50 protein-coding genes (2 of these 50 cut by a window edge) are annotated in these 57671 nt (G+C 39.3%); 21 read left to right on the top strand and 29 right to left on the bottom strand.

The window, feature by feature from the left end:
* The 18 genes from ACE1ET_RS06850 to ACE1ET_RS06765 all read left to right on the top strand — a co-directional run.
* A protein-coding gene (locus tag ACE1ET_RS06850; RefSeq protein WP_375727633.1) for a family 43 glycosylhydrolase crosses the window boundary here: on the top strand, nucleotides 1-970 show its end. Its footprint begins 1163 nt before the window's first position; the window shows 970 of its 2133 coding nt (coding positions 1164-2133); its start codon lies off the left edge, out of view; the stop codon is at nucleotides 968-970.
* Nucleotides 971-981: 11 nt separating this feature from the next.
* Entirely contained in the window at nucleotides 982-3414 is a 2433-nt protein-coding gene (locus ACE1ET_RS06845; RefSeq protein WP_375727632.1) for a glycoside hydrolase family 127 protein, read from the top strand.
* A 34-nt stretch (nucleotides 3415-3448) separates the two neighbouring features.
* On the top strand, nucleotides 3449-6145 hold the full coding sequence (locus ACE1ET_RS06840; protein WP_375727631.1) for a DUF5695 domain-containing protein: 2697 nt from the start codon (nucleotides 3449-3451) through the stop codon (nucleotides 6143-6145).
* Nucleotides 6146-6154: 9 nt separating this feature from the next.
* Nucleotides 6155-7363 carry a glycoside hydrolase family 27 protein gene (locus ACE1ET_RS06835; RefSeq protein WP_375727630.1) on the top strand — a complete coding sequence of 403 codons (1209 nt, stop codon included), beginning with the start codon at nucleotides 6155-6157 and terminating at the stop codon, nucleotides 7361-7363.
* 46 nt (nucleotides 7364-7409) lie between these two features.
* Entirely contained in the window at nucleotides 7410-9641 is a 2232-nt protein-coding gene (locus ACE1ET_RS06830; RefSeq protein WP_375727629.1) for a S9 family peptidase, read from the top strand.
* Between the two features lie 21 nt (nucleotides 9642-9662).
* Nucleotides 9663-10493 carry a hypothetical protein gene (locus ACE1ET_RS06825; protein ID WP_375727628.1) on the top strand — a complete coding sequence of 277 codons (831 nt, stop codon included), beginning with the start codon at nucleotides 9663-9665 and terminating at the stop codon, nucleotides 10491-10493.
* A gap of 171 nt (nucleotides 10494-10664) precedes the next feature.
* Nucleotides 10665-14699 (top strand): hybrid sensor histidine kinase/response regulator transcription factor, encoded by a 4035-nt coding sequence (locus tag ACE1ET_RS06820; protein WP_375727627.1) that lies wholly within the window; start codon nucleotides 10665-10667, stop codon nucleotides 14697-14699.
* A 197-nt stretch (nucleotides 14700-14896) separates the two neighbouring features.
* Complete coding sequence (locus tag ACE1ET_RS06815; RefSeq protein WP_375727626.1) at nucleotides 14897-16948, top strand: hypothetical protein; 2052 nt, start codon at nucleotides 14897-14899, stop codon at nucleotides 16946-16948.
* A 197-nt stretch (nucleotides 16949-17145) separates the two neighbouring features.
* Nucleotides 17146-17478, top strand: coding sequence for a NifB/NifX family molybdenum-iron cluster-binding protein (locus ACE1ET_RS06810; protein WP_375727625.1), 333 nt, complete (start codon nucleotides 17146-17148; stop codon nucleotides 17476-17478).
* A gap of 2 nt (nucleotides 17479-17480) precedes the next feature.
* On the top strand, nucleotides 17481-17702 hold the full coding sequence (locus ACE1ET_RS06805) for a DUF5320 family protein (RefSeq protein ID WP_375727624.1): 222 nt from the start codon (nucleotides 17481-17483) through the stop codon (nucleotides 17700-17702).
* Between the two features lie 85 nt (nucleotides 17703-17787).
* Complete coding sequence (locus ACE1ET_RS06800) at nucleotides 17788-18123, top strand: NifB/NifX family molybdenum-iron cluster-binding protein (protein WP_375727623.1); 336 nt, start codon at nucleotides 17788-17790, stop codon at nucleotides 18121-18123.
* A gap of 12 nt (nucleotides 18124-18135) precedes the next feature.
* Nucleotides 18136-18990 (top strand): damage-control phosphatase ARMT1 family protein, encoded by an 855-nt coding sequence (locus ACE1ET_RS06795; RefSeq protein WP_375727622.1) that lies wholly within the window; start codon nucleotides 18136-18138, stop codon nucleotides 18988-18990.
* The gene (locus ACE1ET_RS06790) at nucleotides 18987-19880 is read left to right on the top strand and encodes a nucleotide-binding protein (protein WP_375727621.1); all 894 of its coding nucleotides are present in this window, start codon (nucleotides 18987-18989) and stop codon (nucleotides 19878-19880) included. The genes ACE1ET_RS06795 and ACE1ET_RS06790 overlap by 4 nt, the downstream gene beginning before the upstream one ends.
* A complete protein-coding gene (locus ACE1ET_RS06785) occupies nucleotides 19852-20733 on the top strand; it encodes an ATP-binding protein (RefSeq protein ID WP_375727620.1) in 882 nt (293 codons plus the stop codon). The genes ACE1ET_RS06790 and ACE1ET_RS06785 overlap by 29 nt, the downstream gene beginning before the upstream one ends.
* A 6-nt stretch (nucleotides 20734-20739) precedes the next feature.
* Entirely contained in the window at nucleotides 20740-21126 is a 387-nt protein-coding gene (locus ACE1ET_RS06780) for a VOC family protein (RefSeq protein ID WP_375727619.1), read from the top strand.
* Nucleotides 21119-21907 carry an Mrp/NBP35 family ATP-binding protein gene (locus tag ACE1ET_RS06775; protein ID WP_375727618.1) on the top strand — a complete coding sequence of 263 codons (789 nt, stop codon included), beginning with the start codon at nucleotides 21119-21121 and terminating at the stop codon, nucleotides 21905-21907. The genes ACE1ET_RS06780 and ACE1ET_RS06775 overlap by 8 nt, the downstream gene beginning before the upstream one ends.
* A complete protein-coding gene (locus ACE1ET_RS06770) occupies nucleotides 21904-22314 on the top strand; it encodes an acyl-CoA thioesterase (protein ID WP_375727617.1) in 411 nt (136 codons plus the stop codon). The genes ACE1ET_RS06775 and ACE1ET_RS06770 overlap by 4 nt, the downstream gene beginning before the upstream one ends.
* A gap of 29 nt (nucleotides 22315-22343) precedes the next feature.
* Nucleotides 22344-24047 carry an FAD-dependent oxidoreductase gene (locus tag ACE1ET_RS06765; RefSeq protein ID WP_375727616.1) on the top strand — a complete coding sequence of 568 codons (1704 nt, stop codon included), beginning with the start codon at nucleotides 22344-22346 and terminating at the stop codon, nucleotides 24045-24047.
* Between the two features lie 75 nt (nucleotides 24048-24122).
* On the opposite strand, the gene ACE1ET_RS06760 is transcribed toward ACE1ET_RS06765, so the two are convergent.
* The 16 genes from ACE1ET_RS06760 to ACE1ET_RS06685 all read right to left on the bottom strand — a co-directional run bounded on the left by ACE1ET_RS06760 (nucleotide 24123) and on the right by ACE1ET_RS06685 (nucleotide 43450).
* A complete protein-coding gene (locus ACE1ET_RS06760; protein ID WP_375727615.1) occupies nucleotides 24123-25373 on the bottom strand; it encodes a M23 family metallopeptidase in 1251 nt (416 codons plus the stop codon).
* An 8-nt stretch (nucleotides 25374-25381) separates the two neighbouring features.
* Nucleotides 25382-25792, bottom strand: coding sequence for a tRNA (adenosine(37)-N6)-threonylcarbamoyltransferase complex ATPase subunit type 1 TsaE (tsaE, locus tag ACE1ET_RS06755; RefSeq protein ID WP_375727614.1), 411 nt, complete (start codon nucleotides 25790-25792; stop codon nucleotides 25382-25384).
* 3 nt (nucleotides 25793-25795) lie between these two features.
* Complete coding sequence (porX, locus tag ACE1ET_RS06750) at nucleotides 25796-27349, bottom strand: T9SS response regulator signal transducer PorX (protein WP_375727613.1); 1554 nt, start codon at nucleotides 27347-27349, stop codon at nucleotides 25796-25798.
* A 24-nt stretch (nucleotides 27350-27373) separates the two neighbouring features.
* Nucleotides 27374-30088, bottom strand: a complete 2715-nt coding sequence (porW, locus tag ACE1ET_RS06745; protein ID WP_473774473.1) for a type IX secretion system periplasmic lipoprotein PorW/SprE — start codon at nucleotides 30086-30088, stop codon at nucleotides 27374-27376.
* Between the two features lie 353 nt (nucleotides 30089-30441).
* Nucleotides 30442-31212 (bottom strand): putative signal transducing protein, encoded by a 771-nt coding sequence (locus ACE1ET_RS06740; RefSeq protein ID WP_375727611.1) that lies wholly within the window; start codon nucleotides 31210-31212, stop codon nucleotides 30442-30444.
* Nucleotides 31213-31273: 61 nt separating this feature from the next.
* The gene (locus ACE1ET_RS06735) at nucleotides 31274-31753 is read right to left on the bottom strand and encodes a hypothetical protein (protein WP_375727610.1); all 480 of its coding nucleotides are present in this window, start codon (nucleotides 31751-31753) and stop codon (nucleotides 31274-31276) included.
* Nucleotides 31754-31939: 186 nt separating this feature from the next.
* Nucleotides 31940-32407, bottom strand: a complete 468-nt coding sequence (locus ACE1ET_RS06730) for a lipocalin/fatty acid-binding family protein (protein WP_375727609.1) — start codon at nucleotides 32405-32407, stop codon at nucleotides 31940-31942.
* A gap of 121 nt (nucleotides 32408-32528) precedes the next feature.
* Nucleotides 32529-33599, bottom strand: coding sequence for a fibrobacter succinogenes major paralogous domain-containing protein (locus ACE1ET_RS06725; RefSeq protein ID WP_375727608.1), 1071 nt, complete (start codon nucleotides 33597-33599; stop codon nucleotides 32529-32531).
* A 12-nt stretch (nucleotides 33600-33611) separates the two neighbouring features.
* Nucleotides 33612-34100 carry a T9SS type A sorting domain-containing protein gene (locus ACE1ET_RS06720; RefSeq protein ID WP_375727607.1) on the bottom strand — a complete coding sequence of 163 codons (489 nt, stop codon included), beginning with the start codon at nucleotides 34098-34100 and terminating at the stop codon, nucleotides 33612-33614.
* Between the two features lie 233 nt (nucleotides 34101-34333).
* The gene (locus ACE1ET_RS06715) at nucleotides 34334-35953 is read right to left on the bottom strand and encodes a TIM-barrel domain-containing protein (protein WP_375727606.1); all 1620 of its coding nucleotides are present in this window, start codon (nucleotides 35951-35953) and stop codon (nucleotides 34334-34336) included.
* Between the two features lie 64 nt (nucleotides 35954-36017).
* On the bottom strand, nucleotides 36018-36800 hold the full coding sequence (locus tag ACE1ET_RS06710; RefSeq protein WP_375727605.1) for a 2-oxo acid dehydrogenase subunit E2: 783 nt from the start codon (nucleotides 36798-36800) through the stop codon (nucleotides 36018-36020).
* A 143-nt stretch (nucleotides 36801-36943) separates the two neighbouring features.
* Nucleotides 36944-39643: a glycoside hydrolase family 127 protein gene (locus ACE1ET_RS06705; RefSeq protein ID WP_375727604.1), complete on the bottom strand. Its 2700-nt coding sequence runs from the start codon at nucleotides 39641-39643 to the stop codon at nucleotides 36944-36946.
* A gap of 443 nt (nucleotides 39644-40086) precedes the next feature.
* Nucleotides 40087-41058: a phosphatidylserine decarboxylase gene (locus tag ACE1ET_RS06700; RefSeq protein ID WP_375727603.1), complete on the bottom strand. Its 972-nt coding sequence runs from the start codon at nucleotides 41056-41058 to the stop codon at nucleotides 40087-40089.
* Nucleotides 41059-41305: 247 nt separating this feature from the next.
* Complete coding sequence (locus ACE1ET_RS06695; protein WP_375727602.1) at nucleotides 41306-41803, bottom strand: cysteine hydrolase family protein; 498 nt, start codon at nucleotides 41801-41803, stop codon at nucleotides 41306-41308.
* A gap of 205 nt (nucleotides 41804-42008) precedes the next feature.
* A complete protein-coding gene (locus ACE1ET_RS06690) occupies nucleotides 42009-42845 on the bottom strand; it encodes an SDR family oxidoreductase (protein ID WP_375727601.1) in 837 nt (278 codons plus the stop codon).
* Between the two features lie 2 nt (nucleotides 42846-42847).
* Nucleotides 42848-43450 carry a MarR family winged helix-turn-helix transcriptional regulator gene (locus ACE1ET_RS06685; RefSeq protein ID WP_375727600.1) on the bottom strand — a complete coding sequence of 201 codons (603 nt, stop codon included), beginning with the start codon at nucleotides 43448-43450 and terminating at the stop codon, nucleotides 42848-42850.
* A gap of 130 nt (nucleotides 43451-43580) precedes the next feature.
* Between ACE1ET_RS06685 and ACE1ET_RS06680 the strand changes: the two genes are divergently transcribed.
* Nucleotides 43581-43916, top strand: a complete 336-nt coding sequence (locus ACE1ET_RS06680; RefSeq protein WP_375727599.1) for an antibiotic biosynthesis monooxygenase — start codon at nucleotides 43581-43583, stop codon at nucleotides 43914-43916.
* A 156-nt stretch (nucleotides 43917-44072) separates the two neighbouring features.
* Here ACE1ET_RS06680 and ACE1ET_RS06675 read toward each other — a convergent pair whose 3' ends face one another.
* The 8 genes from ACE1ET_RS06675 to ACE1ET_RS06640 form a co-directional block, all read right to left on the bottom strand.
* Complete coding sequence (locus ACE1ET_RS06675; protein WP_375727598.1) at nucleotides 44073-45032, bottom strand: HipA domain-containing protein; 960 nt, start codon at nucleotides 45030-45032, stop codon at nucleotides 44073-44075.
* 4 nt (nucleotides 45033-45036) lie between these two features.
* Nucleotides 45037-45351 (bottom strand): HipA N-terminal domain-containing protein, encoded by a 315-nt coding sequence (locus ACE1ET_RS06670; RefSeq protein WP_375727597.1) that lies wholly within the window; start codon nucleotides 45349-45351, stop codon nucleotides 45037-45039.
* Entirely contained in the window at nucleotides 45338-45550 is a 213-nt protein-coding gene (locus ACE1ET_RS06665; protein ID WP_375727596.1) for a helix-turn-helix transcriptional regulator, read from the bottom strand. Before ACE1ET_RS06665 ends, ACE1ET_RS06670 begins: the two co-directional genes overlap by 14 nt.
* Nucleotides 45551-45813: 263 nt before the next feature.
* The gene (locus ACE1ET_RS06660) at nucleotides 45814-46488 is read right to left on the bottom strand and encodes a helix-turn-helix domain-containing protein (protein ID WP_375727595.1); all 675 of its coding nucleotides are present in this window, start codon (nucleotides 46486-46488) and stop codon (nucleotides 45814-45816) included.
* Nucleotides 46489-46971: 483 nt separating this feature from the next.
* Entirely contained in the window at nucleotides 46972-47808 is an 837-nt protein-coding gene (locus ACE1ET_RS06655; RefSeq protein WP_375727594.1) for a hypothetical protein, read from the bottom strand.
* Between the two features lie 29 nt (nucleotides 47809-47837).
* Nucleotides 47838-48482: a DUF6629 family protein gene (locus tag ACE1ET_RS06650; RefSeq protein ID WP_375727593.1), complete on the bottom strand. Its 645-nt coding sequence runs from the start codon at nucleotides 48480-48482 to the stop codon at nucleotides 47838-47840.
* A 164-nt stretch (nucleotides 48483-48646) separates the two neighbouring features.
* The gene (locus ACE1ET_RS06645; RefSeq protein ID WP_375727592.1) at nucleotides 48647-48997 is read right to left on the bottom strand and encodes a DUF2752 domain-containing protein; all 351 of its coding nucleotides are present in this window, start codon (nucleotides 48995-48997) and stop codon (nucleotides 48647-48649) included.
* A 34-nt stretch (nucleotides 48998-49031) separates the two neighbouring features.
* On the bottom strand, nucleotides 49032-49508 hold the full coding sequence (locus ACE1ET_RS06640) for a CD225/dispanin family protein (RefSeq protein ID WP_375727591.1): 477 nt from the start codon (nucleotides 49506-49508) through the stop codon (nucleotides 49032-49034).
* A 239-nt stretch (nucleotides 49509-49747) separates the two neighbouring features.
* On the opposite strand from ACE1ET_RS06640, the gene ACE1ET_RS06630 reads away from it, so the two are divergent.
* Together ACE1ET_RS06630 and ACE1ET_RS06625 are read left to right on the top strand one after the other, a co-directional pair.
* Nucleotides 49748-51049 carry an aminotransferase class I/II-fold pyridoxal phosphate-dependent enzyme gene (locus ACE1ET_RS06630; protein ID WP_473774471.1) on the top strand — a complete coding sequence of 434 codons (1302 nt, stop codon included), beginning with the start codon at nucleotides 49748-49750 and terminating at the stop codon, nucleotides 51047-51049.
* A 10-nt stretch (nucleotides 51050-51059) separates the two neighbouring features.
* A complete protein-coding gene (locus ACE1ET_RS06625) occupies nucleotides 51060-51542 on the top strand; it encodes a PaaI family thioesterase (protein ID WP_375727590.1) in 483 nt (160 codons plus the stop codon).
* Between the two features lie 67 nt (nucleotides 51543-51609).
* On the opposite strand, the gene ACE1ET_RS06620 is transcribed toward ACE1ET_RS06625, so the two are convergent.
* The 5 genes from ACE1ET_RS06620 to ACE1ET_RS06600 all read right to left on the bottom strand — a co-directional run.
* Nucleotides 51610-52038: a hypothetical protein gene (locus tag ACE1ET_RS06620; protein ID WP_375727589.1), complete on the bottom strand. Its 429-nt coding sequence runs from the start codon at nucleotides 52036-52038 to the stop codon at nucleotides 51610-51612.
* Between the two features lie 188 nt (nucleotides 52039-52226).
* Nucleotides 52227-54629 carry a hypothetical protein gene (locus tag ACE1ET_RS06615; protein WP_375727588.1) on the bottom strand — a complete coding sequence of 801 codons (2403 nt, stop codon included), beginning with the start codon at nucleotides 54627-54629 and terminating at the stop codon, nucleotides 52227-52229.
* 107 nt (nucleotides 54630-54736) lie between these two features.
* Nucleotides 54737-55531 carry a DUF3108 domain-containing protein gene (locus ACE1ET_RS06610; RefSeq protein ID WP_375727587.1) on the bottom strand — a complete coding sequence of 265 codons (795 nt, stop codon included), beginning with the start codon at nucleotides 55529-55531 and terminating at the stop codon, nucleotides 54737-54739.
* Between the two features lie 49 nt (nucleotides 55532-55580).
* Nucleotides 55581-57401 (bottom strand): Ig-like domain-containing domain, encoded by a 1821-nt coding sequence (locus ACE1ET_RS06605; protein ID WP_375727586.1) that lies wholly within the window; start codon nucleotides 57399-57401, stop codon nucleotides 55581-55583.
* A 134-nt stretch (nucleotides 57402-57535) separates the two neighbouring features.
* A protein-coding gene (locus tag ACE1ET_RS06600) for a deoxyguanosinetriphosphate triphosphohydrolase (RefSeq protein WP_375727585.1) crosses the window boundary here: on the bottom strand, nucleotides 57536-57671 show its 3' portion. 1208 nt of this gene lie beyond the right edge of the window; 136 of the gene's 1344 nt are visible here — the last part of the coding sequence; its start codon lies beyond the right edge, outside the window; the stop codon is at nucleotides 57536-57538.

Genomic DNA, 57671 nt, shown 5'->3' with positions numbered 1-57671 from the left:
AACAAAATCCTTCGATCGTATATTGACAGATTTTGAATACCCTTCTCATTTTTATCAATACAAAACAGAGATATCCAAGGACGGCAAAAGCTGGTCGGTTTATGCTGATAAAACAAATAATAAAGTTTCAGGATCACCGGTTATTGACGAAAAGAAGGCTAAAGCCCGTTATATAAGAATTACTGTTACGGGAGTAGAAAAGCCGGGCTTGTATGCCGGGATATGGAATGTAGCTGTTACGAAAGGAAAGATCAACTTACCGGAATATCAGCAAATGGTTTCAAATGCGGATAAAGCGTCTCAGCCAACAGGGGAATGTCTGGTAGATATCAGTTTTAAGGATCAGAAATCAGGTCAGTTAACCGATGAAGCTGTGCCTAATACAGGGACACTTGGTGGAAAAATTACCGGAAGAGGGAATGTTACTATACAAAATATTGATGGAGTGATGGCTGCTGTTTTTGATGGGAAATCGTCACTCAGACTGGCATCAGTTCCACCTGAAAGTATGGCCTGGAATGCGCCTTTTACTGCGGCAATCTGGGTGAAGAATTCTGAAATAGGACATGGAGAATGCCTTTTAAGCTGGACATCACGGCGTGATATGTTGCAGGCATCTTATGCTGCCATGTATTACGGAACCGGAAATTACGGTGCAGTGGCTCATGGTGACGGTGCGGTCGATATGTCTTATTCCAAAGTACCAGAAGCTGATAAATGGCATCACATCGCCGTAACTTTTGATGGTATGACAGAAAGTATATATGTGGATGGAAAACTGAACAACAAGGCTCAACTGATGTTGTTTGTTACCCCAGCTGAAATTCGTATCGGTTCTTCCGGTAATCCTGATGAGAATTTTTCGGGCAGTATTTCCAGGATCAGATTGTATAATAAAAGCATGACAGAGGCTGAAATTAAAGGATTATTATCAGAAACAAATCCGTTTACAAATGCACAACCGAACTAAATAATATGGATATGAAAAAACTGAATTCAAAACATTTTATGGCTTTTGCAGGTGTGGTAATTTTACTGGTGTTTTTTTCATCCTGTAAAACAGAGGTTAAAACTGAAAAGGAAGGTCAATATCCCATTGAACCGGTACCTTTTACTTCCGTTCATGTTACTGATCAGTTCTGGGCTCCAAAAATCAAAATCAATCATAACGTGACCATTCCGATTGCCATAGAACAATCGGAGATTTCAGGCCGTGTAAAAAACTTTGAGATTGCTGCTGGTGATGCAAAAGGTGAATTCTGTTCAGAGTATCCGTTTGACGACAGTGACATTTATAAAATTATTGAAGCTGCCAGCTATTCTTTACAAACCATGCCGGATTCTGCACTGCAGAAAAAGCTTGATGAGCTCATAGAAAAGATAAGGAAGGCTCAGGAAGAGGACGGATATATTTATACCAACCTTACCATTGCTGAAAAGAACGGTACAAATCCGCATCCGTGGGTTGGTGATGGCCGGTGGAATAAAGTGCATGAACTGAGTCATGAGCTGTATAACCTGGGACATATGTTTGAGGCTGCTGTCGCACATTACCAGGCAACAGGACAACGAAATTTTCTCGACATAGCCATTAAAGCTGCAGATATGCTGGACCGTACCTTTGGATGGGGAAAGCTTGAAGATTATCCCGGTCACCAGGTAGTGGAAATGGGTTTAGTGAAACTTTACCGGGCTACAAATGAAAAGCGGTATCTCGATCTGGCTAAATTTTTCCTTGATGTCAGGGGACCTGGTGGATCAGAATATAATCAGGCACATGAAAAAGTAGTGGATCAGACCCGGGCTGTGGGACATGCCGTACGGGCCACCTATATGTATTCCGGAATGGCAGATATTGCTGCCTTGTATAACGATGAATCATACCTTCATGCCAGCAGGGCCATATGGCAGGATATGGTATACGGTAAAACCTATGTCACAGGAGGAATTGGTGCCTCAGGTGGGAATGAAGGTTTTGATGAACCGTATAATTTACCCAATATGGCTGCATATTGTGAAACCTGTGCTTCAATTGGAGACGTATTCTGGAATTACCGCTTATTCCTGTCAGATGGAGAAGCAAAGTACATGGATGTTCTGGAAAGAACCTTATATAATGCGCTGATATCAGGTGTTTCATTAACAGGGGACCGTTTTTTCTATCCTAATGTACTGGAATCTATAGGACAACACAGCCGTAGTAAATGGTTTGGTTGTGCGTGCTGCCCTCCGAACATTGCCAGACTTTTACCTTCGTTACCCGGCTATGTATATGCAAAAACAAACGATGCCATTTATATTAACCTGTATATGTCCAACACGGCACAGATCAAACTCGGAGATGAGGATGTTACTATCAGCCAGGAGACACAATACCCATGGAACGGTTTGGTTAAGATGACTATTAACCCAGAAAACAAAGCCAGGTTCGCTTTAAAATTAAGGATTCCTGGCTGGGCAAGAAATGAAGCCATTCCGGGAGATTTATATACCTTTATGGATGGTGTTAATCCTGAGGTAACGCTTAATGTGAATGGTAAGGATATGAAGGTTAAACCGGAACACGGATATGTAACCATCGATCGGAAATGGACGAAGGGCGATGTTGTTTCTTTAAATATGCCAATGGAACCGCGTGAAGTTAAGGCGGATGAAAATATAAAAGCAGATGCCGATAAAATGGCCATTCAACGGGGACCATTGATGTATGCTGCGGAATGGCCTGATGTGGAGGACGGAAAAGTATTAAATCTGATTTTTGACAAGGATAAAGAACTTACTGTTGAGCACAACGATCATCTTTTAAATGGTGTTTACACCATTAATATTCCTGCAAGAATTGCCCGCGCAACCAAAGATGGAGGTTTGGAATACAGTGAAGAAAAAATTGTTAAGTTGATTCCGTATTATGCATGGAATAATCGTGGACCCGGAGAAATGGCAGTATGGTTGCCGTATAACGAAAAAAGTGTACGACCTTTGCCTGCGCCTTCAATTGCCAGCAAAAGTAAACTTTCAGCATCGCGTCCCACTAAAAGTCTTATTGCCATTAACGACCAGTTAATGCCTAAGGATGCCAACGACCACACATGGCCCTATTATCACTGGTGGCCTGAAAACAATGCATGGGAATGGGTTCAGTACGATTTTGATAGTGAGGAAACCGTAAATAAGGTAAAAGTTTACTGGTTTGACGATGGCCCGTTCGGAGGTTGCCGTATTCCGGCTGAATGGAAAGTAATGTATAAATCAGGTAAGAACTGGGTTCCGGTTAAAACTTTGGGACAATATACTATTACAAAAGACAGCTGGGATTCTGTAAATATTGAACCGGTAAAAACCACTGCGTTACGAATGATGGTTAAATTACCGGAGAGGTTTTCTACAGGTATTCATGAATGGGTGATTGAATAAATGAGCAAATAGTAGTATCGAAAAACAACATCAAATGAAAATAAAATATCAGTACATACTGGCTTTAATGATTCTTGCAGGGACTGTCGTTCATGCACAAAATCGCCGGAGAGAGAAACCTGTCCCAACACTTGGACTTGACAGTGGGTATACTGATTATTCCACTCAGCAAATTAAACTGCAACTCGTTAATGAATCACAAACTGTTTCCGAATTGAAAACGGATGAGGGGTTCGACTTCACACCCCATGACAGGTTGGAAGCTCGTTCAGGGAACAGGTTTTATCATTTGGGCGACATTAATCTGAGAGTCAGGAGTTGCGGTTGCGAGGATTGGTCCAGCTTTTCCACGGCAGAAAACCGCAAACCGGTTATGTCGTTAAATGTGAATGATCCGGAGGTGCTGGCTGCCTCAAATCTGAGCGGTACAATGCCTGAAACATTTCCCTTGGAGCTTACAAGGTACTGGCAGAAGAAAGGGGATCACCTTGTGTTGCGTTTTAAATTAGTAAATAACACAGACAAAGATGTAGAAATAGGCGCTTTAGGTATTCCAATGATATTTAATAATGATCTGACAGGTAAATCACTGGATGAAGCCCATGAGCAGAATGTATTTTATGACCCGTATATTGGTATGGATGCAGGTTATCTGCAGGTGGTTTCGCTGAAAGGAGAAGGGAAGGTTCTGCTTGTATTGCCCTGGGAAAATTCGCCCTTCGAAGCGTACAGGCCATTGCTTGATGATCCGACACCAAGAGGAATAACCTTTGAGGGGTTTCATGAGTGGATGATCCATTCCAAGGCCTGGGCTGATGAAGAATGGGAAGGTGTGGAGCAATGGAATGCTCCAACCGAGAAAGTATTGAAACCCGGCGAAGAATACAATGTAGGTGTGGAGTTTGTACTGGCTGATTCCGTTAAGAACATTGAAAAAACTCTGGCCGATCACAACAGGCCTGTGGCCGTTGGTATCCCTGGATATGTGTTGCCTGAAGATGTTGTAGGAACACTTTTTCTGAAAGCTGAAAAAGGCGTGAAGTCAATCACTTCAGAACCGGAAGGCGCTCTGTCCGTAACGTTTGATAAGGTAACAGATGGTAAATGGAAAAAATATACTGTAAAGGGAAATCAGTGGGGCAGGGCAAGGCTGTCTGTTACGTATGATGATGGAACGCTTCAGACCATCAACTATAAAGTAATAAAACCTGAAGCAGAAGTTGTGGCAGATAACGGTCATTTCTTAACAACCAAACAATGGTACGAAAATTCGGGCGATCTGTTTGACAGAAGCCCGTCTGTGATAACCTACGATTATGAAACAGGAGAGAAAGTTCTGCAGGATTCGCGTTCGTGGATTTGTGGCTTAAGTGATGAAGGTGGTGCAGGTGCGTGGTTAAATGCCATAATGAAGCAACTGGTTGAACCGGATCCTGAAGAGATCGCAAAGCTGGATTCGTTTGTAAGTCAGACATTGTGGGGTGGCATTCAGTACAATAGCGGCGATCATAAATATGGCGTTCGTAAAAGTATGTTCTATTATGAACCGGACAGCATGCCGGCAGGAACATATAGAGATGATATAAATTATAAAACCTGGGCCGCCTGGTCGAAGAAAGCAGCAATGTCAGTTGGCCGGTCCTATAATTATCCGCACGTAGCTGCAGCACACTGGGTGATGTACCGGTTGGCCAGAAACTATAAAGGCCTTGTGGATGATAGTCAGTGGAGGTTTTACCTGGAGAATGCCTTTTATACCTCTATGGCCATGGTAGAACAGGCGCCGTATTATGCACAGTTCGGGCAAATGGAAGGGACTGTATTTCTATTGATCCTGAATGACCTGAGAAATGAAGGTTTTGCGGATATGGCTGATAAACTTGAAGCAGCCATGAAGAAAAGAGCTGATCACTGGGCCACACTGAATTATCCGTTTGGAAGTGAGATGCCCTGGGATTCAACCGGACAGGAAGAAGTATATATGTGGTCGCGCTATTTTGGATTCTCTGATAAAGCCATGGTAACACTGAAGGCAATTATGGCATATATGCCAACAATTCCGCACTGGGCCTATAACGGAAACGCGCGCAGATACTGGGACTTTCTGTTTGGAGGAAAACTTTCACGTATTGAACGGCAGATTCATCATTACGGTTCAGCATTGAATGCCATACCGGTATTGCATGAATACAGGCTTGAACCGGATAACCTCTATCTGCTTCGTGTGGGTTACGGCGGAGTAATGGGGGCAATTTCAAATATTAATGAAGAAGGATTTGCACCCTGTGCATTCCATTCCTTCCCTTCCACACTGGCCAACGATGGTATCTCCGGCGATTATGGAACAGGATTCTTTGGATATGCGGTCAACAGCGCCACATTTATTACCAGAGACGATGACTTTGGCTGGCTTGCATTTGGAGGTAACATCAGCGAGGATGGCGACTGGGTTATAACCGATATCACAACGGCATCAAAATCAAGACTTTTTATTGCACCGGAAAACCTGTGGATCACACTGGATGCAGGAAATGTAGATGCGGTAAGATACAATTCAAAAACACATGAAGTAATCCTGGTTATGGCCCCGGAAAACGATTTTACACCAAAAGCTTATCTGCGACTGGAAAAGGATGGTAAACCCGTTGATTCCCTTAAGAAATATAAGAAGGATAGCAGGGGAGCATGGGTTGTGCCCCTGAAGAAAAAATCAGTGGAGGTGAAACTTTAGAAAACAGATATGAAGAACAAATTGCATTACATCACAGCAGGAATCGTTTTCTTGTTGATGACACAGGTTCTAACTTTAAAGGCCCAGGATAACGCTGTAATCTCAGCTACTCCGCCAATGGGATGGAACAGCTGGAATAAGTTTGGATGTAATGTAAGTGAGAAACTGATTATGGAGATGGCCGATGCCATGGTTATCAGTGGCATGCGTGATGCCGGATATGAATATATTGTGATTGATGATTGCTGGCAGACGGGCCGTGACAGTTCTGGCAATATCATTTCGGATCCGGAACGTTTTCCATCGGGAATGAAAGCACTGGCTGATTATATACACGATCAGGGACTTAAATTTGGTATTTATTCCTGCGCAGGTTCTAAAACATGCCAGGGAAGACCCGGAAGCAGAGGGTATCAGTTTCAGGATGCCAGGACCTACGCATCCTGGGGTGTGGATTATTTGAAGTACGACTGGTGCTATAATGAAGGTCAGGATGCCAAAGCAGCGTACAAAACGATGAGCGATGCGTTGAAGGAAGCTGGCAGACCAATTGTGTTCTCTATTTGCGAATGGGGTGAGAGTAAACCATGGGAATGGGGAGAAGGCATTGGAAATTTATGGCGGACAACAGCAGACATCAGAGATTGTTATGAATGTACCTTTGACTGGGGTGGTCTCGGTGTTTTGGATATCATTGATAAACAAGCCGAATTATGGCCTTATGCAGGTCCGGGGCACTGGAATGATCCCGATATGCTTGAAGTAGGAAACGGAGGTATGACGGAGGATGAGTATATCACACACTTTTCCATGTGGGCTATGCTGGCGGCACCTCTCATGGCTGGCAACGATCTCAGAACGATGGATCAAAGCACAAAAAAAATACTAACGAATAAAGATGTAATTGCCGTTAATCAGGATTCGAAAGGTGATCAGGCACGTAAGTTCATGGATATGGGGGAGCACGAAATATGGGCAAAACCTCTTAGCAATGGTGAGGTAGCGGTTTGCTTTCTGAACCGGACCGATAAACCATGGAAACTGGATTACGACTGGAAGAAACATACGATGTATTTTGTACGCGACGTGAGCATCCACCGGAATGTATATCAGGTATATGATGTTTGGGATCATAAAACAGTTGGTGATACAGAGGAACAATTGAAAATGGAAATTCCTGCACATGGCGTATTGATGGTCAGATTAACAAAAAAATAGGTTGTAATATTCAAGGACATAACGAATAACATATAATTTTTACAGGATGAAAAGGTTAGTAGTACTATTGTTTTTGGGAAGTTTTGTTGCACATTATGCAAGCTTTGCACAGGTGACTGCTGAAGATTATGCCAGGGCAGATTCTACAGCTAAATTCGGAAGTCTGGTTTATAATGCCTATGCTGATGTAAACTGGATAAAGGATAAACCTGTTTTCTGGTACAGTATAAAGACCAGTAAAGGAACGGAGTATAAACTGGTGGATGCAGAGAATTTGAAAATTACACCGGCCTTTGATCAGGAAAAATTGTGTAAAGCATTGAATGAATCCCTGAAGAAAGACTATAAACCATTTGAACTTAATCTCAGACGCCTGCGGTTTATTAAAGATGGTAAGGCTATTGCCTTTGAAGCAGGTAATAAAAGATTGGAATGTGATCTGAAAAAATATAAGGTTGACATAAAAGGCGATGTTCAAGGTTGGGGCAACCGTCACTGGGGAGAAACTGAAGGGGAGTATAAAAGCGATCCCGTTAAATCGCCTGATGAAAAGTGGGAAGCATATGTCAGGGAATATAATGTTTGGCTGAAGGATTTGAAATCCGGAACCGAAACACAGTTGAGTTTCGATGGTTCTGCCGGAGAGTTTTATTCCGGACATATGGACTGGTCCCCGGATTCCAAAAAAATTGCAGTCAACAAAGTACGTCCAAACGAAAAACACTACATCTATTTCGTGGAGTCTTCACCAAAGGATCAGTTACAGCCGAAACTGGAAAAGAGAGAATATCTGAAACCGGGCGACGCACTTCCGATACTTAAACCTTGTCTTTTTAATGTGGAGGACTTAAAGCAAATACCGGTCAATAGTCAGCCTTTTGAGAACCAGTTTTCGTTGTTTGGAATTAAATGGTGGCCCGGAAGTGAAGGCTTTACATTTGAATTTAACCAGCGCGGACATCAGGTATACCAGGTTGCCGAAGTTGATGCAGAAACAGGAGACGTTCGGGTAATTATTAATGAAACCAGTAAAACTTTTATAGATTACAGCGGGAAACACTTTCGCCATGATTTGGATAAATCAAAGGAAATCATCTGGGCATCGGAAAGAGATGGCTGGAACCATCTGTATCTGATTGATGCTGCAACAGGTAAGGTAAAAAATCAGATTACCAAAGGCAATTGGCTGGTAAGAGGTGTAGAGCATGTGGATGATGATAACCGGAACATCATTTTTTCTGCGGCAGGAATGAATAAGGGAGAAGATCCGTATTTTATACATTATTATAGCATCAATTTCGATGGCACAGGATTAAAGGACCTGACACCTGATAAGATGAACCACGATGCCACCTTTTCGTCCGATTACAAATACTTCACTGATGCCTATTCTACTGTTGATACACCGCCGGTTACCGTACTAAGGAAAACAGCTGACGGAACAATACTGAAAATACTTGAAGAAGCTGATATCTCAGATTTACTGGCTGCAAACTGGCGTAAACCGGAGGTTTTTGTTGCAAAAGCACGGGATGGCAAAACAGACATCTGGGGTAATATTTATTATCCTACTAATTTTGATCCGGAGAAAACATATCCGATTATAGAATACATCTATGCAGGTCCACAGGGATCATTTGCACAGAAAAGTTTCCGTCCTTACAATTACCCGTTTTCGGGACTAGCAGAACTGGGCTTCATCATAGTTCAGATGGATGGTATGGGAACGTCGAACCGCTCGAAAGCCTTTCATGATGTGTGTTATAAAAACCTGAAGGATGCAGGTTTTCCTGACAGAATACTATGGATCAAAGCTGCAGCAGAAACACATCCGTTTATGGATACCACACGTGTTGGTATCTTCGGAGGTTCTGCAGGAGGACAGAGTTCTACCGGTGCTGTATTGTTTCATCCTGAATTCTACGATGTGGCCGTTTCATCCTGTGGCTGTCATGACAACCGCATGGACAAAATGTGGTGGAATGAGCAATGGATGGGCTATCCGATAGGGAAGGAATATGCAGAATGTTCCAATGTGGATAATGCATACCGGCTTCAGGGTGACCTAATGCTGATTGTGGGTGAGGTGGATGATAATGTGGATCCGGCATCAACCATGCAGGTGGCAGATGCTCTGATAAAGGCGAAGAAAGATTTTGAACTGGTGGTTCTTCCAGGATCAAACCATACACTAGGAGGGGATTATGGCGAACACAAACGCAGGGACTTTTTTGTGAAAACCTTGTATAACCAACTGCCGCCGAAATGGGGGAAATAATATTAACCATAAAAAGATGAAATGATGAAACGCTCAATATATTTAGTCGCATTGTTGTGTATCGTACTGTTACCTTTAGGTTCTTATGGCCAGTGTATTGTCGGGGATAAAAATATTCCGCCGGAAATAACAAAACCACCACTGGTTTTAAAGCTGGATCCGTTTTATAAAAAATACATGGGCGCCAATGGTATTCCTGTCATTTCATCGTGGAGGGTACCCGATTCGGCCCTGGTACAGGCGTGGAAGATTGTAATGTTCATGACCAATGATCTGCCTGAAGAAGTGTTGACCCAAATGCAGCATGCAGGGGCAAGAGTTGGTGTAATGGCTCGTTATGAAGGAACAACAGATATTCCTGAACATGCTGATCTGGCCAATGATACTACCTTAAACTGGGATCTCCGGGCCAGAGGTCTCGGCGGCGATATGAATTTGCCCCTAACAACATGTGCAGAGGAAAACCTGTTGTGTTATCAGATCGATAAGTATCATGCAGAAGATATCCTGATCCATGAGTTTGCGCATGCTATTCATCTGATAGGTATCGCACCAATAGATTCCACCTTCAACAATACCTTGCAGCAATATCTTGATGAAGCTGTTGCAAATGGATTGTATGCCAATACATACGCCAAAACCAATATCTATGAATACTGGGCTGAAGGAATTCAGGATTGGTTTAACGTGAATGCTGAAGTACCAAAAACTGACGGAAAGCATAACCAGGTGAATACACGGGAAGAATTAAAGCGGTACGATCCGAAATTATATAATCTCATACACAAGTATTTCTCGGAATTTGAAGGTTCTCCATCGTGCCACGGAGGACAAAATCTGTATACATTTTAATCTGGTTAAATGGATTGAGAGCCGGATAAAATTCTTCAGATAGTTATTGAAAATTGACAGAAACATTTAAATTTACAGCTTTACTGCACAGATAATTTTGTATTTTGCTGTTGTGGTATCGCTAAGGTATTATGTGACCAGAGTTAAGATGTTTAAATATGCCAGTCCAAAATGAAAATATTCAGTTGGGTCATAGCTTTTATATTCCTTTTAAATCTGAACCATCAGATATATGGTAAAGATCAATCGGTTCAATTTTATCATTTTACGAATGAGATGGGACTGCCATCGTCTTATGTAAAAAGCATTACTCAGGACAAATATGGCTTTATCTGGTTGGCAACACGTATTTCAGTCTCCCGTTTTGACGGTAAACAGTTTCAGGATTTTCCAGCTTATGGTGAAGATGGCAGAGAAGTTAAAATCTTTTGCAATAAGCTTTTTTATTATAAGGATTCCTTACTCATAGCCAGGACAAATCAGGGTAACTTTTTTGTTTTCGATAATAATCTGGAAGTATTTAAAGCATATGCTTTGCTCAATAATATTCCGGACATACAGTCGTTTAATGTTACCCGGGAAGGATTTTGGATCAGCACAACAAAAGAAATATTTCACCTGAATCCTGTCACTGGAGAAAAAAGGAATATAAATGAAATAATCCCCCAGTTTAAAACAGTCGGTGGTTACACATATTTATCATCCCTTGCTGACGAGGATCATTTGGTCGTACTGACCAATTCAAATGAATTGATTTGGTTTAGTTTTAGTTCTTCGGTATTCAAAATATGTCCGCTTCCACAGTTAAATACTTCATCTCCATTACAATTGTATTATCTTGATAAAGCTCACCGGATATGGTTTGGAGAGGAAACAAATGGTGTTTTCAGGTATGATCCTGAAAAGAACAGCTATCAGCGGTTTTCAAAGGATCAACCGGAACCTTATACAATTCCACATAATCTGGTACATTGTCTGGAAGAGGATCATCAGAATAGAATTTGGATAGGTACAGAGGCCGGGATAAGCATTTATGATGATTTACATGAAAAGAACATCATATGCAGTTATGATCCTGCAAATCCCCAGGGCCTGAATACAAATCCTATTTATGATGCATTCTGTGATAAGGATGGAAATTTGTGGTTGGGAACATATTTTGGAGGCGTTAATTTTTGGAGTGCTAAAGATAAATTTTTCAGGACATGGAATTCCGGTCTGGGTGACTGGCACCTAGGAGGAAATGTGGTAAGTTGCCTCACAGAGGATGATAAAGGCAACCTTTGGGTTGGACTGGAAGATATGGGACTTAACCGAATTGATTTACATACGGGTGCGGTAAGGCACTATACCATGAAAGACGGGCTGTCTTATAATAATTTGCACGATATTCTTTTTGTGGGTGACACAAAACTCTGGATTGCTACCTATACAGGAGGAATAAATATATTGGATACGGAATCGGGAAAAATTTCCCATCTGAATAAAAACAATATTCCGCAGATTCTTTCTGATAATATTTATGCATTTCTGAAGGTCGGTGATACAGTACTGATAGGCTCAACTTATGGTGTAACACTTTATGATACTAATAATAAAAGGTTTTTCAGGCTTAGGGATGATGTTTTACGGAACATTCAGATTGAAAGTATGACCCGGACGGGTAGTACCATATGGCTCTCTTCGGTGGAGGCTATTTACAGGTACAACCTGGAAACAAAGTCAATTCAGCTGTTCGATGAAATTCCTGAGATGAAGAACATTAATTTTGTAAAGGCAGATTCCAAAGGTCGCATCTGGATTGGCGATTCCTATCAGGGGCTGGCCTGTTATGATCTTAAATCAAACAGAATAACGAAGTTTAATACTGAAACAGGGTTTCCGGTCTCATGGATGTTCAGTCTTGAAGAGGGGAATGGCGGCTGGTTTTGGGCAAGCAGTGATAAAGGTCTTGTAAAGTTTAATCCTGAGAGTGGTATAAGTATATTATATGACAGCAATTCAGGTGTGCCTTTTAACCAGTTTAATTACAGGGCATCATTTACAGATAGTAACGGCAACATTTATTTTGGTGGCAATAGTGGGATGGTTTCGTTTAATGAAAAGAAAAATCCACAGATGGCGAAGGATAACGGTGTTGTACTGACTGGTTTTCAATTATTCAATGCACCTGTAAGACCAGGCCAGAAGTCACCGCTGAAAAAGTCGATTAATGAGACGGATAAAATAGTTCTACGCTATGATCAGAATGTTTTTACCATAGAGTATTCCGCCTTAAATTATTCACTTAGCGGTAGAAGTCAGTATGCCTATTATCTGGAAGGATTTGAGACTAACTGGAATTATGTTGGGAACCGGGACTTTGCGACGTATACCAGCCTTAGTCCGGGAACTTATACGTTTCATGTCAAGGGCTCGGGTTATAATGTGCAGGAAGTTTCAAATGATACCAGCCTGATCATCGAAGTCTTGCCGCCATACTGGCTCACAAAATGGGCTTTCATGATTTATTTCTTACTTGCACTGATATTTTCTTATATCATTTATAAAGTTGGTAAGAATCTGGCACAGTCAAAGGTTATGATTGAAATGGAACGAAGGGAAAAGGAACATGCCGATGAAATCCATAAAGTAAAACTGGAGTTTTTCACGAATATTTCCCATGAACTCAGAACCCCACTTACGCTTATTCTGGGACCAATTCGGTATATTATTGATGAGGACAGGCTAAGTCCTAATTCAAGGAGAAAACTGTTGGGCGTTGAGAAGAATGCGAAACGTCTATTTCAGCTCATCAACCAGTTACTGGAGTTCAGAAAAATAGAAAACGGTAAGGAAAAATTACAGATTATTGAAACCGATATCAGGTCTGTTGTGGATGAAATTTCGGATTCATTTAACAACATCGCAGAGTCGAAGGATATAGAGTTTGTTACAAGTCTGCCGGTAAAAAATTCCATGGTTTGGGTTGATCCCGGTAAGCTGGATAAAATTGTATTTAACCTCCTGTCAAATGCTTTTAAGTTCACTGAAGCAGGTGGACGCGTTGAATTTTCTGCCAGCATTGTAAGTTCAAAATCACGATCACGCTACGAAAATAATGTACTGATCATAAAAATTTCGGATTCCGGAAGAGGGATAAAACCAGAAATGCTGGATCGTGTTTTTGACCGGTTTTTCCAGATTGAGGAAAATCTGAGTAAAGGTTCAGGCATTGGTTTAGCCTATGTGAAAAGCCTTGTGATTTTGCATAAAGGTGAAATAAAGGTGGACAGTGAAGTTGGAAAAGGAACGTCATTTACCGTAAGTCTGCCTGCATCAAGAATAGCATACGACAAAACAGAAATACTTGATCACATTTTACAGTATGAACATGCTACGGAGAATAGCGATGCACTTTTCGACATAAAGGAGGAAAAGAAACGGATCGATTCAGATGGACTTTCCTCATTACCATTGATAATGGTGGTGGAAGATAACAGAGAAATGCTTGATTTTATGAAAGAGGTTCTGGAGCCAAACTATCAGGTTGTTACAGCACTTAATGGAATTGAAGCACTCAAAAAGATGGAAAAAATTATTCCTGATCTTATTGTAAGTGATGTAATGATGCCGGAAATGAATGGTTTTGATCTTACTGAAAAAATCAAAACAAATCTGAATACATCCCATATTCCGGTTATTCTGCTTACAGCAAAGAGTGGAGTTGAGGACCGGATTAAAGGGATGTCGACAGGGGCTGATTACTACATTGAAAAACCTTTTTATCCTGAAATTCTTGAAAAGAATATTGAGAATATAATCTCCACACGGAAAAAGCTGATTGAGCGGTTTAAAAATGATGCGTATGTACAGATCAGTGATATGGATATTTCTGAATCGGATAAGAGTTTTATGGAGAAACTGACGAATATTATCAGAAAGAATATCAGCGATTCTACTATGGATGTCAGTTATCTGGTTAAAGAAATGGGCCTGAGCCGATCTCTTCTGCACATGAAGCTGAAAGGTCTCATTAATTGTTCAACTACCGAATATATCAGGGCAGTACGTCTGAAAGAAGCGGTTAAACTGATTGCCAGTGGTAAGTGCAATATTTCAGAAGCTGCCTATGAAACAGGATTTTCAAGTCCAACCTATTTTACACGGCGTTTTAAAGAATTTTATGGGAAGCCGCCAAGGGAATATTTTGAAATGAATAATTGATATAGCAAAGGGGAAGTCGTATATATTTTATTTAAACAATGTTAAGCATTCTACGTTAACCTAAATAGAGTGGCTTCTGTCACATTTTTGGAAGACCCTGTACTCACTATTTAAGTATTCAATCTTATTAATTTTTCAGGCACATCACCTTTGGGTAGATGCATGAGATGTTGCGTATCAACTAAAAATTATATAGTATGAAGAAGTATTTCCTATTTACATTTGTTTTAACCCTTTTGTTTCTGAGTAGCTGTGAGGAGAAAACCTGCGATTGTGACAATAGTAGCAGTGAGGTTCCTGAAGCTTTACAAGGTAAATGGGTTCGTGTGGAAAGCAACAATGTTGCAAACGATGGTATGATTATAAAAGTAGTGAATGATCAGGGTATCCTGTTAAGTGCCAATGCAGCATTATCATTCAATGCCGGAGATATTAAATGGAAGGATATTGTTCCTGAAGGAGACAACATGTATTCCTACGAAGAATTGGGTAGTGATGACAATTACTACCCTGCAGAAATCTTACTGGAAAATGACAGTACTATAATGATCTCTGTAGGATCAACAGGTGCCGGAAATGAACAAAAATGGGTACGGGAAGGAACCGGGTCATCAATTGGACCTACCGAAACGGTGATTCTGGATTGTAATGCTTTTAAGTCTGATTATACCCTGAAAAACGGACCTGCAGAGATTGATTATCTCATTGATTGTGTGGCTGATGTAACAGCAGCATTAACCATAGAACCCGGAGTGGTGATTGCTTTTACCGAAAATTCCGGTCTGGGTGTTTACGATGGTGGAACACTGAATGCAGTTGGATATGCCGATAAACCTATTGTTTTTATGGGTTATAATCCAGGTAAAGGCTACTGGAGAGGCATACATCTGGAAACATCATCTGTGAACAATAAACTTGAAAATGTAATGATTTCGGATGCCGGCAGTAACTATGTATATTGTTGTAACAATCCGGCCTCCCTCTTTATTAAGGGCGGTAAAATTGCGTTAAATCATGTTACGATAACCAATGGTGCGGAAACAGGATTAGAAGCAAGCAAAGGTTCTGTTTTTTCAGAGTATTCTGATGTAACCATTACCTCTCATGATGGCTATCCTGCCGTATTTTCTCCTGATGTATTATCAGATATCGATGGGTTAGGATCTGATTATTCAGGTAATTTAACAGACTATATTTTCGTTTATGCTGACAAAATAACTTCAGAAGTCGTCTGGCAAGCTGCTAATGTACCCTATTTACTGGAAGGTAGTGTATTGGATGTTACTGATTTATTGACAATTGAAGCCGGCACAGAGATTAGGGTGGAAGAAAATGGAGGTATTGGAGTATATGACAACGGGGCTCTGAAAGTTACCGGTACAAGTGATACCCCTGTTACAATAGAAGGAAAAGAAGGCATTCCTGCTTACTGGAGAGGCATACATATGGAAACCAACAGTCTGAATAACCATCTGAGTTATTTGAACGTCTACGATGCAGGCTCTAACTATGTATACTGTTGTGTGGATCCTGCAGCGATCTATTTTAAAGACGGAAAATGTTGGGTGGATCATTTAAATGTTTCAAGTGGTTCAGTGGGTATTTATGCGGCAGATGCATTTACCTTTACAGAGTACAGCAACGTAAATGTGGAGGCAAAAGATGAGCCTTTGTTAATAGCTATAGAGCGGGCAAATGAGTTGGATACAAATTCAAAATACAGCAGTACGACAGCCACAAAGGATTATATCACTTTTATTTCCAATACTGATGTCAAAGATCCTGTGGTTATTACAAATCCTGATCAATCCATACCATACCTTGTAGATTATGTGGTGGATATAACCGCACAACTTGAAATTCAGGCAGGAGTACAAATGGTCTTTAAAGAAGATGGTGGTCTGGGCGTTTACGATGATGGCATTCTTTCAATAATAGGTTCAGAAGGTGAGAACGTGAGTTTGTATGGTATTCAGGATGTACAGGGATACTGGCGAGGAATTCATACTGAGACTAATAGTCTGAATAATATAATAAATTATGCAACTATTAGTAATGCGGGAGGAAATTACGTGTATTGTTGCAACCAGCCAACGGCAGTGCTTGTAAAATCAGGGAAACTGGAAGTTACAAACTCCATGATTGATAATAGTGGAGGATACGGCTTATATGTAAAAGGCGGTGCTCAGTTAACTCATAGCGGGAATACCTATGCCAATAATGCCGAAGGGAATTTATTTGAAGAATAAGTCATTAAAATTTGAAGTAAGAATCTTCTTACTTCTTGAACCGTCCGTTTTAAAAACGGGCGGTTTTTTTTACCTGTCTTGCAGCCCTAAAAACAGCGTAATAACAATTTGACAAAAATGCGTGTTAAAAATTTTATTTATGAGAATATTCTCAATATATTTGTAGTGAGAATATTCTCATAATAAGAATTCGTAAAATGAAAACAGTAATCACATCATCAGGAGATGAAGTCACAGCACAATTTGACAAACGTTTTGGAAGAACCGGGTGGTTTTGTTTAATCGAAGAAGGAACGGAGGATGTAAACTTTTATTTCAATAACCTGAAAGATGTATCTAATGGAGCAGGTATAAAAGCTGCTGAAAAAATGGTTGAACTTAATGTTCAGAAAGTAATATCGGGCGATTTCGGGCCAAAAGCCAGGGATTTGCTGAATACGTTTAATATTCAAATGGTTATGCTAAGCGAAGATAACTTGACCATTGGTGATATTATTAATCGGTTAAATAATAAAAATAACAGGAGGTAATTATGCCAGGATTCAATGGAACAGGACCTGAAGGAAAAGGTTCAGGCACAGGACGGGGACAAGGCAGATGTAATTCCCGTAAACAGGTATCAGAGAATGGTTCTGAGACTGAAAATTATGCAAAAGGAAGAGGGCGGAGATTTGCCCGAGGTGAAGGGCGGGCCCGATCCGGAAATGAGTCTGAAATGGGAATGGGTAGAAGACACGGAAGAAGTGGTTCTTAACAATGTTTGGTTAGATCTTGAATAATCGCATGTGTAATGCATGCGGTTATTTTAGAACAAATTATTAAAATAATAGAGGATAGTAATGAAAATAGCAATACCGGTTGATAACAAAGGAATGTTGGATACACATTTTGGACACTGCAGATATTTTACACTGCTAAAAGTCACAGATATGAAAATAGTTTCGGAGCAAATAATTCAGCCCCCGAAACATGAACCCGGAGTATTGCCGATCTGGCTTGTTGAGCAGGAGGTTACAGATGTCATTGCAGGCGGACTTGGACACAAAGCCCGTGAGATTCTGGAAAACAATGGTGTGAATGTGTGTACAGGTGCATCATTTGAACCGGCACGGATGCTAGCGGAAGCATATGTAAAGGGGACAATTCTTACAAAGGGCAATTTGTGTAATCATTAGAAGGAAGCATGAATGAGGCAAGAATGTTATAGCTGCCATATGAAAACGGTCCATCATCTTCTTGACAAATTTAAGCCGGAAGATGACGATGCCAGAATATTTACAGCCAGGGTGCACAGCATACTTAAAGCGAATGATTTACCCGATAATCCGTGTTTGGCAACCAGAATACAAAGAGCTGCAAAAGAACATTTTAAAATCAATGATTTGTATGCCCATGAAAAGTTCAGGATCAATGAAGAACTGTTGCGGGATTACAAATACTGGAAGTCGATAGTAGAAAACAGCGATGATCCGTTTTTAACTGCTGCCCGGTTATCGGTAGTCGGAAACATTATTGATTTTGGCGCACATACTGTGAAAGCGGATATCAGGGCACAGGTTCATACACTATTAACAAAAGATCTGGTGGTAAATAAGGTTCGGCAACTGAAAGAACATATCAGGCATGTGCAGTCTGTCGTTTTTCTTGGCGACAATTGTGGTGAAATTGTTTTTGATAAGTTGTTTATTGAAACATTTTATCATCCCAACGTAACGTATGTGGTCAGAGGTGAACCGGTGTTAAACGACGTAACAACAGAGGATGCTTTTCAGGTTAGGATGCAGGATGTGTGCCGGGTCATAACAAACGGATACGACGCGCCTTCAACATTGGTGCAGTATTGTTCTACCGAATTTTTGGAAATATTTAATTCTGCGGACTTAATAATATCCAAAGGTCAGGGAAACTTTGAAGGATTAATGGACAGTAATAATCCCAATATATATTTCATGCTGATCGCAAAATGTGATCCGGTAGCCCGGCTTCTGAAAGTGAAGAAAAACGATATGGTCATTACAACACTTACCCCGGCTTTAGTATGAAAATAGCAGTAGCAAGCGGAAAAGGAGGAACCGGAAAAACAACAGTGTCCGTTAATTTATTCCGGTATTTGAATAATATGGAAGGATTTGATGTACACCTTGTTGATTGTGATGTGGAGGAACCGAACGATCTGATCTTCTTCCCCGGTTCCATGAAGCAGGAAAGCACAATAGTTACACAGTTAATACCTGAAATTGATATGGTTAAATGTACGTTATGCAAAAAGTGTGTGGACTATTGCGAATTTGGTGCTGTATCTGTAATTCCCAGGGTAAAATATGCTACTATTGATGCGGGCTTATGTCATTCTTGCGGTGCATGTTTGTTGGCGTGTTCATTTGATGCACTTACTGAGAAACCGGAACCCATCGGTTCGATCACATCTTACAATGTACTGGATAATCAGGTACTGACCGAAGGTGTTTTAAAGGTTGGGTCATCCATGCAAACCATGCTTATTAAAAAGCTTAAAAAAAGTATCAGTACTGCGTCTGAAGTGATATTGTACGATGCCCCTCCCGGAACCAGTTGTCAGGTAGTTGAAACATTATCGGATGCGAATTTCATTGTACTGGTAACGGAACCAACACCTTTTGGTCTGCACGATATGCAACTTATTATTGAGCTGATAAACGAGCTGGATAAGCCATTTGGGGTTGTGATTAATAAAGCCGGTTTGGGAAATAATTCAGTGAAAGAATATTTGTCGGCGAATGCGATTGAGCTGATGGGAGAGATTCCGTTCAGTAGTTCGTATGCTGCACAATATGCGGACGGTAATTTGTTTGAAGATGTTCCATGTGAAATAGAATCCGGCTACAGTACAATCGTACATAACCTAAAACAAAAGGTATTGGTTCATGAGAGAGATTACAGTTTTAAGCGGTAAGGGAGGAACCGGAAAAACAACCATCACTGCGGCACTGGCTTCGGTTGCCAAAGGTGCTGTTTTTTGCGATAATGATGTGGATGCTGCTGACTTGCACTTACTGCTGAAACCTGAGATAAAAGAAAAGCATTTGTTTTTGCATGGCTGGAACCTGAAAATAGATGTGGATAAATGTACAGCGTGTGGTTTGTGCGTAGACCAATGTCGGTTTGATGCCATTCATACCGACAGAGAACAAAATTATTTTATAAATCAGTTGCAGTGCGAAGGGTGCCGGTTATGCGAGAAAGTCTGTACTGAATCTGCAATCTCTTCCACGTTGAACACCAATAATAACTGGTATATCTCAGACACCCGTTTTGGGACCATGGTTCATGCAAAATTATCTCCGGGCGAAGAAAATTCGGGTAAGTTGGTTACCCAGGTACGAAAAGTGGCAAAAGAGAAGGCCGTTGAGATCCGTGCAGATTTTATTCTGAATGACGGGCCTCCGGGAATAGGATGTTCGACTATTTCTTCTCTTACAGGTGCGGATTTGGCCCTCATCGTGATTGAACCCACAAAATCCGGTTATCACGATGCCCTGCGCTTAATGGGTTTGATTAGATCATTTGGGATTAAGGCTTATGCCATCATTAATAAATGCGACGTTAACCCTGAAATGACTATGATAATCAGGAATGATCTTAGTAAAACAGGTATTGAATTAATTGCCGAGGTCCCATTTAATCAGGATGTAGTGAAGGCCATGATCAATGAGAAAACCATTGTGGAATATGATCCGAAATCGGAAATATCGACAATAATAAAAAAAATATGGGAAAGGGTATCGGGTGATTTGATTGAGATGTAGTGACTAATGGAGGTAAAACTTAAACATATAGCACTGGAAGTAAGGGAATCTGATATAAATGCTTTTTATGTAGAGATTCTTGGGGGAAAGATATTGAGTGGGTTTGTAATGAAGGAAGTTGATGCAGACATCGTTTTTAACATTAAAAGAAAGGTAAAAGTTTGTTATGTATCACTTTACGAAATTGAATTCGAGCTCTTTGTAAATGAGAAGAAGGAATGTAACGGGATACAGCATATTTGCCTTGAGATGGGAGATGCAGAACACGTATATAAATCGGCACTTCAACAAAGTTACTGGTGTCATCTGAGGACTTCGGGTCAGGGCGAAGCATATTTTATAAAAGATGCAAATGGAAATATGTTTGAAATAAAAGTTTACAGGAATGAATGAGATATTGCCGGGAATTAAAAATGTATTATTAGTTGCTTCCGGGAAAGGAGGGGTAGGTAAATCAACTGTTGCAACAAATTTATCTGTTGCAATGGCAAGAGAAGGTTATAAAGTGGGTTTGCTGGATGCAGATTTGTATGGACCGTCAGTTCCGCTCATCTTCAATATGGAAGGCACAAAAGTAGTAAATTCAGGGTCTCCCGGAAAGGTAGAACCTTTTGAAAAATATGGGGTAAAAGTAATGTCTTTGGGCTTTATTGTGGATAAAGAGAGGGCTGTGATATGGAGAGGCCCAATGGCATCTAAGGTTTTAACCCAGCTTATTACAGAAACGAATTGGGGAGAACTGGATTTTTTAGTTGTGGATATGCCGCCCGGAACAGGTGATATTTCTATTACGATGGCTCAGAAACTACCCGATTCAAAAGCAATTATTGTGATAACTCCACAGCAGTTGGCTGTTTCCGATGGAAGAAAGGCAGCAAATATGTTTAAAGCCAATGGCATCGATATTTGTATTGACGGAATCATTGAAAATATGTCGTGGTTTACACCGAAGAAACATCCGGATGAAAAATATTATTTGTTCGGTAAGGGTGGAGGAGAGAAGCTGGCAAATGAATTACAGGTGCCAATGTTAGCGAAAATACCGTTGGTCGGCGATGTATGTGACTTAACGGATAAAGGGAAAACCATCTTCCTTTCTTCAGATCATTGCATTTATGAAGCTTATAGCGAGCTTGTAAGTAATATTATAAAAAAGGAAAATATTATATTATGATAACCGGAAAGATTCAACTCAGACCGCGTTACGGAGAAGTAGATCAAATGGGATATGTGTATCATGCCAATTATGTAAGCTTTTGCCACGAAGCGAGGACTGAATTGTTGAGGCAGTATGGCATTAACGACAGTGTGTTGGAAGAGAATAATGTGATGATCCCAGTGATCAACTTTCAAATAACGTATAAAAAACCTGCCCGGTATGATGAGGTTCTGACCATAACCACTACAGTCAGGAACTTTCCTGAGGTAAAGTTGCACTTTGAATTTGAGATCCAAAATAGTAAAAACGAACTGGTGTGTACTGCTGTTTCCAGTGTGGTCTTTGTAAATAAAGCCAACCGCCAGCCGGTTCGTTTGCCGCATTTTGTTAAAGACGCACTAAAGCCTGCTTTTATAGGTTAAAACAACGCATGATATAAAACTAACCATTAATGACCAAAAAGAAAATGAGTAAAAAAATTATTGTAATTGGAGGTTCGGCAGCGGGTCCTAAAGCAGCTGCAAAAGCCCGCAGAATGGATGAGTTTGCAGAAATTACCATGATCCAAAAGGCACCTGATTTGTCCATGGCCTCTTGTGGCTTCCCGTATTATGTTGGGGGCTTTTTCGACGACAGAAACAAACTTTTATGCACACCAACCGGCGTGGTTCGTGATCCGAAATTTTACTGGAATGCCAAGGGTATTGTGGCAAAAGTAAATACCGAAGTAACCGGCATCGACAGAAACAGGAAATGTGTGGAATACACAGATTTGATGACTGGTGAAAAGGATTGTCAGCAGTATGATAAGCTGGTGATAACTACCGGTGCAACTGCCAATATGCCGCCGGTTAAGGGTACTGATCTCGAAGGGATTACCACATTGCAGTCCATGATGGATGCCGATTATCTGAGAAAGATCCGTGATGAAGGAAAGGTGAAAAAGGCTGTGGTCATAGGAGGCGGCCTTATAGGTATAGAAACACTGGAAGCACTGAACCTTGCAGGAATAGAGCTTACGATGGTTGAGCTGTTACCACAGTTGCTGACTTTTTTGGATTGGAAAATGGCCAAGCTGGTGGAAAACTATCTGAAAACAAAAGCCAATGTGATCACCAAAAACGGGGTGGCTGAATTTATTGGTGAAAGCGGGAAGCTTACCGGGGTAAAACTGCAGAACGGAACAGAAATTCCCTGTGAACTGGCTGTTGTAGCTATTGGGGTCAGACCCAACGTAAAACTGGCTAAAGAAGCTGGTTTGGAAATCGGTTCACTGGGTGGCATATCTGTGAATGAATATATGCAGACCTCAGATCCGGATATTTATGCAGCAGGTGACTGTTGCGAGATAACAAATATTATTACCGGTAAAAAAGTTCTGGCACCTTACGGTGACCTTGCAAACCTTGAAGGAAGAGTGGTTGGCGAAAATGTGATATGCGGAAATACAAAGAAGTTTCCGGGTACTATTCAGACAGGTGTATGTAAGTTATTCGATTATGGTATTGGGATTACAGGCCTGTCGGAAACAAAAGCTAAAGAAGCTGGTATTGATTATGTGAAGGTAATTAATGCAAGTCCCGATAAGCCCGGTTTTATGGATGGGAAGCTTTTAGTAACTAAGCTTGTTGCAGAAAAGAAAACAGGGAAAGTACTTGGAGCTCAATGTGTAGGTCCTGGCGATGTGAGTAAACAACTTGCCATATGGGCAACAGCCATAAAGGGTAATCTGTCTGTTTATGATATGACAAATGCTGATTTCCCTTATGCCCCTCCGTTCTCATTGGCTATAGATCACAGCATTGCAACAGCGCATCTTTTAACAAATAAAATGGAAGGGATCTTTGTGGGAATATCTGCTATGGAATTGAAAGAAAAACTAGATAGGGAAGATAAGCTTTTTATTCTGGATGCCCGTGGTGCTGACGAATATGAGCAAACCCGTCTTGGAATCGGTGAAACGTTGATACCTATCGGAATGTTAAGAAAAAGACTGAATGAAATTCCTGAAGATAAAAGCACAGAAATCATAACCTATTGCAAAATTTCTTTGCGTGGCTATGAGGCTGCCGTTCTTTTAAAGGCTCATGGTTATAAAAACGTGAAGGTACTGGAGGGCGGAATTATGGCCTGGCCCTACAGCAAAGAAAAATAGTTGTTCTATCTCTCCTACCTAAAAAGCCATCTGTCTCAATCCAGGTGGCTTTTTTAATTAACCAGGCGTTAATTTTTATTCTTCTTTCTCAGGTTTATCCCATTTTAGTTCATTCAGCATATCAATGGTTTGTTTCCTGACTACCTCAAAACTATCTTTATTGGCTTCCAGAATGGGTTTTACTGGTGGTGCTTTTACTTTCAGCGGATTCATCAGTTTCCCGTTTTTAATCACACGAAAATCGAGGTGAGGTCCACTGGCCAGTCCGGTCATTCCAACATAACCAATTACCTGACCCTGTTTGACACGTGTACCTACATACATCCCGTTGGCAAACTTTTTTAGGTGCATATATACGGTTGTGTATACCGAATTATGTTTTACATAAAGGTAATTGCCGCCACCGTTTTTCTGGTATCCACGTTTAGTAATAGTTCCGTCACCAATGGTAAGAACCGGTGTTCCTGTTGGAGCTGCATAATCTATGCCCTGGTGTGCACGGTAATATTTTAGAACCGGATGCCAGCGCCGTAACGAGTATCCTGAACTAATACGTGAAAAATATTTAAGCGGTGCTTTTAAAAAGGCTTTCCTCAGACTGTTTCCATCTTCATCATAAAAACTGACTGTGCTATCCTGTTCAAATGGAATAGCTAAGAAATGATCTCCACGGTTTACAAATTCTGCTGCAATGATCTTCGATATCCCGAGCGAGGTGGAATCCACATAATCCTCGTCATATATCACCCGAAACTTGTCCCCTTTTTCGATGCCAAAGAAATCTATGGTCCAGGCATAGATATCCGAAAGTTCCACTGCCAGCATTGGATTATAACCGTTATCCACCATCGTATTCCAAAGGGATGTATTTACTACTCCGGTAGCTGTTTTTCGTTCTGTAATTATCGGTTTTTGTCCGGTATAAATCTGAACCCCATCCCTGAAATCGTAAACCACATAATCTGATTCAGTCTTTTCATATACGAAATAGGCAATCTGCGGAACTGAGTCAAGCGTTTGAAATACTGTATATCTATTTCCGACCTTAATTTTCCTAACATCAAACACGTCGCGGTAACTGCGGGCCAGTTTATCAATGGTTTGATAGCTTACACCATAGCCACTGAGGATATTACTCAGAAACTGATTGCGTTTAACACGATTATGGGTCACAATAAAAGAATCTACAGGCAGACCGTATTCACGGTTGATCACAACCGGAATCGTGTCTTCAGGAACCACATCCGAAGATTCAGCTTGTTTATTCGTGTTTTTACATGAAAAAAGAAGAAAAAAAGTAAAAAGTATTAGGATGTATTGTTTCATAATTCAGTTCAAAAAATTACGCTCCGTGATCCGTCTTCGTTGACCTGTACAGTTACTGCAAGTGTATTTTCAGGTAAAATAGGTTCCACCAGTTCCGGCCATTCTATAAAGCAAAGGTTTCCACTGTAAAAATAATCTTCGTACCCAAAGTCATAAGCTTCCTCAAGGTTTTTAATGCGATAAAAATCAAAATGGAAGATATGGGAACCGTTATCTGTTTCATAATCATTTACAATGGCAAACGTTGGACTGTTTACCTGATCCACAACATGCAGCTGCCTGCAAAGCGCTTTTATAAAAGTTGTTTTCCCGGCACCCATTTTACCATAAAATGCCAGAACATGGTTGCTACCGATAGAGTTTACAAATTCTCCGGCAACACGGTCAATATCTTTTAGGGAATCAATTTTCAGCTCCATAAATTATTTCTTTGGACTCATAACCACAAACGGAACAATCATCTCTTCCATGGATATTCCGCCATGCTGAAACGTATCGCGGTAATAATTCACGTAATGATTGTAATTGTTGGGGTAGGCAAAAAAATCGTTGTAATAGGCAAAAATATATTTTGAGCTCACATTAATGGATGGCAATGAGATTTGATCCGGACGATTGATGTCGAACACCTCCTTGCGGTCATACCCCAGGTTTTTACCAACCTTATAACGAAGATTGGTGTTGGTATTGCGATCACCAACCACCTTAATCGGGTTTTTCACACGGATGGTTCCATGGTCTGTTGTCACAATCACTTTGCAGTTCTTTTCTGCCAGTGTCTTGAAAATTTCAATGGTAGAGGAGTGCTTGAACCAGGAAATCGCCAGTGAGCGATAGGCCGCTTCATCAGAAGCCAGTTCGCGTATAGTTTTGGATTCAGTTCGGGAATGCGACAGCATATCCACAAAGTTGAGTACAATTGTATTGATATCGTTATGTAAAAGATTAGGGATCTGCTCCACCAGCTTTCCTCCGGCGGCGGTATCAAAAATCTTGTTGTACGAATGTGTATATTTCTTTCTGAACCGTTCTATCTGTGTGCCCAGTAACTCATCTTCATAATTATTCTTGCTTTCTTCTTCGTCCTCGTCCACCCAGTAATCCGGAAACATCTTTTTGATCTGTTCCGGCATCAGACCGGAGAAAATGGCATTTCGTGCATACTGCGTGGCAGTAGGCAGAATACTGTAGTAAAGTTCTTCTGAATCGAAGGAGTAGTACTCACTGAGAATGGTCTTGATGTCTCTCCACTGGTCGTAACGCAGATTGTCAATTACAATCAGAAATACTTTTTCACCTTTATCGAGCAGCGGAAAAATTCGTTCTTTAAACAGGTCAGGACTCATCATCGGTTTATCTTCAGGCCTGTTGGTAAACCACGAAACATAGTTTTTACTGATGAATTTACAAAATGAATGATTGGCTTCGTTTTGCTGCATCTGTAGTACCTCCTTCATCGGGTTATTGGTGCCGTCAAGTTCCAGGTCCCAGAATACCAGTTTTTCATACACTTTCATCCAGTCTTCCCAGTCCATGGAATCGTTAATTTCCAGGCTCAGTTGAGTAAAAGTGGACTGGTAATCAGACGTTACCTTGCGGCTCCGTATTTCGCGCGACTGCACATTCTTTTTAATGGAAAGGAGCATCTGGTTTGGATTTACCGGCTTAATCAGATAGTCGGCAATATTACCACCAATGGCTTCATCCATAATATTTTCTTCCTCGCTCTTGGTCACCATCACTACAGGGACACCCGGATCAATATTTTTTATAGTTTCCAGTGCTTCCAGTCCGGTCATTCCCGGCATATTTTCATCCAGAAAGATGATGTCGAAGCTTTGTTTTTTACACGCTTCAATGGCTTCATCGCCACTCAGAACGGTTACAACTTCGTAGTTTCTGCCCTGAAGAAACATCACATGGGGTTTAAGCAGGTCCATTTCATCATCAGCCCACAAAATTTTTATATCATCCATAGTACTCCTTTTGTTTTAGTGCGTTCAGTTATTTAACGCTTTTCCGGGCGGTTCATTATCCGGATCATCCTTTTTAAAAGGATCCTGAATGGTTCCTTCCTTTGGTTTTATGAATCTGTCATAAAACCGTTTATATTCTTTCAGGTCCCTGGTGGTTACCAATGCCCTGAAGTTACGGTCCGAAATAACCATACGTTCATACGGGATGGCACTCAGGATCTCGTATAATGACTGATCCAGGATAAATGTACGCTGATACCACAAACTTTCGTCCAGACCATTGAACCCGTTAATGATAAGTATGGTGGTATCCTGGTTATAGTCGAGCCACGACAGATCAAAATCCTTGATCAGGAACTTGGTAAAGTTGAACCGGGCGACTTCGTACAGGAACTGGTTTTCATTTACCCTACCCGAAGGGATGAGCATTACAAAGTAGTAAAGCGCATCTTCGTCATATGTATATAACGAACGTTCGCCGGTTTCGTTTAATACCCCAGTGGTATCCACGAATGCTTCCATGCCAAGTTCCTCCAGAAGTGCATCGCGTTTTTTCAGCAACGATCCGGGAGTAGCGCCGGTACCCGACAGTTTTTTACCTGCATCAAGCTGAGCCAGAATATTTTTAGCCTGTTCCGATACACGTTCATCAGGGTACTGAGTGCGAAGTTCCGTAAGCTGTTTGCGGAATACTTCTGCAGAATCCTGATTCGATCCTGTGATGAGTGCATTCAGGAACATAAAGTTCGGCTTCAGTTCCGTATCCGGATATTTCTCAATAATCTGACGGTAGTTATAAGTTACTGCATTGAAATCTCCGTCCATGTAGGCTTTGTAAGAGGCCTCATATAAAGAGTCCTGTTCCTGTTTCGCCAGTTCCAGTTTCTTCATGTAATCCGGGTCAGACAAAATGGTTGCATACCGGCTGTTCGGGAATTCATCAATAATTTTTTGCTTATAGACTTCTGCCTGCGCAACGTCATCTTTCTTCTCATAACACTGGTAGAGCCCGAAATAGGCATCCAGTATCTTCTCGTGTTTCGGGAACCTGCTGATCAACTGGTTGTAGTAGTCAATAGCCTTGTCATAATCGTTCAGGTTGACCCGGAAAACTTCGCCCAAGCCGAACAGGGCCATAGCTATTTTATTGTTTGACGCTTTTATTTCCTGTTCAGATGACGGAATATTCTGTAGGTAGAACTCCCGGGTTTTGTTATCCATAACCTGTGCAGTATCTTCCTCTGTATCCTGATCCTGTGCAATATTCCCAAAACCAGTGTCCATTTTTACACTTCTTCGCCAGTTATCCTCAAGCTTACGGTTGCCCCATATTCGCTGGAATTCTTCGCGTCCTCTTTGTACAAGCTGTGGATTATAAAAGTACCAGTCGCTCTGACCCGGAAGATTCAGAATGGATTCACCTTTTGCGGCAGCTTCAGCGGCCCGTTTCTCATCTTCTTTAACTTTTTCAATAATGCCGTCTATCAATACATTTTGTTGTTGTGGTGTTAAAGAGGCCACCATCTGCATACTGTCCTGGTATTCTATCACCTCGAAATATTCTGCCATCTGGTTCAAAACATTGGCCAGGTTACGGATATTCCGTACACCCGGATATTCATCGCCAAAAGCTGTTGCCGCACCGGCGTAATGAGGCTGTGCCAAACGGTATTCGCCACGATCGAAATAAATATTGGCCAGCGTAAGTTGCGATAATCCTTTCTGTACATTATTCTTCGTGCTGTTTTCAACAGACAGCTCATAATTTTCTATTGCGGCTTCCACGTTATTCTGAGAAAGTTCAAGGTTAGCAATTGCATAGTAGATCTGATCGAGGTATTCCTGATTTTTTTCATCCTTGATCATCTTACGCAATTCCTTCTTAATGCCTTCTGCATTGCCTTTCCCCTGAAATACTTCAGTCAGGCGTATTCTTGCATTGAACTCCATTTCGTATGGAGGACTCATTTTCAGCACCTGGTTGTAAGTTGCCACAGCATTTTCGAAGTTTTCAGATTTCTGATATAACTGCGCCAGAATGTACAAGTAACGACGTTTTATTTTTTTATCTTTTTGTTCTGCGATGGCCTCTTTCAGGTAAGGAATTGCATCCTTATACTGTTCCCGTTTTAAAGCCAGATCGGCAGAAATTGCTGCAAACTCTCCTGTCAGACGGATTGGAAAATTATCGTCGTTGGCTTTCTTCAGTATATCTTCAGCTTCGTAGTACCATCCCATTTCTGTATAGGCACGTGCCATCCATAACTCTGCTTCGTACCTGACTTCCTGAGTTGAGAAATGGCGACGGATGTAATTGAAAATGCCTATGGATTCAAGAAATTCACCTTTATAAAAGTGCGCTTTCCCCATCAGCATATAAGCTTCTTTAACCATGCTGTTGAATTCCTCCTGGCGGAACCACTCCACATATGCCTTATCGTTTGACCGTGTTGATTTGAACTTTGGTTTGCTCCTGATAGAATGCTTTTTGATGAGTTTTTTTGCTTTTTCAATGGCATAATCCATTTCCTTATCCGATTTTCCAAGGTTGCTGTGCACACTGTATGGAAAAAGCGGAAGGATTTGTGAATAATCATCCTGAAGACCATCTTCTATACGTTTTACACCTTTTTGAAATGCCTCATTTCCGTTAAAGAATACATTGTAACGTGAGGTCATTTCATGGTATGTACGCGAAAGCCTTGTATTACGAGAGGTCGAACACCCGGCAACAATCAAAATTAACGCCAGAAGAAAGTATATGTGGGTTTTAAAATTACGGTTCAAAATTGATGAATGTTAACGATTTACTTACATAATAACACAATAACTGCAAATTTATTTTTTTTAGGCGATTGATTTATGCAGATGAGTGCTTTTTTATGAAAAGTTACAGGATTAATTACGATTGAATAAAAATAAAAAATCATTTTAATTTTTATGTTACGTCCCTGACCGAACTTCAATTTTTAGATTATTAGATTTTTCACCAGTATAAATTCTCTCCGTGACTGTCCCGTGGAGACAAGATGCTATTAAGGAGGAACTTATCCATAGTTATTAAAGGTTAAATCCGATTTGCGATTTTTTTGTCACGAATTGTTCTGATTTGAATGATGTTTGACTTTAAAATCTTTTCCACAGTTAAAGCAGTGGTATTTATGTCTGATGGGAGGAAAAGGCACCATGGTAATAAGTGAAAAAAACAGGTATGGGATATCCCATTTATAATCGATGGCATCATCAAAACGGACATTCGTTGATGCGCAGTGCGGGCAACTTACGATACCAAAATCCTTCTTTTGATGTGTAAAATTCTCAACATCTTCCTTTTCAAGGTAATATTCCGTGGGATTGGGTCTTAGATTTTTCAGTACGTCAAAATTAAAGTCGGTCAGTTCATGGATGAGTTCACCAATCGATGGAGTCTTATCTCTTTGCGAGAGTTTTAGGAACTGCTTTTCTGCAGTGATAAGATCTTCCAGTTCTTTGGTACTTATCAGTTTTTTCTCAATTTTTTCGGGTTGATCCAGAAGTTCGGGATCATGGCGTAAAATGGATTTTATGTGCAATATCTCATCCTCCTTTTCCATGGCGCCGTTAACAGCATCTTCCATGGCATAGCTTCCGGCATCATCCACCAGGTTCACATCCTGAATAGCCTGTAATACCTGCTTCGCTTTATCGTACTGATCTTCGGGAACCATGAGCTTAACCCCGCCAATGGCAACGGACCGGAATGGATGCACCCAAACCAGATTTTCATCAAAAATATAACACTCAATACCTTCCGATTCAAGCCTGCCTTTCAAAATATGGCATTCAATGGGCATATTGGATATGTGAATGGTTTTGAGGTTCATAAATATCTTTTTAAAACAGACAAACGGACTTTTCCTTACTAAGATATAAAAAAATCAGCCATTATTCCTTTTTAATATCACCATGCCCTTTATGAACAATGTTAAAAAGTGAATCCTGAACCACGTAATACATTCGGTAATATCCGTTTTTATAGGATCTAAAATCAAACCCCAACAAATTAGCAGTACTTCTATGTGACATTTTTATGTTGTACATTTCATCCACTATAACGATGTTCAGAATCATATTCTTATTGGGATAAGACAGATTCCCATGATCAGATAACGGGTTTGGATAGAATGAGATGTGACCTGTAATGCTTTGATACTCCTGATTGTCAGGTTCAGTGAATTTAGCTACTTTCTTAAAGTCAAGGGTATCAAACAGGTTTTTCTCTTTTTGTGAAAAATCGTCATTTAGCTGCCAATCTCTGCTATCATTTATGCTGGTAAAATCAGAATCGGTTTCGCAGGAAACAGACAGCAACAAAAGTATTGCAGTACTTAATAAAACGAATGTATTGAGTTTAAGTCTGGGCATGGTGATTTTTATTATGGTTTTTAGGGCATTACTACTTGTAAACTTATCACTTCTAACTTGCGAAGAATGGTTTCGTGGTAGTAAAATATTATTCCGTTTTATAAAGACGACCTGTCCTCCTTTGTTGGGACAGGTCGTGTTATCAGAAATGGTTATAAAATTGAATATCTTTTAAAAATGTCCTGTCTACTCTTTAGCAAAAACGTAAGTTTCTTCTGATTCGCCATACGACGATGATGCTTTGACGTTGATCTGTAAATTCGAATCCACCAGTTGGTATGTTTCCACAAGTGTCAGTTCATTACCATCCTGCATCGGTATTTTTGTTGTTACAATCAACGTTTTTGAATCATCTGACCATACTGCTGTTGATTTCTTTTCACTATCACGAAAGCCTTTGTTAATGCATTCCTTTCCATCAAGCGTAAGCTTATCAGTAAATGTAAAATCCTGATCACGAAATGTAGAATGTTTTTCAATCGTTAATGTATTCTTATCCTGAGTCAGAATAAGCTGATTGGGTGCCATGCTAAACTGTTCATTCAAAGTGCTTTTTGATTTGTCAATATTCCAGGTTCCTGAAAAATCTGCGTTTTTAGCAAACGATGCACTGGACAGAGCCAAAACAAATAATAGAAGTGTTAGGTGTTTCATAATTATTGATTTATAAGTTTATAATTAGTGCAATCTAAGAAAATAAATCCAAATATTTTATGACTGTTTACTGGCGTTTCGTTTTTTAGAATGCTTATTCTTAGTACAATCAATATTTACACTAATCCTTTATACAACGAACAGACACTCCCCCCATAGACTTATTGCCACCACCGGAGTTTATAACACCATTTTCAGCATTAATATCCACTTTAATTGCATGAGTATCAGAAGATGAGGTTGAACTCCACCAATGTCCCTTAAAACCCAGATGGTAGAAGTTACCATCAACAGCGCGATATCCACCGGGCAGGGCCGTGAATTTACTTTCATTGGTGGCATCAGTGTTTGCAGTTGTCCAGTGAATATTTCCGGTTTCTTTTAGTTTGCTTCCAGCTATTGTATCTCCTCCCAGTGCTTCAAACAATGTTATCCACTCACCCTCTGATGGAACATGCCAACCAAAGGGACACAGTTTTCCTGTATTCACAGTATGCCAATTATATAAAGCACCATATAGTTTGGCATTTGCAGTGCTGTCATTATCATACCAACAGTAGGCAGGTGAATTCAGGTACGTCCATTCTGTTCCGTCTGTAACAAGTTCAATTTGTTCACCGTCGTTATATCTTGTCACTCTCAGATTTTCTTTCATCCATATTTGTTTGCCTATTATTACCATATTGTAAATGTTGCTGTCAATATCCGTTACAGTATAAAGTCCTAAACTAATTAGTATATTTTCCATCGCCTCAACTTTATTTTCTAATGCATTATCCCCGGTTATTCTTTCAGCAGTTTTTGCATGCAAAGCATAGGGTACGCTTAATAGCTGGTTTGTACCTGTAATGGTATAATCAGTTCCTCCTGTGGGGTCAGCTTCGGTTAAAATAAAATATGGTCCTTGTGCCCAATCTATATTTATAAAATCACCACTCACTACCATACCGGTACCTATTTCGATACTTACCAAACCATTTGCATTGGTTGTTGGCGTTTGAGTTTCAATATATACAGCAGTACCATCGGGAGACTCCTGTATGATGCTTATTTGCATCCCAACAGGTTGGTTTGGTAACAAATTGTTATTTGCATCCCGGATTACTGCCTGATAGCTCATCTTTTCGGGTGACTGAGCAAACACACTTACCGTAAATACGATGGCTGTCAAAATGATTAATACTCTTTTCATTACGTTTTGGTCTTAATTTTTTGTTATTTTAAATGTCTTCACTTCCTGTTGCCCCTGAAATACCTTTACTAAATAAATAGCAGGAACAAGTTTGCTTACATCAATGCTTGTTTGTGTGTTGGTGATCTTTTCATTTAATAAAAGTTTCCCACTTATATCATAGAGTTGAAAGTGCATGTTTGAAAGCTTAAAGTCTTTAACATCCAGTGTTAAATGGTTAATTGCAGGAATTGGATAAGCTGAAATTGTAAGGTTTATGCTTTGAGCTTCTTTTAATTCCGTTACGACCATAATTTTATATGGCTGTTGTACACCTTCTGCCATTGAACCATTTGTTCCTGCATGGGTATGGCATGTAAGCTGTCCTATGGAATAGCTTGCAGATCCTCCACTCCCGGTTGCCATACCTCCGGCAGTATTAACGTTTTCCTGAGCTTGAATGGGCTTAACATACATACATAAAAAGAACAGGATTGTTAAACTTAATTTTAGCTTTAACATTTGTCAGCATTTTAAATTTATCCCTATTATTCATTCCGCATGGTTACGATATCCCGAATAAAAGTACACATATCTAATTACAGGAATGTAAACAGGTTGTTTTACAGTTCGCTTTAGTAAAAATAAAAGTAGTTATTTAGCTACTTAAAAACAAGAACAGGATAAACATTTTATCTGTCTGTATGTGTTTTTGCACTGAATTGACATGTATTCATCTCGTTCAGAATATCATGTTAATAGGCTGCTAAGCCTTTGATCTTAATTTTAAAGTTGCTCCCGTTTTTTTCCAGTAACAGTTCAGAACTTTCGGGATTATACTGATACCTGTCGGCTCCTGAAACAGATTTGGGGTCATCAAAGCACATCAGCTTCAGCTGAAAATTGTATGCATCCGGTGAATTTATTTCTAATGTCCCTTTTATTGCATTCATCGTAACCCGGATATCCGTGTAATCAACGCCTTGTCCGCTCGGTTTGTGAAAAACATATTCTGATTTACCATCCGGATAGATCAGGAGTTCAATACTGTTTTTATCACTGTTTGCGACAGGTATAATAGACCCGGCCCTCATAAAAACAGGATATTTTTCTATGGGATAATATTTTGTAATTGTATCTGAAGATGAAAATACTTCCTTGCTGTCCCAGTAATTAATCCATTGGTGCTCATCCGGGAACACAATACTGACGGTATCATTTTCGGTTGTGATGGGTTTTACGAAAATGGCATCCCCAAGCATATGAGTATTGTTCTCATTGGAGCACTCCTTTATGATGGAGTGGCCTTTCAGATGTCCTTCTACAGATGTACTGAACAGATAGGGCACAAGTTTCCGGTGCAGGTTTACGTAGTCCCTGTAAATAGTTATGGTTTTTTCGCTGTAATTCCATGGTAAATGATGTCCCAGGGCACCATCCCGGCCACCATTCACCATGGCAGGTACCATGCTCGCCAGTTGAGCATAGCGAATGAAGGATTTATTATCGGATGGCTTGCCCCAGTATCCACCTATTTCACATGCAGGGGCTCCATATCCTTTTTGAGCTGACAGGTAGATGAAATTTAGCTGGTTGAGCAGGCCCTTAAAATCTCCGGTGAAGTCACCCGTCCACTGGCAGTGAGAGTAGTTTTGAGGTGCCATATCAAGATACCGATTTCTAACATGCACATGTCCGTACGTGTAACATAAAAAATCGGGGTTTATGGACCGGGCATATTCAAATGCATCCTGGTAATGATAATATTTAAATTCTTTATTTGATAAATTGCCGATGGAAGTTGATACATTTTCGTCTAACCATTCGGCGCTGACATCTACTTTCCAGCCATCAATGCCTTGTTTTAAGATCTTATCCACCTGTTTGTGCCACCAGGCTTTTGCTTCAGGATTGGTAAAATCAATGTGTGCGCCCTTTCCTTTATGCCAACTGTGCAGGCTTCCATTATTAACCGTATATCCCATGTTTACAGCTGGTTCATATAGAGGGGACTGGTTTAAAGGAACCTCCCGTGACTCCTTGTTCACAAATCCGGTATACCATAAAATCAGTTTTATATTTTTGCTGTGCAGGTGATTAAGCATATTTTCAAAATCAGGATAAAGGGCGGTATCTGATTCAAAATTATTATAGGCAGATGACCACGGGCTGTCCAGAATGACAGCATCTACAGGAATATTGTACCTGGAGTAGCCATCGATGAGGTACCTGACAGTATTTGAGGTATGCAACTGATCTTCCCATATCCAGTGACCAAATCCCCAGTAGGGTGTAATTGCGGGTTTGGGAGTTTCCTGTGCTCTTATTTGAGAGGAAAGAGTCAGAATAATCAGAATGATTTTTATCGTTTTCATTTGGTTCTGTTTTTATGCTATGATCCGCTTTTAATTGGATAATTCTGTTGAGTATTCAAGTTTTTTATAAACCAATCCCTCTTTCAATATTTTCAGACAGTTTTCTTAAGAACCGGGCCATTTGTGCACCATCTATAACATCGTGATCTAGTAAAACGGTCATTTGAAGCATTTCCCTGATCACTATTTTGTCATCCACAACAACCGGTTTTTTGGAAATATTACTGATCCCGAAGCATACCGGGTGTACAGATAACGGAATAAACCATGTATTTCCTTTACCGGTAATGCCAACAGACGTAAAGGCGATATTTCCCATTTTACTGAAGGCAAGGCGGGGATGTCTTACGAGGTAACGCCAGAAATATCTCCTGATAAATCCGGGTAACACATAATAGATTTGTTCCAGTCTGTTAGTTCTTTTTTGCAGAACAACGTCTTTATCAGCCAATTGCTGATCTCTTGCCTCGTTTATTTGTTGCGTTATCGATTCAATGCTGCGCTCATGTGCCTTTTCGATGATGACCGGTATCGGAATTCGTTGTCCGTTTAATACCTTTTCTACAGCAAGTGAAACATTTATATCATTGAAAACCACAATTTTTCGTTTTCCCTTAAGATAGGCTGTGGCATTTTCGTAATCCTTCACAGTGATACTAATGACTTTAATCAGCCATGCAGTGAATGAAATTCTCCGTGTCTTCTTACACGCTTTAATTTTTTCCCTGCTTTCAGACACGTCAATTTCAATCAGTGCCGTAACATGATGTTTCTGACGACCAATGGCACACACATCATTTGTGGCAATTCTTGACTTCGGGAATGTACGGATTTTATATGCATCCATTCACATGCTGTTTAAGCGTACTGTACCAGGTATTAAATGTTATCGTTCATGCCTTGTAGGTTAAATGACTTACCCGGCAGGCAGGCCCGGCCGCCGGAACATACCGGCTGAACCAGTCCGCTTTTCTTGCCAGTCAAACGCTGTCATTCTGCCTTGATCCAGACCATGGATCTTGCATGTTCCGGATGATCACCGTCAGGTATTCTGTTATTCCTGGCGTAGTAAGGTATGGCAACAAGAGGAGAGCCATCATTCCATTTACCTTCCAGGGTCACTATGCCACCCAGAAGATCGTCTCTCCAGACCGGCGTCAGAGGATCATTACTTATGTTCTTATCGATATTCTCCTGATCCGCTTCTTCCACATTGTAAATTAACGGACCATATCTTAAGGCAATCCGGCCCGTATCTGCAAGAATTTTCTCATCTGCAGCTATGCGCTGAACTTCCATCGGAAGGGAGAAACTAACGTTGTCGCCTTTTTCCCACTCCCTTTTAATCACTGCATATCCGTTTTCAATTTCGGGAGTAATCTCAACACCGTTCAGGGTAAGCATTTCAATCCCCTGCACTTCCGGGTCAGAGCTATACAGAACACTGGTATGCCTGTCCGGAACCCTTACATAGAGTGCAAATTCTTTCTTCTCTTCAGGATTAACTGTAACAGACACATCTCCATTCCATGGGTAGTCTGTTTTCTGGATCATTTGCACATCCGTTCCTGCAACGTTTTCAACTTTTATACTGCTTCCAATATACAGGTTTACATAAATCGCATCCGGACTTTTTACATAGGTCCAGGTCGGAATCATTAACAGTGTCCTTGGGATATTGCCGACACAACACGGACAAACATGCCATGGATATCGCTTATAATTTGAAACCAACGGATTTGTGTAGTAAAAGTTTTCACCTTCCATGTCGAGTGAACCCAGCAGGGCATTATACATGGTTTCTTCATAAAGGTCTGCATATTTTGCATCGTGGTATGCCAGGTTCATCTTATACTGGAAGAAGATAAGCCCGCAACTTGAACAAGACTCACAATAAGCAGAATTGCGTAGCGAATAATTGGGGCCAAACCCTTCAGAGGTTTCACCACTGCCAACACCTCCGGTGACATAGTATTTTTTGTTCACCATATTATCCCACAAGGACATCACGGCACTCTGGTAATCTATATCACCGGTTTCTGCTGCCACATCCGCCATTCCCGAATAGTTATATACTGCCCTTACGGCATGGCCTACCGCTTCATACTGCTGTGTTACAGGAAGATGGCTCTGGTCGTATTCGTTTCCTCCCTCGCGGCTGTCTAGCAAAAATTTGGCTAGTTTAATATAGTCGTCACCACGACCATTTCCTTCCATATCGTTGACGAAACGGCCGAAGCGTACCAATGCCTGCTCCATTTCCTGGTGACCATCAAACCATTCCTTTTTATCCTGTCCGATATTGTCCACCCAGCAGTCTGCCAGTTTTTTTGCTGCGTCATACAGCCGTTTATCTGTTCCCTCGGTCAGGGTATAGTGATTGATGGCAGACTCAATAAAATAGCCCGCAACATATCCCTCATGAGTACCACGTTGAGCAGGAGACCATCTTTCTTTCCATCTTGTTGTATCCCGCAGGGTAAAAGCAGTCTGAAGATATCCGTCCGGCTCCTGCGCTGCAAGCACGATCGGGATCCATTTCTCCAGTGTTTTTTTCATATGCTCCTGTGATGCCATAATTTCTTTGTCACCTTTGGGATCAACCATCAGTGCAATACACATCGACTCGATGGTCTGGTGTACCCATGCATTCGAAAATACGTATCCAAGATGTGGTCCGTGCGGTTCGCCGCGAAGTGCTTTTGCAGCCTCAATAAAATTATCCAGTCCGCCCTGTCCCTGTTCCAGGTTTGTACTTTCAATCATCCTGATGCAATGCGGTATCCAATTCACAATAATGGATTTTGCTTTGGAATCCCACATCGGATTATCGATGCTGTATTTTTTCGTGTAAACCACATCCAGCCTGTCCTTTGGTGGAAGATCATGCACCCTTACAATAATATCTGATGATCCGTGTGATTTGCCGTCTGTTGCTGTTAATGAAAGCACATATTCACCCTGCTTTGAAAAGCTCGCTGTTCCTTTAATGGAATCCGGATCACTAAAAGATACCTTACCCGGACCACTTACCTTCTTCCATTTCAGCTTGTCCAGTGCATCAACTACTTTAACATCGCCAGATAACCAGGTTTTACCGCCGATCATTACATCACGGTCTTCACCTGCATTCACAATAGGTGGATAGGTTGGTGCATCACTGCTGGCATAAACCTTCCACTCTATAACATTCATCGGAAGGAAAAAGGAAGAATCCACTTCAATCCGTAGTTTTGTTGTCTCTACGGAGTCAAAGGTTGTTTTATTATATATTCCTGCTTCCAGGCCCAAACCCTTGGCATTGGGGACATGAATGAAATCCGATCCGTTCCAGTAGGTAATGCGGTACGATTCAGGCAATGGAATAACCTTATAATAATCCCAAAGAAATAAATCCACTGCAGATGTCTTTACCGGGTGATCCCAGCTGTATTCAATCCATTGTGGTGTTGCTGGCATTCGTCTTCTGTTACTCTGTCTGGGTCTCCATCTGGTGGAATCTGTGGGTGTACGCCCGTCATTTAATCCCCAAAGCCGGGACATATAGCGAAATGAACCGCTGGCATTGGCAATATTTGCCAGATTCCTTGGCCCATCAGAATTTGTTGTTTCAGAACAGGATACTGAAATTATCAGAATGAGGCATAATGCAGGTAGCAGTTTAAAATGTGCTTTGTTAAAGTGTTTCATTTTGGTAAGTATTAGTTTAATATATTCCGGAGGGTTTACCCCAATAAGTTTGGCATTATATCCTGCACCGGCTCAGTTTTCTCAATTCATGGATATAATTATTCACGTTTTGCATTCCCTCCACATCCTTTCACACAAACAAATATCTGTTCATCCATTAGTTATACGGATAAAACTGAAAACTGTAAGCTAAGATCTTATGACGCTTCATGAGCCTGAAACACCCTGAAAAGTATATACCGGTATAATCAACTTTATAGCCTTATTTGGGAATAACAATCTGTTGTTGTAATATACAGCAATGCATACAGTGGGGTGATAATTAAGTTAATAGTGCCACTAAAAGTAGCGAATTAAATCATTAAAAGCAAGAGAGATAAACAATTATGAAATACGAATTTCTGTTGTCCGGTAAATACACAAAATGTAGGGTTAAAACCCTTTTATTTTTTCTCACCAATTCTTTCGCCCACTTTAACAGTCGTTTCGTATCCCTTCACTGTATTTTTCAATAAATCCTCATCAATGTGGATTTTATTTTTTTCAAACAGTAGTACGATCGTAGAACCTCCAAATTTAAAGTAGCCTTTCTCTTCCCCTTTTTTTACATCATTTCCGGTATACGTTTGTATAATGCTTCCTACCATTGTGGCACCAACTTCGGCCATGATAACATCACCAAACAGCGGATTTGAAATAATTGTATATTCCCGCTTATTTAAAAAGAAGATGTTAACCATTTTACGCAATGCAAGGGGATTGACGGAATAATAGTCCCCATCAATCTTTTTGCCCGGAGATAAATTTCCACTGACCGGAAAATGAAAACGATGGTAATCCACCGGGGCCAGCCGGATAATAAGCAGAGAACCATCGTGGTACTTTTGTGCAAGATCCGGATCATCCAGAAAGGAAGATACATCAAAGCGAAATCCTTTTATAATAAAATCGGAATTGTTTATATCGGCATAAGTCATAATTTTTCCGTCGGCAGGCGATACAACAGTATTGAAAGCGGTATCAATTGGTCTTGCATTTTCTTTAAGTTTTCGGGTAAAAAAATCGTTAAAACTTTGGAACTTTTGTTCCTGAGCAATGCTCATATTAATATCAAATTCTTCAATAAACGGCTGTATCTTTTTTGCGGAAGAAGGGCGATCCATCATTTTACCATAGACCGATGAAACCAGCTTTCTTTTCACCAAAGCCCATAACGTTGCTTCTCCTACCGGATTGTAGTACAACCATACCAACCATTTTTCTCCGGCTACCTTTTCTGTTTTTATGTGCCCGGTTTCTCTTTCATAATAGTGAATGGGATCCTGAGGCTTAAGCGGATAAAAGGCTATGCTGATAAGGATTGCAAGCAACAGAAAAAGGATGCCCCACCTCTTTTTAGTCTTTGTTATTTTCATGTTTGCTTTGTTTGCCACGAGAAGCAAAGATAATTCAATGCGTTATTAAACGCTACAATAAATAATCAGTTACTCTTTTCCCGGATTCTGTTGCGTCGAATTTAAATTGTTGCTAATGGATAAGTATATGAAACGTACGGTATTTCTAATACTCCTGCCAGCCTACACGAAAATTTGAGCGGACCAGAACGCATGAATACCTGGTGAAACCCTTATGACATATGCTCTTTGCCAACTGCTGGCATCTTTATTCAGAATCTATCAGTTCGTTCAGGTTAATTATTCTGCTGCCTTTCTTTTCATAATAATTCAGCATTTCATCAATTTCCCTTTTATCATAACTCGTAATACAATCAGATAAGACTGTAACCTTAAAATTTTTCCTGCACATATTAAATACTGTTGATTTCACACAGGCAATGGCGTCTGCTCCGGTAATGTAAAATTCGTTTATTTCATTTTTCCTGATAAAGTCAGCAAAATCATGGCTGGTCAATGCATTACCTTTGGATTTTTCAAAGATATGATTAGAAACCAATTTCATGTCTGAAACTAATTCAGACCCATGCGTATCAGGTTTGAAAGTCCTTGTGCCGTCTGATAAGTTATAATGCCTGATGTAAACGACATGGATTTCATTTTCCACTGCCCAGTCAATTGAGCAATTAATATTTTCAATGATTTCTTTATAGTTTTTGGTAATGTCATTCTGAATGTCAATAACCACTAAAGACTTTTTCTGCATGGTTTTTCTGCATTAATTTTTTGTTTTTCTTCATCGTCCATAACACTGTCAATAGTTCATTTGCTGTCAACGGTTGGTGTATGTTTTCGGGGCGGATTTCGGAGAGCGTTCCGGTTGACAGTTAAACCTTAAATTGATAAAAGCTGTGATGCTCGAAAACCGCTGAAACCCCTATGGGATATACAAAATGTTGTGTTTTAGTGCTTTATTCAGCATATTTTATCCCTGTCAATTCTTCCGTTTTTATCCAAATCTTTTCTGATAATCCTAAATCATTGGCTATCTTTTCTGAATCTTTTTGCTTTTTCTTGTAGAAGTATTTACCTGTTACATTATCCAATTCTTCAGAGCTTGCAAGATAAACCGATGGTTTAGCACCTTCTGTTGGTTTAGAAATCAATAAATTTATAAAATGAGCAAACCATTTCGGATACTCTCTAAATACATCAGTTCCAACAACACCTGGATGAACACAATTTACACTAATGTTTTTTGATTCTAACCGTTTTGAAAGTTCCTTTGTAAAATAAACAACAAGAAGTTTTGAGTTTGCATAAGCTTTATTTCCATCAAACTTTTCAATACCAAAATCATTATCCAAATTCACCTTGCCACGTTTGTATAATTCCGAAGTTAGATTTATTATCCTCGCTTTTTTACTTTTTTCTAATAATGGAATCATAAGAATTGAAAGAACAAATGTAGCATAGTAATTTACTGCTAATGTCATTTCAAAAGAATCAACCGATGTCTCAGGACTTCTTTTAAACAATCCTGCATTATTTATAAGAATATCAATTCTATCATACTGTGATTTAATTTCTTCCGATATTTTCTTAATAGAATCAAGTGATGCAAGGTCAACATATTTTAGAATTACTTTTCCTCCGGAAGCACTTTTTATTTCTTCAAATGCTATTCTTGACTTTTCACTATCACGCACTAACATGATAATTTCAAAGCCTTTTTTAGCAAGTTCTATTGCAGTAATTTTTCCAATACCTGAGTTGCAACCAGTTATTAAACATATCTTATTGTTCATAGTTATTTCCTTTTGTCTTTTGGGGTTGAATGATAATCGTTTAGTTCTCTAAGAAATGTTATTACTTGAGTTTTTTCTTTAAATGACATTTCTGCCGTCATTTTGGAATAAACTTTCTTCATATTTGGTGTTAACCGCTTGGTTTCTTGTTTCCCTTTTTCAGTTATTCTCACACGTTTAGCTCTTTTATCATCGGGGTCATCAAATTCCTCAATAAAGTCTTTTTTTAACAGTCTTTTAATAACCTCTATTCCAGATGGAGCTTCTAAGAGGTGAATGTGAATTAATTCCATCTTTCTAAAACTGTCAACTAAGCTTAAATGATATAAGAAACTATATTCGTCAGGAGAATTTATTTCGGTTTCAACTAATGCTTCTTTACAATATGTTTTGTAATGTTTGCTTTGCATTATCAGAAGAAAAGTTAACTCCATATCAATCTCAGTTTCTTCTTTACCTGACTCCAATGAAGTATGATGCTCAAAAACAACTTGATTTAACCAAACGGTAAATTCTTTAATGTCCTTCGGTTCTTGCCCCTTTTCGCTTTCAAACCTTTTAAGTTGTTCAACCAACTCTGTTACAATATGTAATGAATTATTCATAATCCAAATATACATAATATGTCAAAAACATACAAAACAATTACAATTTAAGTATGTAATTGAAGTATAATTCGTATATTTGTATCGAAAACATAGTATTGTATTTTCAATAACTTAAAATTTGAATAAAATGGATACAAAACCGTACTTAGTAACAGAGAACTATTATCCAAAAGATGAACATTTTGATGAAGTATTAAACATGCTAAAAGAAACTTCTGAAATGATTAAAGAACAGGACGGCGCATTAATGAGCATGTCATTGAAGCCCGAACAAAGGAACGGTCCTATTACAGGTATCTCTTTATGGACAAGTCGTGATAAATTTACAAACTTCATGAAAAGCGAACACGCTGAAAAAATCATGAAATCAGGTTTGTCTGCTAAGGTTAAAAGTTGGACAACAGACATCAAGGCTAAGTTTCACACTGTTGAACAGGCTTGGCACGTTGAATCTCACGATTAAATTTTCAGAAAAGCTGAATGGTGTATTAAAATCATCCTTTAGCTTATTCTTTTATGAGTAGCACGATGTCTCTTAGCATTAAACACAACAGTTCGTGTATGGTGTCGTCGCATCCCGCAGGGTGCTTTGCACTACAAACATTGTTGTAGCCAGTTTTTATAGTTCAATTTGAATAGATTTTCTTTTAATAAGAGAGATGTATTCATCTTTCATTTTCTCTGGTAAAAAACTTTCAATTATAAACTGATCCCATTTAGGAATTAGTTTTTTATATTTTTTAAATATGTTTTCAATTACTTTTTGATCTATGCCTGCTCCTGCCATTGCAGTTTCAAAATCTTTTCTCTTAATTTTTTTCTTTTTACCATTCAAGTTTAATGCTAGGTCTTCATCGTCTCCCTCTACAACTAATTCTGATGCAACCAGGTCATATGCGGGGCACAAATCATATTTCAGATTACTTTTTAGCAATGAGAAATTTTTCAAATGCATGTCATTGTTACCTGTTAGGAAGCAAAACAGGACTAATTCATAAAAATCTGTTACGTCTAATCCTGGGTTCGCAGTATATTTCTTTATTGCCTTTGAAACTTGTTCGTGAGATCCTTTGTATTTATGTTCGGTTAGTCTTTCTGTTAATTGACACATGTCTTCCATATGTATTTTTTTGCCATTATTCCGATCAATCCTTTTTGTGATATAGGCTAGCTGTCCTGATTTGAGTTTTATTAATGAGTGGTTAACCGTTTTAATCTTACTTAATTCGGCTAGATGCATGGTTAAGTCTTCTATTTCAGGCAGGTTTGGATATAATTCAGTTTGGGGTTTCAATATATATTCCCCCCATAATCCAACAATGGTAAAACGTTCAGGTGCATTAATTTCATTACTCAACCCAAGTGACAGTTTGGGTTGTACCCCTGTTAAGGTTTTATGGCTTTTAATTACTTGTTCTGCCAATTGTAATATTTGATCTTCTGTAAAGTCTAATAAGGGAGGTGTAGGTTTACCGTAAAACTTTTTGCTGCACTTTGGATGATAGCCTTCCTGACCTGCAGAAGTATCTAAATCTGTGGAATTTATTGTTTTGTAGCAGTATAAACATTTGTTTTTCATAGGTCTAAATTTCTTCTACTGATACTGCACCGATACAATCATGACAGGTCTTTAGCAATATCTCCATCCTATCTCTAGGGTTTAACTTCCAATTTTTTTGGGCTATATCGAGTAACCACCCTTCAGGTATTAATCCATCAAAAAAGGGGAACATCACTTTACTTATATACTCATTATCCGTGAGTGGCAGTGTCAAGCTTATTGGCTCTGCATTATCTGATTTTAGGTATGATTGGTCATATTCAAAATGGAATCCATTTTCGTCCTCCGTCAATGTCCCAGTTAACTTATCATACATATATACTCTAGCTTTCTTCATTTCTTTCTGATTGTATTGGACCAAGCTCATGGCCAAATAACGTTAGGACCTGATTAACTTTATCCATTCGTAAACTTTCTTTTCCTTGCTCTAAATCTCTAACAAATCTTAGTCCTACACCAGCTTTGAAAGAAAGGTCTTCTTGAGTTAGTCCAAGGGATTTCCTTCTTTTTTTTACGAATTGACTTAATTTATTCATGCAACTATACCCTTTAGGGTATAAATATAATGATTTTTATTTATAATATACCATTTCGGGTATAAATTATTTTTTAAAAATAGATTTTATACCTTTTCAGGTATACTTTATTTCGGCTTAAGGTGTAATATACCTGATTGGGTATAATTAGCTAGAACGGTTGGAACATGTTGTCGGGGCGGATTTCGGAGAGCGTTCCTGTCCGCCAGCTGACGGACCGCACGAACCCCACAATGCAATTTACAATTTGTTGGCGGTAGTTTTTATTTATTTTTCTCTAAATACATTATATTTTCTTTGTTTTCCATAGTAAGATTCTTTTTAGAAAATTCTGTAATATTAAATTCGGTCATAGGATTTTTCTCGATTTTGATTACAATTGAACTTTTACTTTCATTATACGTCCAAGTTCCAGATTTAGTCGTAACATGATTCCCTAATTGAACAGTTCCTTCTTTTTCAAAGGAAATCCAATCTATAAACTTTTCCTGGGTTTGGTTTTCGGTATTGTCAATTTTCACAACTTGCCATGTACCTATTAATTTTTTATGAATTCTACGTTGGGCATTTGCATTATAACTAACTGTCATTAAAACGATACAAATCAAAATAACTGGAATAGATAAAATCTTTAATTTTCTCATTGTGTTAATTTTTAAGTTAAATAAATCAATAATGTATTTATAAACCTGTTCGAGTCTATATAACATATTGTTACTTTCTCTAACTAATTTATTAGTATTTAAGGAATCAAAAAAGTCAAAATCCAAAACTTCAGATATCGCTTTAATTGTGTATGCTCTTGGAGTAACCTCACCTGATTCAATCCGTTGGAGAGTTCTTATTGTAATACCACATTTCTCCACTAATTCAGTCTGAGTTAGTCCCTTTGCTTTTCGAAGTTTTAGAACTTTTTTACCTAAATAAGGTTGTTTCATGATTCATTTTAGATTAAACAAGTTTATGAGAAACAAATACCCATTCCAAAAATCAGAGATGATTTTAATAGGACATTTATACGCCATAAACCTGACATTTTAATTATTGATTATCTATTACTGTTATTTAACGTTTTAAACATCAAAAGATTAAGTTATTTTTTTGCATTGCCTGGTTTTCTATATGCATGCCAACGTGGTAATATAATTACTATTAATTATATTCCGGTATTAGCCATAATATAGTTATGTTTTAATTCCAGCTTTTCGGATTACTTTTTTAAGGTTATTGTTATGTAAGGTTGTGTATTTAAAAGATTTTCGGTTAATAGAATAAAGGTAATAAAAATCCGGTTTTGTGATGTAGATGCACCTTTTTTGCTGCTTATAAAACTCTTATTTTTGTAAATATCCCATTAACATACAAATTCTAAGTGATTTGAACTGATTAACGGGTCAACTGTAAGCGCGTTACCGACCTGGTTATTTTACATAGAGCCTAAAAAACTGTCTGGCATCCTTTATAACCTCCAAACCAAAAATCCAGCATACTTCTGAGAGATCCGAGAAGTCAAGGCCGCCATTTGCAATTGCGCTGTTGTTGTACCTGTTGTCTTCACCGTTATAGTTTGTTGAGATATCAGAGGCCAGTTGCCAGATGTTGGCCAGTTTCTCATTGGAAATATCCTGTTTCCAATCAGTATAATCTCCATCCCTGAAGCCTGGAGATCCGTTGCCCACGGTATTCCCATCCGGAATTTTAATGTAGTCGCAGTTCTTTTTTACATACGCAAGGCTTTCCGGCGATGTGGACTTTTCATTCCAATCACTGTGCTGAACCACATGAATGCGTCCTTGTGTATTTAATTCCGGGAATGCATTTTGTAATTCGCTCACAAGTTTAGCCGTAAAATCAGATTGTCCTGCTTCCGCAATCCAGATATCACCATTATTTTTAATGGTAGCTTTTACCTTCTTTATCACTTCTTTCACTGCCTTTTCTGCGTTTTCATGGGCATCGGACCATTTATTCCCAAAAGCCAGTCTGAAGAGGTTATTCGGAGGAACATACAACCCGTCCTGAATGCCGTAAGCTCCGGCAACGGCATAGTAATGAAGGTCAGAAAATAGAGGATCAGAAGTCAGGGATCTGAAGGCTGCAATGGTATGGAGGTCGTCTACGTCTGTTTTACAATCATACTGAACCAGCAGAAAGTCTTTGTCCATATTAAAACGTGTGCCTGCAGAATCGGTCCTGCTTACTGAACCAGCATTAAGCGTTAAAAGAATTGTGGCAATAAAGAGTGTTAAACGTTTCATAATATTGGCCTTGTTTAATCAATTTACGGTTATGTTTCAGGTTCCTGTTTTTTCAGAATATACAATATGTATATACTCATTATGGCTGCAAAAAAACACCACACCGAAATCATATACTTCAGATAAAATACTTTTGAGATCACAAAAAACAGTAACATAATGACCCCGAGAAAATTGATCCTTCTGTTACCTGAAAAGATAAACGGGAAAACGGCAGGTAGCAGGTAAAGTGCGCCGCTCCACCAGTTTGTACTATCAAAATGTCCTACGGTATAATAGATGTGATGATGGTCAATATGTGCAGTGACATCGTATGCGGCCATACGATAGGCAAGCAGAATAAACATGGCGATTCCCACCATAAGTGCGCCGCCAATTATACGTTTTCGTTTTCGGTTCTTCTCGATCATATATATGGACAGAGGAACCCAAACCGGCCAGATCAGCTGGGCAAAGATTAAGAAGCCATATTTTGCGAGCATTTCGGTGGTACGGTACCCTTCGTTTTGTAAGGCAACCCAGAGCCAGCCTTCAAAGAACTGTTGAATACCAAACATCAGAGGGATCATGGCAAAGAACACTTGTTCTTTTGCCGAACTTTTTCTGATGGCGATTATACCAACCGTTGATATCACGGCACTTGCTCCAAAACTTACCTCAGCTGAAAAACACATTTAGTTTTTAAAATTAATGATGATGATTACTTATATTCAAATATTCGATAGTTTTATATTAATGACGTACAAATCAATTATTTAAAATTAGTAAAAAGAAAGAAAATCTCAAAAGTGATCAGTTACTTAATAAAACAGTCGTCTGGGTTTATTGTGGGATCACTTTAATTTGGTGCTGAATATATATTTCTGAGTATCCAGAACGCGATTATTATTATTAGTATTATTATGATCGCGTATTTACCATATAATGTTTTTCGCCATTTTAAAGTTTTTGGTCCCGGCCTCTTTATCCTGTCCAGAATGAAACCTGAAAGTAAATATGGAACTGATAGTACCAGTAAAAAATTTTGTTTGCAGGCATTGTAGATGTCAATATTTAGCAAATAGTGTATTGCCCTCTGAGAACCACATCCGGGACATTTATAACCCGTTAATGATCTAAAAGGGCATTTGGGAAAATAAATGTTGTTGAGAGGATTATATTCTCTGTAAAGGAATACCAACACAATCATAATTGATACAGGAATTCCCCAGTTTAAAATTTTCTTAAAATTGACTACTGGCCACACCGGCAAGAACTAATATTAAATAAATCACGGTACCTACAATTCCCAGGATAAGACCTATGGTTGTCCATTTCTTTGCATCAGCAGAGGATTTATTTGCTCCTTCAACATCTCCGGAATAAAATCGTGATTCAACTTTTGACGCATTTACTATCCCTGCAATACCAAAAGGGAGGCAGCATAAGATTGTAACCAGAATAGATTCCACTAACCAGGTTTTTGGCGGTTTTTGTAAAGTAAGATTTTCAATATTGTGTTCATTAGATTTAGTTTTATTTAATGGAGGTGGCATGTTTCTAAATAGTTCATTCAGTTCCTCAACAGAACCGGCTGGTTTCCATTCACCCAACTCCTGGAACCATACATTGGTTTCACGTGTAATACCCTTTTCTTTAAGTTCTTCAATTGTAAAGGGCCCAAATTTGTTGGTCCCATCTGTGTAAAAATACTTTTTCATTCCAGATTGGCTTTTTTGGTTATAAAACTTTTTTTAACTACGTTCAGTTTGTTCTGATTATATTAGATCTTCTGTGGTTCACAACAAACAGTTAGAAAAACAGCTATTGAAAATTAAAGTTAGAAAAAAGAAATTGATTCACAATTCCGGATATATAATTCATTCTCGTTATAAATAATACACTGACTAAAATTATTTTAATTCCCGTCATTATTGATTTACTTTGAAAAAAATATCAGATGGACTATCCATTTTCCTCACTGGCAAAATCATCGTTAATACCTTCGGCAATTAATCAGCTGACGGCTGAATTTGCGGAAGATTTTAGGGAAGGTGTTGATATTAATCTCGGTGTAGGTTATGTGAACGATAAAACCATTCCCGTGGAAGCTATTCGTGAAGCTTACAGTGATATTATGTCGCATCCCGACCATTACCGGAACGCGCTGAATTATGGTGGTGCGGATGGTTCACCAAATCTGCGCAACTCCATCCGGTCGTATTATACGAGATACAATATTGGAGGACTTGAAGATAAGGATTTTACAAACCGAAAAATTCTGATTGGAGCAAACGGTGCCACCAGTATTCTTGATGCACTTTCTGATATTTTGCAGCCGGGAATAGTGATTACGGCAGATCCGTATTACTACATCTATACCGAAACTCTGGAACGAAAAGGATTTAAAATCCTGGCTGTTCCTGAAGATGAGGAAGGACTGAATACCAAACTTTTAGAAAACGAATTAACAAAAGTCAGTTCCTATGATGTCAGTTTCTTCTACATTGTAACAGTTAATAATCCCACTACGGTTATATTATCCAACGCGCGCAGGAAAGCTATTGTCAAGATCGCTCAAAAATTGAGTGAAGAAAGCGGAAAATTAATACCCGTAATTTTCGATAAAGCATACGAAGATATTATTCACAATCCGGAGATGGAAAAGCCGGTATCGGGTTTAAAGTATGATAAAGGGAACCAGGTGTTTGAGGTGGGCACACTCTCGAAAATTCTGGCTCCGGCACTGCGTATTGGTTATATTATCTGTCCGGATAACGATTTTGCAAAAATCCTCACGCAGCGCACTTCGGATATCGGCTTCAGTTCTCCGCTCATCAATCAGGAAATTTCAGGATGGCTGTTGGATCACTATATCCATATTCAAAAAGAAACAGTGAATAAAGGCTATCAGCAGAAGGCCGCATTTATTAAAAGTCAGTTTTCACAACATCTTGGTCCATACATTGAATCGTATTCCGGTGGCGATGCAGCGTTCTATTTTTATATCACATTTAAAAATATTCGTACGGATAAAGGATCTCCATTCTTTAATTTTTTGTCACGTATAACTGGTGATCCGGACGTTGACGGAAAAGGCGAAAAGAATCCACGTTTGGTTTATATTCCCGGAACCATTTGCAGCAAAACGGAAAAGGCAAAATATCAGCTTCGTTTATCCTATGGGTTCGAAGATCCTGACGTTTTTAAGCGTGCTGTAAAACTGATGGCAGAGGCTTGTGAATATGCATTAAAATTTTAACCAGGGCAATATGAAAAGACAAATTCTGAATCCGTTTGTGGAACTAAAAGGGGAGTTATACAATTGTTTTGCCTGTTCTCCTCACAACGATCACGGATTACACCTGGAATTCTGGGAAGACGGGGAAGAGCTTACCTGCGAATGGGAACCGGAGCGTATATTCGAAGGCTATCATGGTGTAGTTCACGGAGGTTTGCAGGCAACGTTGATGGACGAGATTGCTGCCTGGACGGTGTATGTAAAATGTGGTACTGCAGGCGTAACAACAGGCATGGAAATTAAATACAAAAAACCGCTTTCTTCAATAAATGGGAAGGTAAAACTTGTTGCAAAGGTCGCGGAACAGACCACAAGATTAGCCAAAGTGAATGTAAAACTTTATAATTCAGATGGTGTTTTTGCTACGGAATCTGTAGTAAGTTATTTTTTATTTCCCGTTGAGAAAGCTCAGAAGGAATTTAAATATCCCGGAGTAGATGCCTTTTTTAAATAACAAACCCGGAAGGATATCCGGGTTTGTGTGGGAAGGGTTTCTATATGGGACAGATTAACGTGTTGGTTTAATTACATATTGCATTTCCATAACTTATTTCTCCATTAGCATAATTATAAGTTATTGTTCCGACGTAATGTGTCCCCATGTCACCTATTAGGCTGAAATGCCATGTAATTAGCCATGCATCATCAAAGTATGTGCGATCAGTTTCAACTATTTTGAATGTTTCACCAGTTTCCCCACTGGTTACTTCTCCCTTTAGTTGATCAATTTCTTTGAAGAAAAATCCATCTTTAATGTGTAAAACATAATGTAACATTATGTGCCCCCCTTCCAGGACATCAACTAACTGTCCATTGCAAAAAACAGGAGACCAGTAAGTTCCTTCAGTCCATCCCTGAGTGGCTCCGTTTCCGGGATTAGGTTCAGCTGTTAATTGAAAACCTGAAAAACAGATCAATAATAGTCCAATAAATAAAATTTTTGTTTTCATAGCACTAAATTTAATTTAACATGTTCATATGAAATGATTTACTTAGTGCAATTTCAGGAATATATGATATTTAGAAATAGTAATAATGATGCAGATAATTATAATTACACTATAAAAATTGCAACTATGACGTATCGGGTTAAAGTATGATATAAGCTTATAAAAAGAAGACCTGAGGCAGATTAATTTTATCTGACAATTATTTTTTTCACAACATCTTCGGAACCATCTTTTGAATGGATATGCAGGATATATATTCCCTCATTAAATTCAGTTTTTATTTTATATACTTTTGAGGTACCTGTTATATCAATAAGCTTTCTGCCTGTAATATTATATACAGTTAAACCATATATTAGACCATCACTTATAAATGCATTTTGATTTCTGTTATAGATGATATTTGGTACGGAAGCATTATTGTCCTGTATTTTTGTGGTTATATTGTATGTAAACAGAATATCGTGTGCCGACCAACTATTATTGGAAACAACTACGCGATACATTTTATTCAGCTTTCCGTCGCCGTCAATATCATAACTTTTAGAGTACACATCAAATGAGTTATCTACTTCGTATTGAGCCGGATCCAAATCAGGGATTACGGCCATAAGGCTGTTACTGTTTACAGGCATATGTTTCGGGTCAATCTGGCTGAAGTTATTTACAAGGTAGTTGTCTGACAACATACCAATAAGGTGACTTTCAACGCCGTTTTTGCCGTTGATCCTTACGCCGATGGCATTGCCGTTACTACTTAAAACCGGACTTATATCTTTAACATAATTATCTCCAAAGAACAAAGATCCATGCGCATTAACACCTGCACTATGATCCGGAGAGCAGCTGATAATGAAGCCCAGCGAGGCTTTCAGATTTCCACTGTTAGAACTCACAGGATTTACCACCGTTAAGTCAAGCACCAGTCGGTTACTCAACATTTGTGCTTTGGTTATGATACCGCCTGCTGCAATATAATTTATGGTCAGGGAATCAGGGAAATCGAATTCCAGATGAGCTACAGTTCCCGGTTTCAGAACGGAATTTGCCAGGTCATCCGAACCATTTTCGCGGATTCTGAAACTGACACCCCATAAAAGTTCATCTATTTTATAGGCATTCGAAATAACCGGTGTTGATCCGGAATACCAATCACCTGCATAGTACGATTTCAGGAATGCATTATAGCCAAACGTTTCATTATTCCCCCAGTATGATTTGGCCTGATCGAACACAAAAACGTCGTCAACACTGGCATTGTCCGTCAGCAGGATATTGATCCCTGTTGTGTCCTTCCCGTTCATTGAGAGACTATCCAGCAAACCAGTTGGTTCTCCGGCATCAACTTCAAAATTATTATTAAGATCAAGAAAGCAGAATATACCATATGTCCCGTCAACTGGTGCTCCAATGGCATAACTATAGGGAAAATCAGTATCCTCGTTGTATTCAAAATTTTCCGGATGGTTGGTAATGTTACTTTCTATATCGCTCTGATCATACAGACCTATAACAAGGTTTCCGGTCAAAGAACCATTGTAAGTTAGTGTCCCCTTAAAGTCGTTCAGAGCTTCTGTATGGAAATTCCAGTCCAGATTGTCTCTGAATCCATTGAAAATATTTCCAGACATATCTTTAACAATACCTTTGTCCGATAAAATATAATACCTGGTAGAATGAGTAAGTGGTAGAGGTGGCTGTATGGATAGTATTGTCGGGTCTCCGTATATATCATTAATAACCTTTACTTTAGCTGTGTCACTTGTTGAAATGGTCGTCACAACACCCTGTGCTTCATTATTGATTTCAATACTTTTACCTGGAACCAATTCTATAAATTCCTTAAAGTAAACCAGAAAGACACAGGTGTCTGATCCGGATTCCAGCAAAATATTTACATCTTCGGCATCATTCGCAGGAAAAAGTGAGTCGATGCCACCGAACACGTTATCCCTGACATAAAATGAATCTATGTTGGAATATTTATCAGGGAAGTTCACATCATATATACGAAAGTAATGTACTCCTCCCATAAGGCCTTTACCTGTTCTGATCATTTTAGAACTGTCCCTGGTCATATATTCAAAATCCTGTAAGATCCAGCGTTTTTTCCAAGGATCATATTGTTCAAATGCGATTGAATCTACGGAAGGTGAGATATCCCAGTTGAGATTCAAGTCGGATCCGGACTGAATAGTGTCTTCCTGTACCTTTAGACGCAAAACCGGGGATGGCGGATTTAATATAGTGAATGGCCCGGAATAAGCAGTGTCAGCTTTGTGATGAAAATCAATAATACGGATTTCGTAATGGGCCCAGTCTGGAGCCTTAAGGTTCTGAATGGGAATTTTACTTCCTTCCACCGTTGGCAGGCTATCGACCACAACTTCCCACGTTCCACCGTTTAATGGGGAAAATACTTCAATATTTACTGTGTCCACATCCAAAAAAACGTAGGAGATATAAAGGGTTGAGCCGGCAGTATAAACAGAGTTTTTCTTTGGGGAAGTTACACCGATCACAGCAGCATTAACAGCATTCAGTGGTAATGCAATCAGGATAGTTGCTATAATCAATTTAACCAATCTCATATGCAAAGTTTATTCCCCTACAGGTTTCGCATAAAAATACGAATAATAATTCTTTTAAATAAGACTATTTCTGCTGAAGCACTACGTATTTTTACTAAAATTTGGGGTTAATACACCTCTGAACTAAGCGGATACTTCAAATTTTCGTAGCTGATAAGGCTTGCTTTCACTTTTCCGACCAGAACTTTTGATTCAATATAGACAGGCAGTCGGTTACGGTCATCAGTAACAAAAATCTTCATACCTTCACCACCACTAAACACCGATCCTTCCAGGAGCAGTGGTGCCAGAACGATACATCTGAACCGGCGACCTGATTTAAGCTTTATGACTTTTTTCCCAAGATAACGCACATACAATTCCCACATCTCATTATCAACCACCAAATTAAATAAAATCCGGTCGTTTTCCTTCATTCCTGTAAAATCTACTTCGCGCAGGTAGTAAATCACGGAGACGATATCCTTTGTGTTTTCCGGTAGAATGTAAGAAGCGTATTCAGTTTTGCCCTTTCGCTTTTTAGTGCCGTTTACCAGGTTGGTTTCGTGATCAAAATTATAGGTAATTTCTGCCGAGTAACTTCCTTCGTTTGTTTTTCGGGTGAACCAAAGTGGCTGCAATGAATCTTTTGAAATGACTGAAATCAGCGTATCGCGAACTTTGAATAAATAGTCATATCCATTATATGTTACGCCGGTGGCTTTCATTTGGTACGCATCTTTTCCTTTAAAAATGGTATCGCTTGCTGTAAACATTGCCTGACCTGCATTCAGCCAAATAAAACCCCAGTTATAATATGCATCAAACACAACTTTTTCACCACTTTTAAAGGTTTTTTGCTGTGCAGACAAAGTCTGAATGATACAAGAAAATAATATGATAACTTTCAGATATCTGATCATATATTGTCTTTGATTCGGATAATACTACAACGGTAATGCCAGAAATAAATTATCTCTTTTCTTCTTTCCCTTGTAACGCTTCAGGTTTTTGTTTCCAGAGCAATAGTTTTTCGGTATCCCAGTCTTCTTCATAGTCCCGGTAAGCTTTTACCTCAATTTGTTTACTGAAATACCTTACGGGTTCCGGTTGAATATGTTCTAATAAGTTTCCGGTATCCCATTCTCCATTTCCGTTTTTATCAAAAAACAGACTGAAATAATATTTACCAGGAAGAATAAGCCTGAAAGAAACCGCATCGTCTGAAGCGCTGAAGGGCTGGCTTCGTAAGATTTTTCCGCTGGCATCAAGCATATATAAAACACCGGGATAATCCGGTTTTGTGAGGTTGAATTTTACATTGCCATACTGATCCAGCTTACGAATTGTAAAAGAGGATTTAAACTTATCGGAATGAATACCATAAATATTTTCAATAGCTGCTGAATCGATAGCCAACGTATAACTTTCCCCTTCAGCCCAGTTATAATCTAAGAAGAACTTACGAGGGAAAAGATCACTTTGATCGAGTGTGAAATTTAGTGGTTTTTCCAGGGTGTCAGATTTCAGATACAGATGGATTTCATCCTTATTAAACCTGTTGATTGGCTCCTCAAATTCAAACATAATCCGGCCTTTCAGATTCATCGTTGCAGAAATATTGTGATTTATCTTCAACAATGCTGTTTTGGGTTCGTTCGGTTTGTTTTTCCCCCTGCCTTTTCTGCCGCCGCTCTTGGGTTCACGGTAAATCATCTGAATGGTATCCTGCTGCCAGAAAAGTTGCTCCAGTGAATCCGTCTTCTGGTACTGCAGTTCAACCATGAGCGTATCCATTTTATAAAGGTTGGAATCCGTTAGCCAGTAGTAAATCGTATCTCTTGTGGCTGAATATTCCGAAAATATACCTCCGTAATTGTCAGGTGTACCGTCAATGTGTAGTTTAGGATCTTCCTGTATCGGTGAGCTGAAAGAAAAAAGAAACTGATACGGAAAAGAACGTTCTTTTTTTCTCAGATTCTGAACCAGATGAAACTCTTCGAATGTTTGTAATAATATGTTTTCAGGGCCGTAAACTAGTGTATCGCGGTACATGATGGTATCTACGGTCACTGAATCTACCCAGACGGTGTCGCTCAGCTGTATGGTATCAAAATATGTTTCATAAATTGTATCTAGAAACGCAATTTCTTCTCCTGCGTCGTACCGGTAATTCTTAATTGGTTCGTTCAGAGCATAAATTCTGTATTTTCCCGGAGCAATATTTTTGACGGAAAATTCTCCTTTGCTGTTGGTTTGTGCAATTCGCAACGGCACATTTCTGATGAAGGCCGAATCTGATGTATCTTTATAAATTCCTACGATGATATTTGCTATCGGTTCAAGATCTTTTGCCCTGATTACCCTTCCTGACATCATCATGCTGTCGATCACTTCTCCCGTAGAAAAGCTGAATGTAAAGTTCTCAAGCGGATTACCTTCGTTATTGTCCACAATAGCACTCCCGAAATACAAAGTATAAGTGGTATTAGGCTGTAGTTCGTTATTCAGATCAATTGATATTTTTTTTGCCAGTGCATTTATAATTGGGTCCTCCTCGAGGGGGGGTGAAACGATAAAGTTTTTCCGGGTGTCTTTTAAAATAACAATCTCATCAAAATAGAGCTGGATTTTAGGATCGGTATAATTTTTCTGATTTTGTTCGGGTTTACTTTTAATCAATACAGGCGGATCAACATCTTTAGGGCCTCCTGAAGGCATTCCGGGATTGGCACATGCATGAAAAAGAACCACGGCCAACAGAACAAAAAATATGTGGATGAGTTTTTGCAACGTATTTTTATTTAGTGCTCAAAATTAAATTTTTAAGCTTAAACACACAACAGCAAGGTGTTAATAAACCTTATGGAGAAAGTCAATATATTAGCCCTGTTCACCAATTATTATGTTTTTTGAAGATTGTTGGGTTAATAAACTTTGTCTACACCGGGAATAGAAATGCCGGTAATTTTTCGGTATAAATCCAGTGCATAAATATCTGTCATTCCTGATATAAAGTCCAGCACATTGCGGATTCGGCTGTAGATTGATCCTTCCGTAATT

It is taken from the genome of Quyinboa mangrovi (genome assembly GCF_042219825.1).
Lineage (GTDB): Bacteria > Bacteroidota > Bacteroidia > Bacteroidales > UBA5342 > JBHJHP01.
This window is presented reverse-complemented; position numbering and strand designations above follow the sequence as displayed.

Bases quoted from the DNA above. Each gene is read 5' to 3' on its own strand.
- ACE1ET_RS06830 (WP_375727629.1), top strand. From the start codon at position 7,410: ATGAAAAGGTTAGTAGTACTATTGTTTTTGGGAAGTTTTGTTGCACAT.
- ACE1ET_RS06675 (WP_375727598.1), bottom strand. From the start codon at position 45,032: ATGAAAAACAAATGTTTATACTGCTACAAAACAATAAATTCCACAGAT.
- ACE1ET_RS06665 (WP_375727596.1), bottom strand. From the start codon at position 45,550: ATGAATAAATTAAGTCAATTCGTAAAAAAAAGAAGGAAATCCCTTGGA.
- ACE1ET_RS06710 (WP_375727605.1), bottom strand. From the start codon at position 36,800: ATGGATGCATATAAAATCCGTACATTCCCGAAGTCAAGAATTGCCACA.
- ACE1ET_RS06800 (WP_375727623.1), top strand. From the start codon at position 17,788: ATGAAAATAGCAATACCGGTTGATAACAAAGGAATGTTGGATACACAT.
- ACE1ET_RS06650 (WP_375727593.1), bottom strand. From the start codon at position 48,482: ATGTGTTTTTCAGCTGAGGTAAGTTTTGGAGCAAGTGCCGTGATATCA.
- ACE1ET_RS06810 (WP_375727625.1), top strand. From the start codon at position 17,146: ATGAAAACAGTAATCACATCATCAGGAGATGAAGTCACAGCACAATTT.
- ACE1ET_RS06625 (WP_375727590.1), top strand. From the start codon at position 51,060: ATGAAAAGACAAATTCTGAATCCGTTTGTGGAACTAAAAGGGGAGTTA.
- ACE1ET_RS06795 (WP_375727622.1), top strand. From the start codon at position 18,136: ATGAGGCAAGAATGTTATAGCTGCCATATGAAAACGGTCCATCATCTT.
- ACE1ET_RS06715 (WP_375727606.1), bottom strand. From the start codon at position 35,953: ATGAAAACGATAAAAATCATTCTGATTATTCTGACTCTTTCCTCTCAA.
- ACE1ET_RS06685 (WP_375727600.1), bottom strand. From the start codon at position 43,450: ATGAATAATTCATTACATATTGTAACAGAGTTGGTTGAACAACTTAAA.
- ACE1ET_RS06815 (WP_375727626.1), top strand. From the start codon at position 14,897: ATGAAGAAGTATTTCCTATTTACATTTGTTTTAACCCTTTTGTTTCTG.
- porX (WP_375727613.1), bottom strand. From the start codon at position 27,349: ATGGATGATATAAAAATTTTGTGGGCTGATGATGAAATGGACCTGCTT.
- ACE1ET_RS06765 (WP_375727616.1), top strand. From the start codon at position 22,344: ATGACCAAAAAGAAAATGAGTAAAAAAATTATTGTAATTGGAGGTTCG.
- tsaE (WP_375727614.1), bottom strand. From the start codon at position 25,792: ATGGAGCTGAAAATTGATTCCCTAAAAGATATTGACCGTGTTGCCGGA.
- ACE1ET_RS06820 (WP_375727627.1), top strand. From the start codon at position 10,665: ATGAAAATATTCAGTTGGGTCATAGCTTTTATATTCCTTTTAAATCTG.
- ACE1ET_RS06775 (WP_375727618.1), top strand. From the start codon at position 21,119: ATGAATGAGATATTGCCGGGAATTAAAAATGTATTATTAGTTGCTTCC.
- ACE1ET_RS06785 (WP_375727620.1), top strand. From the start codon at position 19,852: ATGAGAGAGATTACAGTTTTAAGCGGTAAGGGAGGAACCGGAAAAACA.
- ACE1ET_RS06630 (WP_473774471.1), top strand. From the start codon at position 49,748: ATGGACTATCCATTTTCCTCACTGGCAAAATCATCGTTAATACCTTCG.
- ACE1ET_RS06845 (WP_375727632.1), top strand. From the start codon at position 982: ATGAAAAAACTGAATTCAAAACATTTTATGGCTTTTGCAGGTGTGGTA.
- ACE1ET_RS06640 (WP_375727591.1), bottom strand. From the start codon at position 49,508: ATGAAAAAGTATTTTTACACAGATGGGACCAACAAATTTGGGCCCTTT.
- ACE1ET_RS06735 (WP_375727610.1), bottom strand. From the start codon at position 31,753: ATGCCCAGACTTAAACTCAATACATTCGTTTTATTAAGTACTGCAATA.
- ACE1ET_RS06805 (WP_375727624.1), top strand. From the start codon at position 17,481: ATGCCAGGATTCAATGGAACAGGACCTGAAGGAAAAGGTTCAGGCACA.
- ACE1ET_RS06680 (WP_375727599.1), top strand. From the start codon at position 43,581: ATGGATACAAAACCGTACTTAGTAACAGAGAACTATTATCCAAAAGAT.
- ACE1ET_RS06670 (WP_375727597.1), bottom strand. From the start codon at position 45,351: ATGAAGAAAGCTAGAGTATATATGTATGATAAGTTAACTGGGACATTG.
- ACE1ET_RS06790 (WP_375727621.1), top strand. From the start codon at position 18,987: ATGAAAATAGCAGTAGCAAGCGGAAAAGGAGGAACCGGAAAAACAACA.
- ACE1ET_RS06740 (WP_375727611.1), bottom strand. From the start codon at position 31,212: ATGAACCTCAAAACCATTCACATATCCAATATGCCCATTGAATGCCAT.
- ACE1ET_RS06730 (WP_375727609.1), bottom strand. From the start codon at position 32,407: ATGAAACACCTAACACTTCTATTATTTGTTTTGGCTCTGTCCAGTGCA.
- ACE1ET_RS06615 (WP_375727588.1), bottom strand. From the start codon at position 54,629: ATGAGATTGGTTAAATTGATTATAGCAACTATCCTGATTGCATTACCA.
- ACE1ET_RS06720 (WP_375727607.1), bottom strand. From the start codon at position 34,100: ATGTTAAAGCTAAAATTAAGTTTAACAATCCTGTTCTTTTTATGTATG.
- ACE1ET_RS06725 (WP_375727608.1), bottom strand. From the start codon at position 33,599: ATGAAAAGAGTATTAATCATTTTGACAGCCATCGTATTTACGGTAAGT.
- ACE1ET_RS06690 (WP_375727601.1), bottom strand. From the start codon at position 42,845: ATGAACAATAAGATATGTTTAATAACTGGTTGCAACTCAGGTATTGGA.
- ACE1ET_RS06610 (WP_375727587.1), bottom strand. From the start codon at position 55,531: ATGATCAGATATCTGAAAGTTATCATATTATTTTCTTGTATCATTCAG.
- ACE1ET_RS06655 (WP_375727594.1), bottom strand. From the start codon at position 47,808: ATGAAACGTTTAACACTCTTTATTGCCACAATTCTTTTAACGCTTAAT.
- ACE1ET_RS06705 (WP_375727604.1), bottom strand. From the start codon at position 39,643: ATGAAACACTTTAACAAAGCACATTTTAAACTGCTACCTGCATTATGC.
- ACE1ET_RS06770 (WP_375727617.1), top strand. From the start codon at position 21,904: ATGATAACCGGAAAGATTCAACTCAGACCGCGTTACGGAGAAGTAGAT.
- ACE1ET_RS06825 (WP_375727628.1), top strand. From the start codon at position 9,663: ATGATGAAACGCTCAATATATTTAGTCGCATTGTTGTGTATCGTACTG.
- ACE1ET_RS06695 (WP_375727602.1), bottom strand. From the start codon at position 41,803: ATGCAGAAAAAGTCTTTAGTGGTTATTGACATTCAGAATGACATTACC.
- ACE1ET_RS06700 (WP_375727603.1), bottom strand. From the start codon at position 41,058: ATGAAAATAACAAAGACTAAAAAGAGGTGGGGCATCCTTTTTCTGTTG.
- ACE1ET_RS06645 (WP_375727592.1), bottom strand. From the start codon at position 48,997: ATGATTGTGTTGGTATTCCTTTACAGAGAATATAATCCTCTCAACAAC.
- ACE1ET_RS06760 (WP_375727615.1), bottom strand. From the start codon at position 25,373: ATGAAACAATACATCCTAATACTTTTTACTTTTTTTCTTCTTTTTTCA.
- ACE1ET_RS06840 (WP_375727631.1), top strand. From the start codon at position 3,449: ATGAAAATAAAATATCAGTACATACTGGCTTTAATGATTCTTGCAGGG.
- ACE1ET_RS06660 (WP_375727595.1), bottom strand. From the start codon at position 46,488: ATGAAACAACCTTATTTAGGTAAAAAAGTTCTAAAACTTCGAAAAGCA.
- ACE1ET_RS06835 (WP_375727630.1), top strand. From the start codon at position 6,155: ATGAAGAACAAATTGCATTACATCACAGCAGGAATCGTTTTCTTGTTG.
- ACE1ET_RS06780 (WP_375727619.1), top strand. From the start codon at position 20,740: ATGGAGGTAAAACTTAAACATATAGCACTGGAAGTAAGGGAATCTGAT.
- ACE1ET_RS06620 (WP_375727589.1), bottom strand. From the start codon at position 52,038: ATGAAAACAAAAATTTTATTTATTGGACTATTATTGATCTGTTTTTCA.